The organism is Sphingomonas sp. 1185, from assembly GCF_040544655.1.
Classification (GTDB): Bacteria; Pseudomonadota; Alphaproteobacteria; order Sphingomonadales; family Sphingomonadaceae; genus Sphingomonas.
Window position 1 is genome coordinate 1 of record NZ_JBEPKL010000024.1, and the last position, 56,214, is coordinate 56,214.

Genomic DNA, 56,214 nt, shown 5'->3' on the forward strand with positions numbered 1-56,214 from the left:
ACCCCGAAGGATCTCGTTCGACTTGCATGTGTTAGGCATGCCGCCAGCGTTCGTTCTGAGCCAGGATCAAACTCTCAAGTTTGATGCTCGATCTCGATACGGTGGAATGACCATACCGAAACCGCTCACTTCAAGGAGCCAATTCCTGCACATCACATATTCAAGTGGATATGTAACGAGACATACGAACTGGCTTAAAGCTTATTAACGACCTCAGAGCACCTTGAATGCCCCGAACAACCGCCAAGCCGCCGCCCGCATGTCCCTTCATCTAACCTACAATGTCAAAGAGCCGACAACAAATACCGGCAACACTCCTTCAACCCCGTTCCCAGGGCCTCAAGTGCGCCGATCTGTCGTGACTGCATCGGTCGACCAGGTCGGCCACCGCTGCGGTGAAACCCCTCTAGGCGGAGGCCGTCCGGGGGTCAACAGGTTTTTTCACAGCAATGTCGTTTTTCTTGCGCGAGCCTGAAATATCCTGTCGCTAGGCTTTCTCGCTCGCCCGAACCCCCTCGCCTTCCCCATCGGCCTGCTCGCCATAATGACGTGCAAGCATGGCGCAGGCGATGAGCTGGATCTGGTGGAAGAGCATGACCGGCAGCAGGATGATGCCGACCTGCGCCGCCGGGAATAATACGCCCGCCATCGGCACGCCGGAAGCGAGGCTCTTCTTCGACCCGCAAAATTGCAGCACGATGGCGTCGGTCCGTGGCAGGCGCATGATCCGCGCGATCAGGAAGGTCGCGGTCAGGATCACGCCGAGCAGCAACAGGCACAGCAGGGCGAGCTTCCCCAGATCGGCGGGCGACACGCGCGACCACAGCCCCTCGACCACAGCCGCGCCAAAGGCCGTATAGACGACGAGCAGGATCGAGCCGCGATCGACGATGGTCAGCAGCGACTTGCGACGGGCCACGAACCCGCCGATCCAGGGGCGCAGCAGATGGCCGATCACGAACGGCGCCAGCAATTGGAGCAGGATTCCCTCGATCGACGCCAGCGAGACGCCGCCGCCGCCATCGACCTTCATCAACAAGGCCACCAGGGCCGGGGTCAGCACGATGCCCAGCAGATTGGAGAAGGAGGCACTACAGATCGCCGCCGCGACATTGCCGCGCGCGATCGCGGTGAAGGCGATCGAGGATTGCACCGTCGAGGGCAGCAGGGTCAGGAACAGGATGCCGGTCGCCAGCGACGGATCGACGCCGGGCAGATGCGACAGGGCAAGGCCGAGCAGCGGAAACAGGATGAAGGTCGACGCCAGCACCGCCAGATGGAGCGGCCAGTTGCGCAGCCCCTGCCATATCGCGTCACGCGACAGCTTGGCGCCGTGCAGGAAGAACAGAAGGACGATCCCCGCATCCGCCATATAACCCGCATAGACGGCGAATGCCCCGCGCGCGGGCAGGATCGTCGCCAGCAGGACGGTGCCCAACAGGCTGAGCACAAAGGGTTCGAAGATGGAAAAAAGGCGCTGCATCGTCGGCGCTCCCTGAAATGGCGGTCGAGCACCGGCTGTCTGAACGGACCGGCACGGCCTTGCGCGCCAGATAGGTCATGAAGGCTGTCGCTGCCAAGCGCATGGGGACGACGTCGCAAAGGAAAATGGGGGGAGCGATGGCCGATACGCTCAACCCCCATCCCGGTCGTCCAGCCGATGCCGGTCTTACCGGCGGCTTCCACTCCCGTTTATGCTTCTGTCTTCGTTAGCCGACGACGCCCTCATTCCGTAGGGGAAAGCGCGGCCAAAAAAAAGGCCGATCTTACGACCGGCCGGAAAGTTTTTAGGAGAGGATGCCTGAAAGGCCCGTCCCTTGTGCATCGCAGCAGCGATTGACGCAATTGCAACCTCAACAAATGCAGTTGCAGAAAATGCAATCCATATCATCGGGGCGGCTGGGGCAGCGGGATCGCGGTACTGTGCTTGATCTCCTCCATAGCGAAGGCCGCGCTGACATCGACCAGGCGGACGCGTTCGATGAGGCGCTTATAGACCCGGTCATAGGATTTGATGTCGGCCACGCGGATCTTGAGCAGATAGTCGATCTCCCCCGCCATGCGGTAGAACTCGACGACCTCGGGCATGTCGTTCACCGCCTTGGCGAAATCATCGAGCCAGGCGGCGGAATGCTCGGCGGTGCGCACGCTGACGAAGACGGTCATCCCCGCATCCAGCTTTTCCGGATCGAGCAGCGCCACCCGGCCGAGGATGATCCCTTCCTCCTCCAGCCGCCGGATGCGCCGCCAGCAGGCATTTTGCGAAAGATTCACCCGTGCGGCCACCTCGGCGACCGACAGGCTGGCATCCGCCTGGAGCTGGGCGAGGATGGCGGTGTCAATTCTGTCGATCATATGGCCCTCACATGGGATTTTCTCACACCAAATACGGATTGAACCGCCAACTTTGGTATGATTTCGCGATGAGAACCGCATATCCTTTCCGGTAACGAAGGAAAATATGCCATGTTGATGACCGCGCCCCCCCGCCCCGCCACCGATCAGGATGCGATCCAGGGCGCAGTCGATGCGCTGGGCATCGCCGTCACGGAGAAGCCGGTCGATCAGCATTTCGTCGATGCCGCGCTGGCGGTGCTCGACCGGGATCGGCGCCGTTGCCCGGAAACGCCGCTGCTGGCCGTCACCCTCCCCTCGGCACCCCATGTCGACCTGTATCTGAAGGACGAATCGGCGCATCCGACGGGCAGCCTGAAGCACCGGCTGGCGCGGTCGCTGTTCATCGGCGGGATCGTCGCGGGCGTCATTCGCGCGGGTCGCCCGCTGGTCGAGGCATCGTCGGGATCGACGGCGGTGTCCGAGGCCTATTTCGCACGGCTGCTCGGCCTGCCCTTCCACGCCATCATGCCCGCCAGCACCGCAGGCGCCAAGATCGCCGCGATCCAGGCGCAGGGCGGCCAATGCCATCTGGTCGAGCCGCACCGCCTGTATGACGAGGCGCGCGACCTGGCCGATGCGCTGGGCGGCGTCTATCTCGACCAGTTCACCAATGCCGCGCCCGCGACCGACTGGCGCTGCGACAATATCGCCTCGGCGATCCTGACCCAGATGGCGGGCGAGCCGCATGCCGTTCCCGAATGGATCGTGGTGGGCGCGGGCACCGGCGGGACCGCCGCCACGATCGGGCGGCATTGTCGCTACCGCGGGCTTCCCACCCGGCTTTGTGTCGCCGATGTGGAGCATAGCGCCTTTTTCCAGGGCTATCGCGACGATGATCCCACCGCGCGCTGCCCCGCCCCGTCGCGGATCGAGGGGGTCGGCCGCCCCCGTGTCGAGCCGTCCTTCCTGCCCGGTGCGATCGACCGGATGATGAAGCTGCCCGACGCCGTGTCGATCGCGGGGATGCGGATCGCGGGCGAGTGCCTGGGGCGGCCGGTGGGGCCGTCGACAGGTGCGAACTTCGTCGCCGCCGCGCTGCTGGCGCTCGACATGACCGCCGCCGGACGAGCCGGATCGATCGCCACGCTGATCTGCGACCATGGCGCGCGCTATGCCGATTGCCACCATGATCCGCGCTGGTTGGCGCATCAGGGGCTTGCCGAAAGCGTCGACGCTGCCGAGATGTCGCTTCGCACGATGTTGCTCAAGGACGCCGAATGACCATCAATCCGCTTCTCGCCGATACCGACCTTCCCGATTTCGCCGCCGTCCGGCCCGAGCATCTGGTGCCCGCCGCCCAGGCGCTGATCGCCGATGCCCGCGCCGCCGCCGACCGGATCGGCGGATCCAACGCCAGCGATTTCGCCGATGTCGTGCTGGCCAGCGAGCGCGCGGGGTTCGCGATAGCGCGCGGCTGGTCGCCCGCCGGGCATCTTCATTCGGTCGCCGACACCCCCGAACTGCGCGCCGCCTATGCCGAGGCGCAGGCGATGCTCGCCGAATATGGGCTGGAGGCCGGGCAGGACCCGCGCCTGTTCGCCGCGTTCAACCGGGTCGACCTCGCGCCGCTGACCGAGACAGAGGCGCGCGCGGTCGTGCTGGCGCGCCGCGACTTCACTTTGTCGGGCGTCGGGCTGGACGATGCGGCCAAGGCGCGGTTCCGCGAGATCGGGGTCGAGCTGAACAAGCTGACCACCGAGTTCGGCAATGCCGTGCTCGATTCGAGCGAGGCCTGGGGCGAGCACGTCACCGACGAGGCGCTGCTGTCGGGCCTGACCGACAATGCCAAGGCGATCCTGGCCGCCTATGCCGCCGAGAAGGAGCTGGATGGCTGGCTCGTCACGCTGCGCGAACCCAGCGTCCAGGCGATCCTGACCCAGGCCGACAATCGCGACCTGCGCGCGCGTGTCGCCAAGGCCTATGCCACCCGCGCCTCGGACCAGGCCGCCGATCCCGCCCATGACAACAGCGCCCGGATCGACCGCATCCTGGAGTTGCGCCATGAGGCCGCCCGGCTGCTGGGCTTTTCCGACGCCGCCGCGCGGTCGGTCGAGACCAAGATGGCGCAGTCGGCCGACGAGGCGCTGGCCTTCCTGTCCGACCTGGCCGCACGAGCCCGCCCGCTGGCCGAGCGCGAACTGGCCGAGGCGAGCGCCTATGCCGCCGAGACATTCGGCATCGCCAAGCTGGAGCCCTGGGACACCGGCTATGTCGCCGAGCATATGCGCCGCGAACGCTTCGGCGTCGACCGCGAGGCGATCCGCGCCTATTTCCCCCTGCCCCGCGTCATGGAGGGCACGACCGCGCTGATCGAGCGGCTCTATGGCATCCGTCTGGTCGAGCGGCCGGGCGTGTCGGTGTGGAATGCCGATGTCTGCTATTATGACGTGCAGGATGCGAGCGGCGAGATCGTCGCGGGCGTCTATTGCGATTTCCATGCGCGCGCAGGCAAGCGCGGGGGTGCCTGGATGGACGTGTGCCGTCCGCGCTTCCGCGATGCCGATCGTTTCCATCGGCCGATCGCCTATCTGACCTGCAATTTCCCGCCCGCGACGGGCGATACGCCCGCGCTGCTGGCGCATGGCGATGTGGTCACGCTGCTCCACGAGTTCGGCCATGTGCTCCATCACCTGCTGACCGAAGTCGACCTGCCCTCGATCGGCGGGATTTCCAGCGTGGAATGGGATGCGGTCGAGTTGCCCAGCCAGTTCATGGAGAATTTCGCCTGGGACCGCGACACGCTGACCCAGCTGTCCGCGCATGTCGAAACCGGCGAGCCGCTGCCCGACGACCTGTTCGCCAAGATGCTGGCGGCGCGGCGGTTCCAGGCCGGGCTGTTCCTGCTGCGCCAGATCGAGTTCGCGACCTTCGACCTGCGGCTGCATCGCGACTTCGACCCGGCGCAGGGCGGCCGCGTGATGGCGGTGCTGAATGCGGTGCGCGATGAGGTGGCGGTGATTCGCCCGCCCGAATGGAATCGCTTCCCGCACAGCTTCGCCCATATCTTCGCGGGCGGCTATGCGGCAGGCTATTACAGCTATCTCTGGGCTGAACTGCTGTCGGCCGACGCCTTCGCCGCCTTTGCCGAGGAGGGCCAGGTGGCGGGCGACCGGTTCCGCCGCGAGGTGCTGGCGCGCGGGGCGAGTCGTCCGGCCGCCGAGAATTTCCGCGCGTTCCGGGGCCGCGCGCCGGAGCCAGATGCGCTGCTGCGCCATCACGGGCTGGCCGCCTGATTCCAGGGGCCGGGTTCGCGCAGGCGGCCCGGCCCGTTTCGGGGCCGATCGCGTAACCGACGTGGGTTGCGGGAAAAAATTGCGCCTCATCGGTAACCGCCACGGCTTCTTAACCCTCTTTGCCATAACAGGGCATGGCATGGAGGATGGGCCGTGAGCGGATCGGAACATATTGATTTTGAGCAGAGGCTGGCGGCGTTCGACTATGATGCGCAAAGCTATGCGACCTTCCCGATGGTCAAGCGCGCGATCGAACGGCACGCCCCCGCGGCGCTGACCGCGCTATACCGTCACATCGCCAACACGTCGCAGATCCGGGGGCTGTTCGCGTCGCAGGCGCGGATGGACCACGCCCGCGACAAGCAGATGGAACATTGGCGCAAGCTGTTCTCGCGCCCGCTCGACCGCGACTATGCCGCCTCCTCGACCCATATCGGGCAGGTCCATGCCCGGATCGGGCTGGCGCCGACCTGGTATATCAGCGGCTATGCGCGGATGCTGGAATATGTCCTGCCCAAGCTGATCCTCGGGCGGCTGCTCTGGCCCTTCGGCGCGCGGCGGCGTGCACGGGCGGCGACCGCGCTGGTCAAGGCGTCACTGATCGACATGGATATCGCGCTGGCCGCCTATTTCGAGGCCGAACAGGCCGGGCGCCGCGCGGTCATCGAACGCTGCGGCGCGGTGTTCGACCGGATGGCCAAGGGCGACCTGACCGCCTCGCTCGACGGACTGCCGACCGAATATCAGGCGCTGGCCGACAGTTTCGAGGCGATGCGCACCCAGATGTGCGCGACGCTGGGCGTGGTGACCCAGTCGGGCGAAGAGATTCGCATCGGGTCGGGCGACATCCGGCTGGCCTCGGACGACCTGTCCGACCGCACCAAGCAGCAGGCCGCCTCGCTGGAGGAAACGGCGGCGGCGATGCAGCAGATCACCACCACGGTCCGCCAGACCGCCGACGGCGCCTCGCGCGCCAACCGGATCGTCGGCGAGGCGCGTCAGGAAGCCGAGGAATCGGGCCAGATCGTCCGCCGCGCGGTCGAGGCGATGGGCGGGATCGAGCGCGCCTCGTCCGAAATCAGCGAGATCATCAGCGTCATCGACGGCATCTCGTTCCAGACCAACCTGCTCGCGCTGAACGCAGGGGTCGAGGCGGCGCGCGCGGGCGAGGCGGGCAAGGGCTTCGCGGTCGTCGCGTCCGAGGTCCGCGCGCTGGCGCAGCGGTCCGCCGAGGCCGCCAAGGACGTCAAGACCCGGATCCTCGCCTCCTCCGACCAGGTCGGCACGGGCGTCGAACTGGTCAATGAGGCCGGCGAGGCGCTGCAGCGAATCATCGGGCGGATCGGCGAGATCAGCGAGCTGGTGTCGCAGATCGCGGCCTCGGCCGGGCAACAGTCGATCGGGCTGCAACAGGTCAACACCGCGGTATCCGAAATGGACGGCGTGACCCAGCGCAATGCCGCGATGGTCGAACAGGCCACCTCGTCCGCGCGCAAGCTGGCGCTGGAGGCCGAGACGCTGGCCCGCGAAGTCGCCCGTTTCCGGCTGACCGACATGACCGGCGACGCCGCCAACCCCGTTCATCGAATGCAGCGGCGGCTGGCGGCGGTCTGATCCACTCCCCCGGGGCCTGACGGCGCGTTTCCCATTCACCGGGGAATGTTGCGACCGCCGCCATGTCCCCCACCCGTTCGCGCTGAGCGAAGTCGAAGCGCATGGGCAGCCTTTGCCGCCTGGCGAAGCCTATTCCCTCGCCTTCGCTCGGCTGGACGGGGGATTGGAGAATCCCCTCCTGCGCCCGAGCAGACGGGGTACTGCGGGACTTGCCCGGCGCACAACGCGAAAAACCACCCATGGACGACCAGAGGCGGTTGACGCTGTCAGCGATGTCGAAAGGATGGTGGAGCCGAGGGGGATCGAACCCCTGACCTTCGCAATGCCATTGCGACGCTCTCCCAGCTGAGCTACGGCCCCATCGATGTCGGCATGGCCCGGCGGGATGCGGGTCAGCCTGTCAGCAGCTTAGCTGCCGACGTTCCTGCGGAATGGTGGAGCCGAGGGGGATCGAACCCCTGACCTTCGCAATGCCATTGCGACGCTCTCCCAGCTGAGCTACGGCCCCGTTCCGCTGTGGAGGCAGCCCACTAGCGGGGCCGCCGGGGCTCGGCAAGTACTTTTTTCAGGTCCCTGCCGAACCCCGTCGAACAACTCAGTGTTCGTCGTCCTCGCTGGACGTCTCGACGCCCAGATCGTCGTCGCCGCCCAGATCGACTTCATCGTCGGGCGAGGGCTCTTCGTCCTCACCCGTGATGTCCAGATCCTCGTCGTCGCCGCCCGCCAGATCGCTGTCGGCTTCCTTGTTCTCGGCCTTGACCTGCTCGAACGGCAGGGGCTGCTTCGACTTCAGGATGGGCTCGGGCTCCCACTGCGTCCCGCAATTGATGCAGGTCACGGGGTCGTCCTTTTCGAGGTCGTAAAAGCGCGTCGCGCATTTCGGGCACGTACGCTTCGTGCCCCATTCCGGCTTGATCATGCCGTTCATACCTTTCGGATTGGGTTTTCCGCCGGAGCGAAAAGTGGGCGCGCCTTGCCACAGCGCAAGGCCCCTGTCAAAAGCCCGCGCCATCTATGGCGCACACTCTTCCCCAGCCTCGCACCGTGCGAGCCGCCGCCGCCCTTCGCGGCACCATCGCCGTTCCGGGCGACAAATCGATCAGCCACCGCTCGCTGATGCTCTCCGCGCTGGCGGTCGGGCAAAGCCGGGTCCGGGGCCTGCTGGAGGGCGAGGACGTGCTCGCCACCGCCAGCGCGATGCGCGCGATGGGCGCCGACATCGTCCGGCAGGATGACGGGGTGTGGGTGATCCACGGCGTCGGCGTCGGCGGGCTGCTCCAGCCCGAGACCGCGCTCGACATGGGCAATTCGGGCACCTCGACGCGGTTGCTGATGGGTCTGGTCGCCAGCCATCCGATCACCGCCACCTTCACCGGCGACGCCTCTTTGTCCAAGCGCCCGATGGGCCGCGTCATCGATCCGCTGTCGCAGATGGGTGCGCAGTTCCAGGATACGCCGGGCGGTCGCCTGCCCCTGATGGTCCGGGGGATCAGCCCGGCGGTGCCGATCCGCTACACGCTGCCCGTCGCCTCGGCCCAGGTGAAGTCGGCGATCCTGCTCGCGGGGCTCAACACGCCGGGCGAAACGACGGTGATCGAGCCGATCGCGACCCGCGACCATAGCGAGCGGATGCTGGCGGGCTTCGGCGCCGAGCTGACCGTCACCCCCTCCCCCGAGGGGCGGATCATCACGATTCGCGGGCAAGCCGAGCTGAAGCCGCAGGATATCGTCGTGCCGGGCGACCCCTCCTCGGCCGCCTTCTGGCTGGTCGCGGGGTCGATCGTGCCGGGCGCGGACGTGACGATCACCAATGTCGGCATGAACCCGACCCGCACCGGCATCATCGCGGCGCTCAAGATGATGGGCGCGGACATCACCGAGCTGGACGCGCGCATCGTCGGCGGCGAGCCGGTGGCCGACCTGCGCGTCCGCCATGCGCCCCTGACGGCGATCGAGGTCCCGCCCGAGCTGACGCCGAGCATGATCGACGAATATCCCGTGCTGTTCGTCGCCGCCGCCTTCGCGACCGGCACGACCATCGCACGCGGCGCGGAGGAACTGCGCGTCAAGGAGTCGGATCGCATCACCGCCATGGCCGACGCGCTTGGCGCGTGCGGTGTCCGTTGCGAGGAATATGAGGACGGCATGGCCGTGACCGGCACCGGCGGCGATCCGATCCCCGGCGGCGCGACCATCGCGACTCTGCTCGACCACCGGATCGCCATGAGCATGACCATCGCCGCGCTGAACGCCCGTGATCCGGTCACGCTGGACGATGCAGCGCCCGTCGCGACCAGCTATCCCGTCTTTTTCGACACGCTGGAGTCGCTGGGGGCGCTGGCATGATCATCGCGGTCGACGGACCGGCGGCCAGCGGCAAGGGCACCATCGCCCGCGCGCTGGCGAAGCATTACGGGCTACCCCATCTCGACACCGGGCTGCTCTACCGCGCCGTGGCGGCGACGGTGCGCGCGATGCACCTCGACCCGACGCGCGAGGCCGACGCGGTCGCGGCGTGCAGCTTCAACGACAGCCTGCTTGCCGATCCGGCCTTGCGCGATGACGAAACGGGCAAGCTCGCCTCGGTCGTGTCGGCGCATCCACTGGTCCGCGCCGCGTTGCTCCAGCGGCAGAAGCGCTTCGCCAACCAGCCGGGCGGCGCGATCCTCGACGGACGCGACATCGGCACGGTCATCGCCCCCGACGCCGACGCCAAGCTGTTCGTGAAAGCCAGCCCGCAGGTCCGCGCGCGGCGGCGGCATAACGAGCTGGCCGCCAAGGGCTCGACCGCAAGCTTCGAGCAGGTGCTGGCCGACATCCGCGCCCGCGACGAGCGCGACAGCGGCCGGGCGACGGCCCCCCTCACCCAGGCGGCGGATGCGGCGGCGCTGGATACGTCCAGCCTGACGATCGAAGCGGCGGTCGCCCGCGCGATCCAGTTCGTCGACGCCCAGGTCGCCGCCAAGGGGCGCTAACATAATCCTCCCCAGCATGGGGAGGTGGCAGCGCGTCAGCGCTGACGGAGGGGGCCAGCCCCAAAGGTCAAACCTATGCGGCACGCCCCCTCCACCACCGCTTCGCGGCGGTCCCCCTCCCCGTGCTGGGGAGGATAGCCCTCACCTTGCACAAAACCCCATTTTCGGCTAAGGCACCCGCGCTCGCGGACCCTGTTCCGCGGAGAGGCTGACGCAGGGCCGTGCCCTCAGCGTCCTTTCCGCATTTGTCGCGGACCGCCGCTTTTCCGTGTTTCAGTCACATCTTCGGGCCTGGTGGCGTCGACATGGGGTCGGCGCGGCCATCGTCGAACGCCGGGGCCGAATCCCCGACCGGAGGCGAAAAACTCTCAGGAACCTAACCCTTTTATGGCAACCAACCCCCAGCCCACGCGCGACGATTTCGCGGCGATGCTCGATGACATGTTCGGCGGTGCCGACAGCTTCGAGGGTCGCGTCGTGCATGGCACCGTCACCGCGATCGAAAACGACATGGCCGTCATCGACGTCGGTCTGAAGTCGGAAGGCCGTGTGCCCCTCCGCGAATTCGCTGCCCCCGGCCAGAAGGCCGACCTGAAGGTCGGTGACGAGGTCGAGGTCTATGTCGACCGCGTCGAGAACATGCACGGCGAAGCGATGCTCAGCCGCGACCGCGCGCGCCGCGAGGCCGCCTGGGACAAGCTGGAGCTCGAATTCTCGAAGTCGGCCCGCGTCGAAGGCGTGATCTTCGGCCGCGTGAAGGGTGGCTTCACCGTCGACCTGAACGGCGCCGTGGCGTTCCTGCCGGGCTCGCAGGTCGATATCCGCCCCGTCCGCGACGTCACCCCGCTGATGGACATCCCGCAGCCGTTCCAGATCCTGAAGATGGACCGCAAGCGCGGCAACATCGTCGTGTCGCGTCGCGCGGTCCTGGAAGAGACCCGCGCCGAGCAGCGTTCGGGCCTGATCCAGAGCCTGGCCGAGGGTCAGATCATCGACGGCGTCGTCAAGAACATCACCGATTACGGTGCGTTCGTTGACCTGGGCGGCATCGACGGCCTGCTGCACGTCACCGACCTGTCGTACAAGCGCGTCAATCATCCGTCGGAGATGATCGCGATCGGCGACACCGTGCGCGTCCAGATCATCCGCATCAACAAGGACACGCAGCGCATCTCGCTCGGCATGAAGCAGCTCGAGAGCGATCCGTGGGATGGCGCCGGCGCCAAGTACCCGGTCGGCGCGAAGCTGTCGGGCCGCGTCACGAACATCACCGAGTACGGTGCGTTCGTCGAGCTGGAGCCGGGCATCGAAGGCCTGGTCCACGTCTCGGAAATGTCCTGGACCAAGAAGAACGTCCATCCGGGCAAGATCGTGTCGACCTCGCAGGAAGTCGATGTGGTCGTCCTCGAGGTCGATCAGGAAAAGCGCCGCATCAGCCTCGGCCTCAAGCAGGCTCAGGCCAATCCGTGGGAGGCGTTCGCCGCCGCTCATCCGATCGGCTCGACCGTCGAGGGCGAAGTCAAGAACGCGACCGAGTTCGGCCTGTTCATCGGCCTGGACAACGATGTCGACGGCATGGTCCACATGTCGGACATCGCCTGGGGCGTGTCGGGTGAGGATGCCCTCAACCTGCACCGCAAGGGCGAAGTCGTTCAGGCCGTGGTTCTGGACATCGACCCCGAGAAGGAGCGCATCTCGCTCGGCATGAAGCAGCTCGAGCGCGGCGGCCCCGTCGCCGGCGGCGTGGCTGCGGCTGGCGATCGCCTGAACAAGAACCAGGTCGTCACCGTGACCGTCCTCGAAGTCCGCGACGCAGGGCTGGAAGTCCAGGCGGGCGACGATGGTGCGACCGGCTTCATCAAGCGCACCGATCTGGGTCGCGACCGTGACGAGCAGCGCCCCGAGCGCTTCCAGGTCGGCCAGAAGTTCGACGCGATGGTCACCGGCTTCGATCGTTCGAAGAAGCCGACCTTCTCGGTCAAGGCGATGCAGATCGCCGAAGAGAAGCAGGCGGTGGCGCAGTACGGTTCGTCCGACTCGGGCGCGTCGCTGGGCGACATCCTGGGCGAAGCGCTGAAGGCGCGCGGCCAGAAGTAAGCCGTTGGGCCGGGACACATCCGCTTTGCCGGATGTGTCCCGGTTTCGCACGCAATGGAACCAGTCCGTCGCTTAATCGTATAATAAAATCGCTTTCAGCAGCGAGAAACACAGGTTAGGAACGGCGCGTCTGTAGCTTGGGACAAGACGATGATCCGTTCGGAACTGGTACAAAAAATCGGTCAACACAATCCGGGGCTGAACCCGCGCGAAGTCGAGTTGATCGTAACCATCTTCTTCGATGAGATTACCAAGCGGCTGGCCGATAACGGTCGTGTCGAACTTCGTGGTTTCGGTGCCTTTTCTACCCGCGCACGCAGCGCCCGCACCGGCCGCAATCCCCGGACCGGCGAAACCGTCGATGTCGACGCCAAGCGCGTCCCCTATTTCAAGCCCGGCAAGGAAATGCGCGCCCGCCTGAACGTCGAGGGGGCCTGATCCTTCTTGCCGCCACGCGGCGGGCCGACCGGATCGGGTGAGGTTCCTGCTCCCCGATGATCGGTCCATGCTTGACGTGGGCGACAACCTCGTCTCTTCCTGTGCCCGTGCGCGGACGTGGCGAAACCGGTAGACGCTGCCGACTTAAAATCGGCTTCCTATGGAGTGCGGGTTCGAGTCCCGCCGTCCGCACCATCCTGTTGACCGGCGCGCTGCTTGCCACTTCGGCTTGCGAGCGGCGGGCCGATACGGGTGCGGTTATCGTCAGTGCGGTTCGGTCGTCTCCCGACAAGACTTCGCAGAGGCGCGACCCAGCCAACGCCAGCGGCGGCGACATGCCGCATCGGCTGCTGCGTGACTCCCTAGCGCAGGGGCTCGTGCGTTTCGACGCCAATGGGCAGATCGAGCCGGGGCTTGCCGAACGCTGGATCGTCATCGACGAGGGCGGCAGCTATATCTTCCGGTTGCGCGAGGCGACGTGGAATGACGGGTCGCCCGTCACCGCCGAACAGGTCGTGCCGATCCTGCGCCGCCTGATCACGCCCGGCTCGGGCAATCCGCTTGCGCCGTTTCTGACCGCCATAGACGAGATCGTCGTGATGACCCCGCAGGTCATCGAGGTCCGGCTGTCGCGTCCGCGCCCCGATCTGCTGAAGCTCTTCGCCCAGCCCGAAATGGCGATCATCGATCGCGCGCGTCATGGCACGGGGCCGTTCCGCATCGTTCGCGCCGGGCCGCCGCCCCTGCTCCGCCTGATCCCCGACCCTCGCCGGGCCGAGCCCGAAGACGATGCGACGCCCGCGCCGAAGGACGATGTCCGCCTGATCGGCGAAAGCGCCGCACGGGGCATTCTTCGCTTTTCGCGCGGCGCGTCCGATTTGATGCTGGGCGGGCGGTTCGAGAATTGGCCGCTGCTCGATCTGGCGAGGATCGCCCCGGCGGCGGTGCGGGTCGACCCCGCCGCCGGACTGTTCGGCTTTGCCATCGCCAGCCGGGACGGGTTTCTGGGGGATGCGGCGAACCGTCAGGCGCTGTCGGCCGTGTTCGACCGGGCCGCCTTGCTCGGGGCGATCACGCCCAATTGGGAGGCCAGCGACCGCCTGCTGCCCGATACGCTGGACTCGGACGCGCCGCCGCAAATCCCCGGCTGGGCGCTGCTGACGCTGGACGAACGCCGCGCCGCCGCCCGTGCACGCGTCGCGGCCTGGGGGCAGCCGGTGCACCTGCGCATCGCCCTGCCGCAAGGGCCGGGGGCGAACATGCTGTACGGACAGGTCGGCGCGACGCTGCTCTCGGTCGGCATCGTGCCCGAGCGCGTGGAGCTGGACGCACCCGCCGACCTCCGGCTGATCGATGCGGTCGCCCCCTTCGACAGCGCGCGCTGGTATCTCGCCACCGCCTGCGCGCCATGCGGCGATGCCGCCCGTGCGGCCATCGAGCAGGCCCGGCTGGCGCCCACCCTGGCCGCCCGCAGCGCGGCGATCGCCGCCGCCGATGCCGCGCTCAACGCCGATACGCCCTATATCCCGCTGGCGCGTCCGCTGCGCTGGTCGCTGGTCAGCGGCCGACTGCGCCAGTTCCAGGCCAATAGCCGCGCCTGGCATCCATTGAACCGCCTGCGCGCCGACCCCAATTGAGGGGTATGACCAAAGCGTCTCCCATCGATTCCTCGATCTTCGACAACCTTCCCCTCGACAAGGGGATCACCGCCAGTCGCCAACGGATCGAGGCGATGGAAAGGCTGTTGGAGCGCGTCGTCGTGCTGCCGGGGATCAATCGGCCGATCGGGCTGGACGTGATGCTGGGGCTGGTGCCCGTGATAGGCGACATCGCCGCCGCCGCGCTGGGCAGCTACATCATCTGGGAAGCGCGCAATCTGGGCCTGTCACGGTTCCAGATGGCGCGGATGATGGCCAATGTCGGGTTCGATGCGATGCTGGGCTTCGTGCCGCTGATCGGGGATGCGGCGGACGTGCTGTTCCGGTCCAACACGCGCAATCTGCGGATCATCCGCAAGCATCTCGACAAGCATCATCCCTCCACCGTGACGGTGGAGGGATAAGCCAGCCTTCAGCGCTGACCGCGCCAGATCTTGATCGGCGCGCCGGGTTGCAGGCCGCCCTGGTGCGCGGGGCAGCGGGTATAGCGGAACGCCCTGTTCAGGCAGATCCAGATTTCGTCCAGCCAGCCCTCGCGGGTCGCGGTGACGCGCATCATGTCCGCGGTCATGCCCCGGTTCGCGGCCGCCACCGCCGTCGCGACGTCACCGGCGGTCAGATTGCCCTGACGCGACAGCGCCATCATGTCGGGGAAGCGCAGGCCGTGATAGAGCGCATTGGACTGTTGGAAATAACGCGCCGGGCTGTAGCCCGCCATGCAGGTGCCATGCTTGGCCCATTCATGCTGCATCAGCTGCGCCGAGGGGGTGGCGCAGATGTGACGGCGGACCACCGCTTGGGGCAGGATCGCGGTCGGGCGACAATATTGCGGCCACTCCTTCTCCTCGCCATCCGGCCACAGCCCGTGCAGTGTGAAGCCGAAACGGTTGCCCGTGCCGCACTGGAAGCGGCTGTCGCCCTTCGGATCGCGGCAATATTGCGGGCTCCAGGTGATCGCCAGCGTATAGCTGCCGATGGGCAGCACGCGGGTCGGCTGGCTGGCGCTGGGCAGGTCGGGGCGGATGCGCTGCGGCCCCGAGGGGGCGGTGCATTGCAGCGTCTGCGCCGACAGCATCTGCGGCGCGGCCAGTATCGCCAGCCCGATCAGGATCGTCTTCATGCTTCGTTCTCCTCCGCCTTGGCGCGATACCAGGCCAGCGCATTGGGCCGCAGCAGCATCACCACCGCGACCAGCGACGCCGCCGCCTGCACCACCGTCAGCACGCCGAACACCCCTTCCGCCAGCGCGCCGACCGACACCTGGTACAGAAAGCCCAGCAGGTTGAGCACGGTCATCACGATCAGCAGGCCCAGCCCGATCCGGCTCGCGAGCCGGGTGGTCCACAGCGTCGCCAGCAGGAACAGCCCGATCAGCAGGACATTGGCGAAGATCGCGATGCCGACCCCCGCCTGCGCCACCGTATCGTTCCAGCCCAGCGCCGCCAGCACCACCAGCAACAGGATGGCGAGCAACGACAGCCGCTCGCCCAGGATCACCGATTTGGGTCGCAAGACCTTTCCCCTCTTCAGGCCACGGCTCAGGCCGCGGCGAAATCCAGCCCGATATCCGCCGCCGGGGCGGACTGGGTCAAGCGACCGACGCTGACATAGGTCACGCCCGTCTCCGCCAGCGCGCGGATCGTGTCCAGACGGACGCCGCCCGATGCCTCGGTGGGCACGCGGCCCGCGACCTTGGCGACGCCCTCGGCCAGCATCGCCGGGCCCATATTGTCGAGCAGCAGGTGCGTCGCGCCTGCCGCCAGGGCCGGTTCGATCTGGTCGAGCGTATCGACCTCGACGATAATCCGTGCGATCCCCGCCGCCCTAGCCGCCGCGACCGCCGGGCCGATGCCGCCCGCGACCGCGACGTGATTGTCCTTGATCATCGCCGCATCCCACAGGCCCATGCGGTGGTTCTGCGCGCCGCCCATGCGGGTGGCGTATTTCTCCAGCAGGCGCAGGCCGGGGATGGTCTTGCGCGTGTCGAGCAGCGTCGCCCCCGTCCCCGCCATGGCCGCGACATAGGCCGCCGTCATCGTCGCGATGCCCGACAGATGCTGGACGGTGTTGAGCGCGGACCGCTCGGCGGTCAGCATCGCGCGAGCCTGGCCCGACAGGCGGAGCAGCGCGGTGCCCGGCGCGACGGCCGCGCCATCCTCGACCAGCCGCTCGATCGCGACTTCGGGGTCGAGGCGGCGGAAGAACGCCTCGGCAATGGGCAGCCCGGCAACGGTGATCGCATCGCGGCTGGCCATGGTGCCCACGAAGCGCGCGCTCGCCGGGATGACGGCGGCGGAGGTGATGTCACCACCCGGCCCCATATCCTCGGCCAGCGTCGTGGTGACGAAGCCGTCGAGGTCGAAGCCCTCGATCACGAACGCGGACCCAGATCGCCCTTGCCGACCGTCCCGCTCGCCAGCGTCAGCATCGCGTCGAGGCTCTTCTTGGCCTGGAGCCGCAGCCCTTCCTCGATCTCGACGCGCGGGGTCAGGTCGCGCAGCGCCAGATACAGCTTCTCCATGGTGTTCAGCGCCATATATGGGCAGATGTTGCAGTTGCAGTTGCCGTCCGCGCCGGGGGCGCCGATGAAGGTCTTGCCCGGCATCGCCTTCTGCATCTGGTGGATGATGTGCGGCTCGGTCGCGACGATCAGCGTGTCGCCAGTGATACCTTGCGCGAACTCCAGGATGCCGCGCGTCGAGCCGACATAATCGGCATGATCCAGGATGACGGCGGGGCATTCGGGATGTGCGGCGATCGGCGCATCGGGATGCTCGGCGCGCAGCTTCAGCAGTTCGGTCTCGCTGAACGCCTCGTGCACGATGCACACGCCGGGCCATAGCAGCATGTCGCGCCCCGTCTTGCGCGCCAGATAGCCGCCCAGATTGCGGTCGGGGCCGAAGATGATCTTCTGCGCCGGGTCGATCTGCGCCAGGATCTGCTCGGCGGAGGACGACGTCACGATGATGTCGGACAGCGCCTTCACCTCGGTCGAGCAGTTGATATAGGTCAGCGCGATGTGATCCGGGTGCTGCGCGCGGAACTCGGCGAACTGTTCGGGGGGACAGCTGTCTTCCAGGCTGCACCCCGCCGCCATGTCGGGCAGCACGACGATCTTGTCGGGCGACAGGATCTTGGCCGTCTCCGCCATGAAGCGCACGCCGCAAAAGGCGATGACGTCCGCGTCGGTCGCCTGCGCCTTGCGGCTGAGGTCCAGGCTGTCGCCGACGAAATCGGCCAGGTCCTGAATCTCGGGCTTCTGGTAATAATGGGCGAGGATGACGGCGTTGCGTTCCTTGCGGAGCCGGTCGATCTCGGCGCGCAGGTCGAGGCCCGTCAGATTCGTCTGGATGGTCATGTTTCCTCCCCTAAGCGCAAGGCGGTGCGCCGACAATCGGGCACGTCATGCGCCGTTGCCCAGAACCTCCTGAACCGTCCGGGTCGTGTCCCAGCGTTCGTCGTCCCTGGCCTCGTCGGCGTAGCGGACCTTGACGGTCGCATCGACCCCGGCGGCGCGCAGCGGCATCGCGAAGCTGCGTTCGACCGCGCGGCGGGTGGCGTCGCGCGCCAGCTTCATCGGCGCGGGACCTCGCGCCTGTCGCATCAGTTCGACCTGTCCGGCGGTGCGGTTGGCGGCATCCAGCCGCTGCTCGGCATCGGTGAAGGTGGTCAGCACGCCGCCCGAGCCATATTCGCGGATCGCCGCCATATCGACCTGCGGCCCGTCGATCTCGAGCGGCGGCAGCGTGACGGTCAGCACATGGTCGCCCGCATCCCAGCGGACATCCTGCTGGCGCAGCTTGCCCAGATCGACCTCATAGCGGACCATGCCCGGCATGATGAGCGTCCGTTCGGTCGAAAAGCCCAGCTGCGACTGGCGCGAGGTGACGACGGCGACATAGCGCGCGGCAAAGGCCGACAGCCGGTTCTGTTCGCGCAGACCCTCCAGGCTGGCGCGCGCGATGGTGGTGGGATCGGGGGTCAGCCGGTCGGCGACATAGCGCTGTACCCCCCAGGCCGCGATCAGCCCGGCCAGGACCAGCAGGACGAGGACGCCCGCCGCCTTGGCCATGAACAGGCCGAAGCCGCCGCGCCGCGTCTCGACCGGCGGGGTCACGCCGCGATCGTCCATGATGCTCCCTCCTCGCGGACCAGTCCCCGCATTCGCAGATCGTAAAGATGCGCCAGCACCGAGCGTTCCGCCGCGGGCAGCAATTTGGGGTTCAGCCCGACATACATGCGCGCGGTCATCGCGGCTATGTCGAGCGGATCGCCGCCGCCCAGCAGGCGCAATATCTGCCCCTCGCGCTGCTTGCGATGGCCCAGCATCCCGCGCACCAGACGCTGGGGATTGTCCACCGCCTCGCCATGCCCCGGATAATAGACGCGGTCGTCGCGCTCCATCAACTTTTCGAGGCTGGCCATATAGGCGCCCATGTCGCCATCGGGGGGCGAGACGATGCTGGTCGACCATCCCATGACGTGATCGCCGGAGAACAGCGCCTTGGTCTCGGGCAGCGCGAAGGCGAGATGGTTGGAGGTATGGCCCGGCGTCGCAAGGGCGGTCAGCGTCCAGCCATCGCCCGACACCCCCTCCCCCTCGGCCAGCACCCGGTCGGGTGCATAGTCGCGGTCGAACGCGGCGTCGGACCGGCCGCCTTCGTAATCGGGCGCGAAGGGCGCGGCGCCGACGACGGGCGCCCCCGTCGCGCGGGCGAGCGGGCGGCTGGCCGGACTGTGATCGCGGTGATGATGGGTGATCAGGATCGCGGCGACCGGACGCCCGGCGATCGCTTGCAACAGGGCATCCAGATGGGCGGGATCGTCGGGGCCGGGATCGATCACCGCCACGTCGCGGTCGCCGACGATATGCGTCTGCGTCCCCGTATAGGTGAAGGGTGAAGGATTGGGAGCGAGCACGCGGGAGACCAGCGGCTCAAGCAGGATCGGAATGCCGGTCGGGTGCTCAGCCATCCCGCATCATGTGGGCAAGCCGCCGATAAAGAGCAACCCCTGTACCCATTGGCCGGGCACAGGGGTCGAGGGGGGTAAAGTCGGGACGGATCAATCCGCGTCGCGGTCCGCCATTTCGGCCTTCAGCTCCGCCGTCGCCTCGTTCAGCCCCTTCAGGGCATCGCGCCGGGCGTCTTCGGACAGGTTGCGGTCACGATTGATCGAGGCGCGGGCGCTCTCGATGCTGGCGAGCGCGATCCGCATGTTGGTCTGGGCCGAACGCTGGGCGTTCAGGGCGGACAGCGACGCCAGGCGCGCGGATTGCTCGATCCGGTCGGTGCAGATGATCGTGACCTGCCGCCGGGTCTCGCCGTCGACGGTGGTATAGCTGGTCCGGCTGTCGCTGCCGCTCGTGCCGCAGCTGCGCGACTGGACGATCGGCATCGGGGGCATCGGCACCATCGGGACGACAGCGTTGCGGTCGAAAATCCGGACCTTGTGCCCGTTGCGCAAGGTGACGACGCGGATGCGCGGCACCGCCGGGGCCTGGGGCGCGGCGGGCGGTTCGACGGCTGGCGAGGTGGTCGGCACGGCAGGAATGGCGGGCGGCGCGGGCGGGGTCGCCGCGATGGCGACTGCGGGCCTGGCGGTCACGACCGGGGCGATCGGCACGGACGGCGCGGTGGGCGGGTCGGACAGCTCGGGCGCCGTCTGGGCAACCGCGGGCAGGACCGCCGCCGTGCTGGTCAGGTCGACGCCGATGGTCCGCTCGACCCGCTCGGTCAGTGCCGCCGCCGCCGGGGTGCCGGACGCCGTCAGGCCCAGCCCGGCCAGCACGAGCAGCGATACACTCGCCCCGCCCGCCACCAGCTGGCGACGCGAAGTCGGAGAAGTCGTCAACATCTTCAGCCTCCCTTTCAGATCCTCGATGGTGTGCAGATGACAGGCGCCCGACAGCGCGCGGCCATGCGCGGCCTTCACGATGGCGCAGGCATAGACATGCCGGTCGGCGCGGCTGCGCCCCTTCAGGACACGCGCGTCATTGGCCAGTTCCTGATCGGCACGAAAGGCGTGGAAGGCCCGCCACGCCAGCGGGTTGAACCAGTGGAGCGCCAGCACGCCCAGCGCGATCCAGTTGGCGATCAGATCGCCGCGCGCATGGTGGCCCAGCTCATGCGCCAGCGCCAGGTCGCGCTCGTCGGCGTCGTAACGCTCGGCGAAATCGCGCGGAAAGGCGACATAGCGGTGCCAGATCCCGAAGGCGAGCGGCCCCGGCGCGCCGTCGCTGGCGACCACGCGCACGCCCTTGACCGCGTCCAACGTCTCCGCCGTCGCGAGCAACCGCGTGCGGAATCGCCAATGGCGCAGCAGCTGGAACCCCAGAAAGCCCCCCGCCCCGACGATCCAGACCAGCGCCACCGCCTGCGCCACCATCGGCCAGAGGCTGGGCGCGGCGAGCGGCGCGGGCAGCTGCTCGGCCATCGGCACCATGACATAGGTGGTGAAGCGTTCGCTGGCCGCCGCCAGCGGCGGGGTGGCCTGCTCGGACAGGCCGCGCGGCAACGGGGGCAGGACCAGCCGGAGCAGCGGCAGCGCCCAGAGCGCATAGGCGACCTGCGGGCCGAAGGCCCGGCGGACATATCCCCGCGCCAGCAGCACCAGCGCCATCAGCAGGGCAGAGGCGATCATCGCCTCCACCGCCCAGCCCAGTTGCGCGCCGCTCACGCCTTCAGCTCCTTGAGCAGCGCCTCGATCTCGGAAATGTCCTGCGCGGTCAGCTCGTCGCGCTCGGCCAGATGCGCGACCAGCGGGGTCAGGCGGCCGCCGAACAGCCGGTCGATCAGGCGGCGGGACTCGCCCACGACATAATCGTCACGCGCCACCAGCGGGCGATAGAGATAGCGCCGCCCCTGCTCCTCATGCGCGATCGCTTCCTTGGCCAGAAGACGGCCGAGCAGCGTCTTGACGGTGTTGGTGGTCCAGCCGCGTTCGGGATCGACCCGCTCGGCAACATCCTGCGCGGTCAGCGGCGAGTCCTCCCACAGAACCTCCATCACCGCATGTTCGGCATCGCTGATACGCTCGGCCATCGACTCGCCCCTTCATTGACTACGCTCGTAATCGTACACCGATTACAGGTGTAGTCAATGGGGTGCGGATTCGGGTTTGCTTCTTTTTCCCTCTCCCCTGGACAGGGGAGAGGGTTAGCGAAGCTTGCCAGCCTGCTGGCTAGCGCAGCTTGGGTGAGGGGTTGAGCGAGCCCAAAGGCTCGCGGCGCTCGCAAGGCGAGCGCCCACCCCTCACCCAGCTCCGACTAGGCCTTTGCTTTCGCAAAGACCAAGTCTGCGCAACCCTCTCCCCTCTGCGAGGGGCGAGGGAAGGCACGGCATCGCTGAATGGCGATCCGCCCCAGGTCCGGGCGACCGCCACTCCCCCTCGCAGGACGAACACAAAAAAGGAGGCCAGATCGAAACCTGGCCTCCTCTTCTTGCGCCCGTAAAGGTCGGCGATCAGGCCGACTTCACGTCCTGGACCAGCTCGGCCAGCTCGCCGCTTTCGTACATCTCCATCATGATGTCCGAACCGCCGACGAACTCGCCCTTGACGTAGAGCTGGGGAATGGTCGGCCAGTCCGAATAGGCCTTGATCCCCTGGCGGATGCCCTGGTCCTGGAGCACGTCGACGCTTTCGAACGGCACGTCGAGATGGTTGAGGATCGCCACCGCGCGGCTGGAAAAGCCGCATTGCGGGAAAAGGGGCGTGCCCTTCATGAACAGCAGGACGGCATTGTCCTTTACCAGCGCATCGATCCGCGCATTCGTGTCATCGGTCATATCGGTCGTTCCTGAATGAAATCGAAAAGGGTCAGGCGGTCGGTTCGGCACCCGCCGGAACCGCCGTGGTCAGTTGCAGTGCGTGGAGTTCGCCCCCCATGCGCCCGCCCAGCGCGGCATAGACGGCGCGGGTCCGCGCGACCCGGCTCATCCCCGCAAAGCTGGCGGCCACGACATGTGCGGCATAATGGTCGCCGTCCCCGGCCAGATCGGTGATCTGGACCTCGGCATCGGGAATGGCGGTGCGGATCATCGCGGCGATATCGTCGGCGGCCATCGGCATGTCAGCGGCTTTCCATCAATTGGCGGCGCGCCTCGACCTGCTGTTCGTCCAGCGCGCGGCGGACCTCGGCTTCCTCGACATCGATCCCGGAGGCGGTCAGGTCGCCCAGCAGCTTGCGGATCACGTCCTCGTCACCGGCCTCCTCGAAATCGGCCTGAACCACCGCCTTGGCATAGGCGTCGGTCTCGGCGGGCGTCAGCTTCATCCGCTCCGCCGCCCATTGCGCGACCAGGCGGTTGCGGCGCGCGGTGATTCGGAACATCATCTCCTGATCCGCCACGAACCCGGCCTCCAACCCGCGCCTGCGTTCGTCAAAACTGTCCATCCGTCCGCCATCCCCCTGCCCCGCGGGGCACTGATCCAAGTCCCCGAGATAGGCACCGCCGCGCCGACGCGCAACCGATCCGAAACGGCGCCCGATTGTCGCGCCGAACCGAGGAACAGCCGCGCCCGTTCGTGCGTAATATTCATGACACATAAACATAAGGATGGCGACGCCCGAGCAGTCGCCTCCGAAGGAGATCGGCGATCGCCTCCGAACCCGGATCGCGACGCCTAGGATGAGGAGAGTCCGATGCGCGCGCCCCTGTCCCGGCCGCCTGTTGCCGCATACCCCAACGCCCCGGCGATCGAGGGGATCATCAACGGCATGATCGGCGCCCTGGCGCTATGGGCGGCCATCGCCGCCGTCATACTCGCCCTGGCCTGACCGACCCGTCACCGAGCGATGCCACGACCCGCAAGGGTCGCGGCATGCGCGTCAGGCGATCGGCGTCGCCTCGGGCGGCAAACGGCGACGCCCCTCGATCCAAGGGCGTCCCTGCGCCATTTCGCCCTCGAATGCGTCGATCGCGCCGTCCCGCGCCAGGGTGAGGCCGATCTCGTCGAGGCCGTTCATCAGGCATTCGCGTCGGAACGGATCCAGTTCAAAGGGGAAGCGATCCTGAAAGGGCGTGGTGACGCTCATGGTTTCCAGATCGACCGTGATGGGCTGATCCTGCGCCACCTCGACCAGCCGGTCGACCGCTTCCTGCGGCAGGACGACGGGGACGATGCCGTTCTTGAACGCATTGCCCGAGAAGATGTCGGAGAAGCTGGGTGCGATGACCGCGCGGATGCCCATGTCGGCCAGCGCCCAGGCGGCATGTTCGCGGCTGGAGCCGCACCCGAAATTGTCGCCCGCGATCAGGATCGGCGCCCCGGCATAGCGCGGATCGTCGAAGATATTGCCGGGCTGCGCGCGCACAGTCTCGAACGCGCCGCGCCCCAGCCCCGCCCGGCTGATCGTCTTCAACCAGTGCGCGGGGATGATGACGTCGGTGTCGATATTCTTGGCACCCCAGGGATAGGCGGTGCCGGATACGGTCGTAACCGGATTCATGCGATAGTCCTGTTCATCGCCGGTCCCGCCCCGCAACACATGCAGGGCCAGGCGTCAGCGGCGTTGTTCGGCGGTGGCGGGCTTGGAGGCCACCCCGGCGGCATAGGCGGCCGCGCCGCACAGCACCGCGCCCGTCACCAGCATCACCAGTACATGTTTCATGCTGCCGTCACTCCCCTATTCTCTTCACCGTCCTCGTGCGGCATCAACGCTCTAACATCGGAAAGGCGCCCGGTCACGGCCGCTGCGGCCGCCATCGCCGGGGAAAGCAGATGCGTCCGCGCCCCCGGCCCCTGCCGCCCGACGAAATTGCGGTTGGAGGTCGAGGCACAACGCTCGCCCGGCGGCACCTTGTCGGGGTTCATCGCCAGGCACATCGAACAGCCCGGCTCACGCCATTCGAAGCCCGCCTGGACGAAGACGCGGTCCAGCCCCTCGGCCTCGGCCTGGCGCTTGACCAGCCCCGAACCCGGCACGACCAGCGCGCGCACGCCGTCCGCCACGCGGCGATCGCGTGCCACGGCGGCGGCGGCGCGCAGATCCTCGATCCGGCTGTTGGTGCAGCTGCCGATGAAGACATGCTGGATCGCCACGTCCTGCATCGCGGTGCCCGGCTCCAGCCCCATATAGTCCAGCGACTTGCGCGCCGCCGCCCGCTTGGACGGGTCGGCGAAGCTGTCGGGATCGGGGACGACGCCGGTGATCGGCACCACATCCTCGGGGCTGGTGCCCCAGGTCAGATTGGGGGCGATGTCGGCGGCGTCGAGCGTCACGACCTTGTCGTACACCGCGCCCGGATCGCTGGGCAGCGTCCGCCACCAGGCGACCGCCTTGTCCCAGTCCGCGCCCTGCGGCGCCATGGGGCGCCCCTTCAGATAGGCGAAGGTCGTCTCGTCCGGCGCGATCAGGCCGGCGCGCGCGCCGCCCTCGATCGACATGTTGGCGATGGTCAGGCGACCCTCGACCGACAGGTTGCGGATCACGCTGCCGGTGAATTCGATGACATGGCCGGTGCCGCCTGCCGCGCCGATCTTGCCGATGATCGCGAGCACCACGTCCTTGGCCGACACGCCATGGCCCAGCACGCCGTCGACGCGGACCTCCATCGTCTTGGACGGCGACAGGAGCAGCGTCTGGGTTGCCAGCACATGCTCGACCTCCGACGTGCCGATGCCGAAGGCCAGCGCGCCCAGCGCGCCATGCGCCGAGGTGTGGCTGTCGCCGCAGACCAGCGTCGTGCCCGGCAGGGTGAAACCCTGTTCGGGCCCGACGACATGGACGATGCCCTGCGCGGCCGCCGTCGCATCGATATAGTCAACGCCGAATTCGGCGGTGTTCCGGCGCAAGGCGTCGAGCTGCTGCGCGCTTTCGGGATCGGCGATGGGCAGCAGCCGTCCCGCCGCGTCCAGCCGCGGGGTGGTCGGCAGATTATGGTCGGGCACTGCCAGCGTCAGTTCGGGACGGCGAACCTTGCGACCGGCCGCGCGTAGCCCCTCAAAGGCCTGCGGGCTCGTCACCTCATGGACGAGGTGGCGGTCGATATAGATGAGGCAGGTGCCATCGGGCCGCCGTTCGACAACGTGCGCGGCCCAGATCTTCTCGTACAGAGTCTGGGGTCGTTGGGCCATGATGCGGGCGCTGTTATCCGAAAAGATGCGCGACGCAAAGGTGTGGCGCAATGTTATTTCGCTTTTGGGTGCGGATTCCCGTGGCCTTCGACTTCGCTCAGGCTGAACGGAGCGAGGGAAGAGGCCCTCCACCACCGCCGTTCAGCCTGAGCGAAGTCGAAGGCCACGCCCACCCCCTATCCTTGCGCGCGGTAGTCCGCCGTCACCGCGCCGCACCCGGCCAGCTCGATCTCATGATCCGGGTCCCGCCACGTCTCGGCCAGCGCCTGCGCTTCCCAGTCGAGCATCGCCGGATGCGCCAGGATCGTCTCGACCCAAGCGGCTCCCGCCGCGCCGACATCGATCCCATAAGTTCGCACCCGGAACGCCACGGGCGCATAGAAGGCGTCGACCGCCGAAAACCGCTCGCCAGCCAGCCAGGGGCCACCAAAACACGAAAGCCCCTCGCCCCATAATTCGATCAACCGCGCGACGTCGCGATCGAGTTGGGCCGATGGCGGCCTGGCATCCACGCGCACCCCGACATTCATCGTCCGCTCGGCCCGCAGCGCGCCGAAGCCGCCATGCATCTCGGCCACCGCGCACATCGCCCAAGCGCGCGCCGCCTCGTCCTCGGGCCAGACGCCGGGATGCCGCTCGGCGAGATAGAGCGCGATGCCCAGCGAGTCCCACACCATCCGATCGCCATCGCGCAGCACCGGCACCTGCCCCGTTCGGCGAAAAGGCGCGGAACGCCTCGTAATTCTCCGCCGCCGCGAACGGCTCGACGCGGTCGGCAAAGCCGATCCCCAGTGCCTTCATCAGCAGCCAGGGTCGCAGCGACCAGCTCGAATAATTCCGGTTCGCGGTGATCAGCGTATAGGCCATCGCCGTCAGCGTTCGAACCGGGCCGTCGTCTTAGCGGCGATCTCGTCCGCCGTGACGCCCGGCGCGCACTCGATCAGGCGGAAGGCGCTGTCATGGTCAGGCCGCTGGAAGACGGCCAGATCGGTGACGATCATGTCCACCACATTGCGCCCGGTCAGCGGCAGGGTGCAGGCGGGGATGAATTTCGGGCTGCCGTCCTTGGCATTATGCTCCATGACGACGATGATCTTCTTGACGCCCGCGACGAGGTCCATCGCGCCGCCCATGCCCTTGATCATCTTGCCGGGGATCATCCAGTTGGCGATGTCGCCGCCCTCCGACACCTCCATGGCGCCCAGCACGGTCAGGTCGATATGCCCGCCGCGGATCATCGCGAAGCTGTCGGCGGATGAGAAATAGACCGTGTGCGGCAGCTCGCTGATCGTCTGCTTGCCCGCATTGATCAGGTCCGGGTCGACCTCATCGTCATAGGGAAAGGGGCCGATGCCCAGCATCCCGTTTTCGGATTGCAGCGTGACTTCAACGCCTTGCGGGATGTGATTGGCCACTAGTGTCGGGATGCCGATGCCCAGATTGACGTAGAAGCCGTCCTTCAGTTCCTTGGCCGCACGGGCAGCCATTTCGTCGCGGGTCCAGGCCATCACTATTCTCCTATCGGGTGCCACCGCCGGTCGGCGGGGAAGATGTCGTCCGCGCTACCCTTCAGCGCCTTGCCATAGACGGGGTTCGGGAAGACGAACCAGCCGCGCCCCCACAAGGCGGCGATGCGCGGGGCGTCCGCACGGGCACGACGCTGGGCCACGCTGCCAGCTTCGTTGAACAAGTCGCTGAAATCGCCCAATTGATCGCCACCCATCGCGATCACGCAATAGCGGTCGGCGATCCGTCGACGCCGGGCGTCCTTGCCGTCGCCGGTATCGGTATCGGTCCGCACGAACAGCGTATCGCCATGCACCGCCGGGCCCAGCCCCGCCGCATCGATCGCGCGCGCCGCGCCCGCCGCATCGTCGCGGTTGGTGTTGAAGATCACGGTCACGCCCATCGCACGCAGATCGGCCATCGCCGCCGTCGCGCCGGGGGTCGGCAGGACGGCGCGGCCATCGCTTTTCTCCCATGCGCTCCAGCGGCCGGGAAAGGCGCGGTCGGCGCGGCCGGTCAGATCGTCCTGCTCGAAACCCAGGTTCAGGAGGACGGTTTCGTCGACGTCGAACACCGCCGCCGGGCGCTTGCCCGCACAGGACAGGAACCGGGGATCGTCGAGGGTCGCGCCCTCCTGGAGCACCACGCTGTCGCGCGGGGGGCGGCGGACCTGGTCGGCGGCATAGGTGACGAGCGCGCTCCACGCCTGGCGCGAGATCGCGTCCGCCTCGGCCGAGCCGTAGAGATATTGCATCCCGGCGAGCTTGGGGTTCGCCGCCGGGGCTGGAGGGGCGGGACTGGTGTTGCCGACCGCGACGACGCAGCCGGACAGGGAAAGGGCGGCGGCGAGGGTCAGGGCCAGCCTCAAGCCGGGGAGCCCACCCCCACCCCCTCCCGCTTGCGGGAGGGGAGAGGTTGCGGGACGACCGGCACGGTTCAACATCAGACGTTTCATGAACTCCCCCTCCGCCAGATACGCTCCCTCTCCCGCAGGCGGGAGGGGCCTGCCCCAACCATCAAGCCCGCTCGCGGACCGTCCGAAACTCGATCTTCTTCTCATAGGGCGCGCCGACGATCATCCGCTTCACATAGATGCCCGGCAGATGGATCTGGTCGGGGTCGAGGCTGCCCAGCGGCACCACCTCCTCGACCTCGGCGACGCAGACCTTGCCCGCCGTCGCCATCGGCTGGTTGAAGTTGCGCGCGGTCTTGCGGAAGATCAGGTTCCCGGCCTCGTCAGCCTTCCACCCCTTGATGATCGACAGGTCGGCGCGGATGCCGCGTTCGAGGATATAGTCCTCACCGTCGAAGCTCTTCACTTCCTTGCCCTCGGCCACCTTCGTGCCGACGCCGGTCTTGGTATAGAAGCCGGGGATGCCCGCGCCCCCCGCCCGGCACCGTTCGGCGAGCGTGCCCTGCGGACAGAACTCGACCTCCAGCTCGCCGCTGAGATATTGCCGCTCGAACTCCTTGTTCTCGCCGACATAGGAGGAGATCATCTTCCTGACCTGATGCGAGCGGAGCAACTTGCCCAGCCCCACGCCATCGATCCCGGCATTGTTGCTGGCGATGGTCAGGTCCTTGGTCCCCGCCGCCTCGATCGCGTCGATCAGCCGCTCCGGGATGCCGCACAGGCCAAAGCCGCCCGCGCAGATCGTCATGCCGTCGAACAACAAGCCGTCGAGCGCGTGGGCCGCGTCGCGATAAAGCTTCTGCATGGGCGTCCTCCCTATGATGGACGGAGCGTTAGGCGGAGCGGTGGAGCCCGGTCAACCCGGCGTTTGCGCTTTGCGAAGCAGCGGGTCTAGGCTGGGCGCCATGACCCAGATCACCGGCGGACGCCTGCTTGTCGATGCGCTTCTCGAACAGGGGTGCGACCGTATTTTCACCGTGCCGGGCGAGAGTTTCCTGGCCGTGCTCGACGCGCTGCACGACACGCCCGCGATCGACCTGGTGACCTGTCGGCAGGAGGGCGGCGTGACCTTCATGGCGTGCGCCGACGGCACGCTGACCGGGCGGCCGGGTATCGCCTTCGTGACGCGCGGACCGGGGGCGACCAATGCGGCGATCGGCGTCCATGTCGCACGGCAGGATTCGCAGCCGATGATCCTGTTCATCGGCGATGTCGACCGGGGCACCCGCGACCGCGAGGCGTTTCAAGAGGTCGATTTCCAGGCGATGTTCGCGCCGCTCGCCAAATGGGCGGCTCGTATCGACGATGCCGCGCGCATCCCCGAATATGTCGCCCGCGCCTATGCCACCGCGATGAGCGGACGGCCCGGCCCAGTGGTGCTGGCGCTGCCCGAGGACATGCTGTGCGACCTGGTCGAAGGCCATGTCCGCCCCCGTATCGAACGCCCGTCGCAGGATGTGCGGATCGAGGACGTCATGGCCGTGCAGGCGCTGATCGAAAAGGCCGAGCGCCCGGTGGCGATCATCGGCGGCGCGCACTGGAATGACGACGCGGTGGCGCTGGCCGGATCATGGGGCGAGGCGGCCGGCATTCCGCTGGTCGCCGCCTTCCGGCGTCAGGATGCGGTGTCGGCGACCTGCCCGGTCTATGCGGGCAATCTGGGCTATGGCCCCAATCCTGCGCTGGTCGCGCGGGTCAAGGCGGCCGATCTGCTGATCGTGCTGGGCGCACGACTGGGGGAAGCGACGACCGATGGCTATAGCCTGATCACCCCGGACCATCCGGGGCAGGTTTTGGTCCATATCCATCCCGACCCGGAGGAATTGCACAGCATCTATCGCACCGATCTGGCCCTGTGCTGCGACGTGGACCGCGCGCTGGGCATGCTGGAATTGCTGGCGACGCAGGCCGCCACGCCGCATCCCTCCGGGGCCGAAGCCCATGCCGCCTATCGCGCCTGGCCCGACCCGGCTCCGCGCGAGGGCGTGACGCTCGACCTCGGCCAGTGCGTCGCGGCGATGCGCGAGGCGCTTCCCGCCGACTCGATCCTCTGCAACGGCGCGGGCAATTATTCGGGCTGGTGGCACCGCTATTGGCGGTACGAGCCGGGGTGCCAGCTTGCTCCGACCTGCGGCGCGATGGGCTATGGCGTGCCCGCCGCCACCGCCGCCGGGCTGCGCCACCCGGACCGGACGGTGGTCGCCCTGGCGGGTGATGGCTGTTTCCTGATGAACGGACAGGAGCTGGCGACCGCCGTCCAGCATGGCGTGTCGATGCTGGTGATCGTGGTCGATAATGGCGGCTATGGCACGATCCGGATGCATCAGGAGCGCGAATATCCCGGCCGCGTGGCGGGAACCCGGCTCGGCAATCCCGACTTCGCCGCGCTTGCCCGTGCCTATGGCTGCTGGAGCGAGACGGTGACGCGGACCGAGGATTTCGCCCCCGCCCTGTCGCGCGCGATGGCGGAGCCGGGCGTGCGGCTGCTTCACCTGAAGACCGATATCGAGATCATCACCCCCGCCACCACCCTGTCGCGAATCGCCGAGCGTTAGGTCAGGCGTCGTCTGCCTTCCGCTCCGGTTCTCGCCGGGGCGGCAAGCAAAGGACGCAAAAGTCCCATTCCGACACCTGCAATACGATCCAAGCAACGCCACCACCGCCAGCCGGACTTCACCCGATCGCCCCCAGGCAAAACAAAACCGCCCCGGCGTGAGCCGAGGCGGTGAGTTTCGTTGCTGATTGCTTTAGTCAGAAGCGAATAGCAGGATCAGATGTTGTCGCCAAGCGCGCCCTTCACCGATCCCTTGACCTGCTGGCCCTTGCCTTCGACCTGCTGGGCCTGACCCTCCGCCTTCAGATCGGCGTCATGGTTGTGCTCGCCCAGAGCTTCCTTGGCCTTGCCAACCAGTTCGTTGACGTTGCCCTTGATCTTGTCGGTCAGCTCACCCATCGGGGCCTCCATTTGCTGGGGATTGTCACATCCCGTTGAACACTCGGAGATAGAACCCTTTGTTACGCGGCAAGTTCCCTGAAATTAATGTCAGATAAGCCCGGCGAGCGGGCTCGACGGATCGGCATAGCGGCGCTGCCCCATCCGTCCGGCGCGGTAGGCCATGCGCCCCGCCTCGACGGCCGCCTTCATCGCGCGGGCCATCAGCACCGGGTCCTTGGCCTCCGCGATCGCCGTGTTCATCAGGACGCCGTCACAGCCCAGTTCCATCGCCACCGACGCCTCGGATGCGGTGCCGACCCCGGCATCGACCAGCACCGGAACCTTGGCCCCTTCGACGATCAGGCGGATCGTCACCTTGTTCTGGATGCCCAGCCCCGATCCGATCGGCGCGCCCAGCGGCATGATCGCCACCGCGCCGACATCCTCCAGCCGCCGGGCCGCGATGGGATCGTCGACGCAGTACACCATCGGCTTGAAGCCTTCCTTGGCCAGGATTTCGGTCGCGCGCAGCGTCTCGACCATATCCGGGTAGAGCGTCCGCGCCTCGCCCAGCACCTCCAGCTTGACCAGGTCCCAGCCGCCCGCCTCGCGCGCCAGCCGCAGCGTGCGGATCGCGTCCTCGGCGGTGAAGCAGCCCGCCGTGTTGGGCAGATAGGTGATCTTCTTGGGGTCGATGAAGTCGGTCAGCATCGGCGCATTGCGATCCGACACGTTGACGCGGCGCACCGCCACGGTGACGATCTCCGCGCCAGAGGCTTCGACCGCCGCCGCATTCTGCGCGAAATCCTTGTACTTGCCGGTGCCGACGATCAGGCGCGAGCGGAAACGCTGCCCCGCGACTTCCCACGAATCATCGTCGACGACGGGCGCGACATGATCGCCGCCGCCGACGAAGTGCACGATCTCGATCTCGTCGCCATCCTCGACCTCGACCTGCGCCAGTGTCGAGCGCGGCACGACCTCCAGATTGCGCTCCACCGCCACCTTTTCGGGCACCAGCCCCAGCTGGCTCGCCAGATCGGCCAGCGACAGGCCCGCCTTTACCCGCTTATGCTCGCCATTCACGGTGATCGTCACGGTTCCATCGGTATGGGGCATATCTGTGTCACTTACCATGCAAGTCGCTGCCCGCTCGACGTGGGATAGGGCATGCGGTTAAGGAAGGCCCTCGATCTAGGCCCGGCCATTCCGAGCCGCAACCATGGGAGTGCGGATGTCCGCGACCGTTTATGTCCTCAACGGGCCGAACCTGAACCTGCTCGGCCTGCGCGAGCCGCATATCTATGGCCATGACACGCTGGACGATATCGCGGGGATGCTGGAGGATCGGGCGCGCGAGCTCGATCTGGCGATCGACATGCGCCAGTCCAACCATGAAGGCCATCTGATCGACTGGCTGCACGAGGCCCAGGCCTATGAGGCCAAGGCCGTGCTGCTCAATGCCGGGGGCTTCACCCATACGTCGATCGCGATCCATGACGCGATCAAGTCGGTGACGACCCCGGTGATCGAGGTTCACCTATCCAACCCTCATGCGCGGGAGCCATTCCGTCATGAGAGCTTCATCGGGCGTGCCGCAAAAGGCACAATCGCGGGTTTTGGCGCGCATTCCTATCTGCTCGCGCTTGAAGCCGCGGCCCGGTTCTGACAGGAGCGCGTCCCATGACCGAAAAGACTGAACAAGCGATGAAGGTCGATGTCGACCTCGTCCGTCAGCTCGCCGAGCTGCTCGACGCCACCGCCCTGACCGAGATCGAGGTCGAGCATGGCGACCGCAAGATCCGCGTCGCGCGCAAGGCCGCGGCCGTCGCCCAGATGGGCTATGCGCCAGCGCCTGCGCCCGTCGCTGCCCCGGCCGCCGCGCCCGTCGCCGCCGCCGCACCCGCAGAGGTCGGCGCCTCGGCCCCGGCCGTCTCGGCCAATGCGGTGAAGTCGCCGATGGTCGGCACCGTCTATCTGTCGGCCGAGCCGGGCGCCAAGCCCTTCGCCTCGGTCGGGCAGAAGGTCGCCGCGGGCGACACGCTGCTGATCGTGGAAGCCATGAAGGTGATGAACCCGATCACCGCGACGTCGGCGGGCACCGTCACCGCCGTCCTGGTCGAGAACGGCCAGCCGGTCGAGTTCGACCAGCCCCTGGTCGTCGTCGAGTAAGCCGCCTTGGCGCAGATCAAGAAACTCCTGATCGCCAATCGCGGTGAGATTGCGCTTCGCATCCACCGCGCCTGTCACGAGATGGGGATCGAGACCGTCGCCGTGCACTCCACGGCCGATGCCGATGCCATGCATGTGCGCCTCGCCGACCAGGCGGTGTGCATCGGCCCGCCCTCTGCGACGGACAGCTATCTCAACATCCCGAACATCATCTCGGCCGCCGAGATTTCGGGCGCGGATGCGATCCACCCCGGCTATGGCTTCCTGTCGGAAAACGCCAAGTTCGCCGAGATCGTCGAGGCGCACGGCCTGATCTTCGTCGGCCCCAAGCCCGAGCATATCCGGGTGATGGGCGACAAGGTGGAGGCCAAGCGGACGGCGGGCGCGCTCGGCCTGCCGCTCGTCCCCGGTTCGGACGGCGCGATCTCGGATCTGGATACGGCCAAGGCCCTCGCGGCCGAGATCGGCTATCCGGTCATCATCAAGGCGGCCAGCGGCGGCGGCGGTCGCGGCATGAAGGTCGTGCCCTCCGAGGATCAGCTCGAAACGCTGATGCAGCAGGCGGGCACCGAGGCGAAGGCCGCGTTCGGCGACGCCACCGTCTATATGGAAAAATATCTGGGCAACCCCCGGCATATCGAATTCCAGGTGTTCGGCGACGGCAACGGCAACGCGATCCATCTGGGCGAGCGCGACTGCTCGCTCCAGCGCCGCCACCAGAAGGTGCTGGAGGAAGCCCCCTCGCCGATCATCTCGGCCGAGGAGCGCGCGCGCATGGGCGGCGTGGTCGCCAAGGCGATGGCCGATATGGGCTATCGCGGGGCAGGCACGATCGAGTTCCTGTGGGAAAATGGCGAGTTCTATTTCATCGAAATGAACACCCGCCTGCAGGTCGAGCATCCCGTGACCGAGATGATCACTGGGCTGGACCTGGTGCGCGAGCAGATCCGCGTCGCCGAGGGGCATCCGCTGACGCTGCGCCAGGAAGACGTGCAGTTCCGCGGCCACGCCATCGAATGCCGCATCAACGCGGAAGATCCGCGCACCTTCGCCCCCTCGCCGGGCACGGTGAAGATGTATCACGCGCCGGGCGGCATGCATGTCCGCGTCGATAGCGGGCTGTATCAGGGCTATAAGGTCCCGCCCTATTACGACAGCATGATCGCCAAGCTGATCGTGTACGGCACGACCCGCGAAGGCGCGCTGCGCCGCCTGCGCCGGGCGCTGGAGGAATTCGTGATCGAGGGGATGAAGACCACCATCCCGCTCCACCAGTCGCTGCTGGACGATCCCGAGTTCCAGAAGGGCGACTATACGATCAAGTGGCTGGAGGAGTGGCTGGCCAAGCAGGCCTGACCCCTTCCCATTCCATGTTCGATCAGGGGCGCTCGGTCACAGGACCGGGCGCCCTTTTTGTTTTCCCGATCAATGAAGGACTGATGAACAGTTTTTCACTGGTGGAACATGGCCTGTGCAATCGGCATTTCTGCGGTGCCTTTGATGAAAGGAGTATCGCAGATGAAACTTCTCCGTCCCCTCCCCGCCTCGGCTGCCCTCGCCATCGTCGCACTTCCATCGGCCGGCATGGCGCAGCGGGTCTATGAACAGGCCCATGTGCCCGGCAAGAACGGCAGCGTGCGCGTGATCGAAGTGCTCAAGTCCGGCAAGAAGCTGGAAACCGTGTCGTGCCACGACTTCGGCCTGCTGGATGAAAGCTTCCGCCCGCAGGCGATCGTCTATGCGGCGAACTATGGCCCCAAGGGCAAGCCCCATCCGACCTATACCGTCGACGGGGTCGAGAACATCGTGCCCGTCGTCGTCGACCAGTGCAAGGCCCGGCCCGGCGACCATTTCACCACCGCCGTCGCCCGCGCGCTCAAACGGATGCCGGTCGCCGCGAAGCACTAAGCGGATTTCCGAGCGGGTCGGGCCCCTGCCCGTCCCGCTCTTTCCGGTCACGAGAGCCTTGGCTTTCACCGCTGCGGAGCGCATAAGCCGCTCATGGCCATTCGGGCGACCATCTATCACAACCCGCGATGCTCCAAATCGCGCGAGGCGCTGGCCCTGCTGAACGACGCGGGTGCCGATGTGACGGTGGTCGAATATCTCAAGACGCCGCCTTCCGTCGAAGAACTCGCGCGCCTCTATGCCAAGGCTGGCCTGGCGCCCCGCGATGGGCTTCGCAAGGCGGAGGCCGAAGCGAAGGCGCTCGCACAGGCGGACGACGCCACCGTGCTGGCCGCGATGGCCGCCAATCCCATCCTGATCGAGCGGCCGCTGGTCGAGACGCCCAAGGGCGTGGTCATCGGCCGCCCGCCCGAAGCCGTGCGGGGCATCCTGTGATCGCTGCCCATTATTTGAGCAGCATCCATCCTTCTGCCCGCTTTTCGGGCGCAAATCTGACCATTTTCTTACCCTCTCACGAGGGGAAGCCAGTTGGCACGATCTCTGCAACGCGTGAGATCGGGCGAGGGTTCGAACATCATCGGGGACAGTCAGGCTCGTGAAAAAGATTGAGGCGATCATCAAGCCGTTCAAGCTCGATGAGGTGAAGGAGGCGCTGCACGAAATCGGCGTGTCCGGCATCACCGTCACCGAGGCGAAGGGTTTCGGCCGCCAGAAGGGACATACCGAGCTCTATCGCGGTGCCGAATATGTCGTCGACTTCCTGCCGAAGGTAAAGCTGGAGGTGGTCGTCGAGGACGGTCTGGCCGAGCGCGTGGTGGAGGCGATCGCCGCCGCCGCGCAGACCGGCCGGATCGGCGACGGCAAGATCTTCGTGATCCCGGTCGAAACGGCGCTGCGCATCCGCACGGGCGAGCGCGACGACGCGGCGATCTGACGCACCCGACACTCATCCGTCACCGGGCTGACATTCGGCCCGGCTAAACACGTATCACCGGCCCCGGCCTTTCGCCGGAGGGCGGCCAAGCAGAGAGAGAACGGCACATGGCGAATACGGCCAGCGACATCCTGAAGAAGATCAAGGACGAAGAGATCGAGTGGATCGACCTGCGCTTCACCGATCCCAAGGGCAAGTGGCAGCACCTGACCATGGTCGCCTCGATCCTGGGTGAGGATGAGCTGACCGACGGCCTGATGTTCGACGGCTCCTCGATCGAGGGCTGGAAGGCGATCAACGAGTCGGACATGGTCCTCAAGCCCGACCTCGACGCCGTGTACACCGATCCGTTCTCGGCCACCCCGATGCTGATCGTGTTCTGCGACATCGTCGAGCCGTCGACCGGCGAGCTGTACGCCCGCGATCCGCGCTCGACCGCCAAGCGCGCCGAGGCGTTCGTGAAGACCACCGGCATCGGCGACACCGTCTATGTCGGCCCGGAAGCCGAATTCTTCATGTTCGACGATGTGCAGTTCGACACGAACTATTCGTCCTCCTACTTCAAGATCGACGATATCGAGCTGCCGACCAACACCGGCCGCGAATATGAGGGCGGCAATCTCGGCCACCGTCCGCGCGCCAAGGGCGGCTATTTCCCCGTCGCGCCGGTCGACTCGGCCGTCGACATCCGCGGCGAGATGGTCACCACCATGCTCGAAATGGGCCTGCCCTGCGACAAGCACCACCACGAGGTCGCCGCCGCGCAGCACGAGCTGGGCCTGACCTTCGGCACGCTGACCCAGACCGCCGACCGCATGCAGATCTACAAGTATGTCGTGCATCAGGTCGCCCATGCTTACGGCAAGACCGCGACCTTCATGCCCAAGCCGATCAAGGAAGATAACGGCTCGGGCATGCACACCCACTTCTCGATCTGGGAAGGCAAGAACCCGCTGTTCGCCGGCAATGGCTATGCGGGCCTGTCGGAAATGTGCCTGTACTTCATCGGCGGCATCATCAAGCACGCCAAGGCGGTGAACGCCTTCACCAACCCGACCACCAACAGCTACAAGCGCCTGGTGCCGGGTTACGAAGCGCCGGTGCTGCTCGCTTACTCGGCGCGCAACCGTTCGGCCTCGTGCCGCATCCCCTACGGCACCGGTCCGAAGTCGAAGCGCGTCGAAGTGCGCTTCCCCGACGCGCTGGCGAACCCGTATCTCGCCTATGCGGCGCTGCTGATGGCGGGTCTGGACGGTATCCAGAACAAGATCCATCCGGGCGAGGCGATGGACAAGAACCTGTACGACCTGCCGCCCGCCGAGCTGGCCCAGGTTCCCACGGTCGCCGGTTCGCTCCGCGAAGCGCTCGACTCGCTGGCCGCCGACCACGACTTCCTGCTGAAGGGCGACGTGTTCACCAAGGACCAGATCGAAAGCTATATCGAGCTGAAGATGAGCGAAGTGATGCGCTGGGAAATGACCCCCAGCCCGGTCGAATACGACATGTACTACAGCGGCTGATCCAGCCCCTGAACGATGTCACTACGGGGAAAGGGGCCGCAAGGCCCCTTTCTTTTTGGGAAGCCTTCTCGTTCGATCCATATTGCAGGACTGACCTGCAATGGTTAGCCTAGACTCCAAACGTATAAATCGGAGAGTCTACCCTTATGGCCGCAGATGACAAGAACCGCCCATCCCATGGGAATGGCAATCGCGATCGCGATCGCCCATCACCTAGTAACCCAGGCAACTTTTCCGATGGACAAAAGGATCGAGCTGGAAGGGTAACTTCTGATCAAACTCCTCCTGTCCGCCCTAGAAAGCCTTGACAGAAGAGGAGCGCTTAGATCGGCGATATGAACTGCAGTATGTAGCAGAGTATTCTACTCGCTATCATCGCAGACGCGCCACGTTTTTAACAAATACTGACACCATCATAACACTGTTAACCATTGCAGCTGGCGCTAGCGCCTTCACGGATCTTGTCTCTGGTTCGCCGGGTTGGTTGGCAAAGTTAGGATCTGCCACCGTTACCCTTCTTTCACTTGCACAGGTCATTTTGAAATTAGGCCCACAGGGAACCGCCCATGGCCAATGGCTTAGACAATGGAACAGCCTTCTTACTGATATCGTAATATCAACTAATCCAGATGACGAAAAGATTCTCAACTGGCTTACTGTAAAAGCAAAAATAGAGGAAGAGTGCATTGGCGAGTTAAGGGCCCTCGCCCTAGACTGCGAGGATGCAGCGTCACGAGTAATGCGCATTCCAAACCGACAGCATTATTTTAGCGGCTTGCAACGCCTCCTCATACACTTTGGGACATTTCAACAAGATTTCCCCCTAAAACCCTTAGAGCACATCAGGAAAGAGGACTGAGTGTTGTTTATTGCGGGTTCAGTTTTGTCACCCGCTTGGCCGACAGTATCTTCACCGGCGCGGCCAGCATCTCGCCCTTGAACGGCCCCTTGGCCGCGTCGGTCTGCGCGTCGAGGATCTTGTGGATCACGTCCATCCCCTCGACCACATGACCAAAGGCGGCATAGCCCAGATTGTCGCCGGGCTTGGAGGGATCGGCATCGAGCGAGGGCTGTGCGCCCACCATGATGGTGAAGTCGCCCCGCGCGCTGCCCGGCGCCAGCCGCGCGATCGAGATGGTGCCGTCCAGATGCTTCAGGCCGGTCTTCGTCGTCGGCTCATGCGCGATCGGGGGCAGGATGCGCTTGGGCTCGTTCTGGATACCGAACTGGACGAAGCCGAAATCGGGCGCGACGCGGACCGAGCGATAGAAGGTCACGCCGTCCAGCCGGTGCTGGTCGACATAGCGCAGGAAATTGGCGGTGGTAATCGGCGCATGGGTGCGATCGAGATCGAGGACGACCGGCCCCAGGCTGGTCTGCATCGCGACCCGGACCATGACGGGCTTGGGGGCTTCGACCGTGGCCGGTGCCGTCGGCGTGGTGGGCGCGACCTGAATGGCCAGCAGGGCGAACGGGAGGAGCGCGATCATATGGGTCTCCGATGGGCGATTTCAGCCAGCTTAACGGGAATGTCGGACGAGGAATATTCCTGGCGCTTCGACTTTGGTCAGGGGATCAGGACCGTGCTCCCCACCGTCTCGCCCGCCTCGATCGCGCGGTGCGCCTCGACTGCGTCGGTCAGGGCGAAGCTCTGGCCGATCTCGGGGGTGATCGCGCCTTTCTCCAGCATCGCGAAGACCCGCGCGATCAGCCGCCGCTTGTCCCCGGCGGTCACGGCATAGTCGAACAGCGTCGGCCGCGTGACGAACAGCGAGCCCTTGGCCGCCAATAGGCCCAGATGGACCCCGTCGACCGGCCCCGAGGCATTGCCGAAGCTGACCACCAGCCCGCGCCGCGCCATGCTGTCGAGCGAGGCGCCCCAGGTCGCCTTGCCCACGCCGTCCAGCGCCACCGGCACGCCCTGGCCCTGCGTGATCTCGCGAACCCGGGCGGCGACATCCTCGGTCCGGTTCAGGATGACGTGATCGGCCCCGGCCGCGCGCGCCTTTTCGGCCTTCGCCTCGCTGCCCACCGTGGCGATGACGGTCGCGCCGATCGCCTTCAGCCAGCCGACCGCCAGATGCCCGACCCCGCCCGCCGCCGCATGGACCAGCACGGGCCAGCCCGGCTGGACGGCGGCGCAATCCTCGATCAGGAACGCGGTCGTCGCGCCCTTGAGCAGGATCGCCGCGGCCGTGCGATCATCCACTTTGTCGGGCAGAGGCACCAGCAGATCGGCCGCGACGTTGCGGGCCGTCGCATAGGCGCCGCGCGCCGGGCCGAACACGCCGACGCGGTCGCCCACCGCGAAATCGGTCACGCCCTCGCCCAGCGCCTCGACCACGCCCGCCGCCTCCGAGCCCAGCCCGCCCGGCAGGTCGATGGGATAGAGCCCGCTGCGGTGATAGGTGTCGATATAGTTCAGGCCGACCGCATGGTGACGCATGCGCACCTCGCCGGGGCCGGGCGGGGGCAGTTCGTGCTCGCGCCACCGGATCACCTCGGGGCCGCCGGTCTTGTCGATAAACGCGGTCTTTTCCATGGGGTTCAGGCTCCTGTTCGACATGGTGACAAGCGCAACGCCTCAATAATCCTTCGAGATGCGCACGTTCAGGCTCTGCCGCCCCAGTGTCGAGATGCTGGAAAGCAGCGACAGCCAGCGGGTGACCTGAAACTCGACCTGGGTCGCGGAATAACCCTGACCGTCGGTCACGATCTCGGCATAGAGGCGCCGGGTGATATATTTGCCCGCCGCCACCGACGTGCCGCGCCCCAGCTGCACATCGGCGGGCAGCACGCGCAGCCGGTCGAGCCCCGCCGCCCGGCGCACCGCGTTGATCGGGTTCAGCCCGCCCCCTCCATCCTGAAGCGCGGCGACGGCGGCGGCCAGCTGCAACGCTTCGGGCGCGGACAGTTTGGCGATCGAGGTGCCGAACAACAAGCGCGACAACAATTCGTCATTGGGAAGCGCCGGGGTGCTGGAAAAGCCGATCTCGGGCTTCAGCGCGGTACCGGTGACGCGGATCGAGGCGCTCAGCCCCTGGACATTGGCATTGGCGGCGATGTCGAGCGCGGGGTTGGCGGGCACCTCGCCGCCGAAGCGGATGATGCCGCGCGCCAGATCGAACTCGCGGCCCGCAAAGTCGTAATCGCCGCGGATCAGCGTCGCCTGTCCGGTGATCGCGGGATTGTCGGGCGTGCCGCCGATCTTCAGGTCCGCCGACCATTCGCTGTTGAGGCCCAACCCGGAGACGATCAACCCGCCCGAGGCGCGCGCGCGGACGTCCAGCGTCCAGGGCTTGCGCGGAACATCGTCCTCCTCGCCGCCGCCGGGAACGTTGATCTCGCGGATGTTGAGCTGCGGCACCGCCGTCGCGGCGGAGGCGCGGCCCAGGCGATAACGGCTGCTGTCGAGCACCACATCGCCCGCGATCGTGCCGCCCGTCCCGTCCGAATGGAAGGTCAGCGGCCCGGTCACCGTCGCGGAGATATCGTCGCGCGCGATCATCGCCGCGCGGCTGGCCTGGAGCGAGAGGTCGAGGCCGATGCCATGGGCGGCGGCGAAGTCGAACTGGCCGCTGCCGCTGACCCGTCCCTCGCGCCCCGCCTGCGCGGCGAAACGGTCAATCACCAGCCGCGATCCGCCGAACCGGCCGCTGGCCTGGACGTCGGTCAGGACGGTGCCGGTCGTCGCGCTTTCGATCCGCGCACCGGTCGCGCGCACCGCCCCCCGGATGACCGGCTGGCGGAGCGAGCCGCCGACATCCGCGCCGATCGCCACCGGCCCCGACAGATCGAACAGCTCGACCCCGGTCAGCCGCCACAGCGTATCGGCGGGCCCGGCATAGCGTAGCTGCGCGATCAGCCGCCCGGTCTGCATCCGGCTGGCCCAATCGCCCTGTCCGGCGGGCACCAGCAGCGCCTGGCCGCGCCCGACGATCCGCCCGCCCGACGCCATGACCGCGCGCACGCCCAGCCGGTCAGCGGACAACACCCCCGCCACCCCCATGTCGATCGGCCGCGAATTCAGCACCAGTCCCGCGCGCGTCAGCCCGCGAATGGTCAGGTCGACCTTGCCGGTCGGCGCCCCGCCCGCCCGGCGCAGGGTCAGCGTCCCGCTGGCGCTGCCCCCCAGCCCCAGGCCCGGATAACCGATGTCGAGCACGGCCAGCGGCATCCGGGACAGCCCCGCCTGCACCTCCACGCCATCGGCGTCGAGCCGCCCGGCCAGCTTCGCCTCGCCCCCCGCAAAGGCGAGGCGCGTCGGCGCGAGGGCCCAGCTGTCGCCGTCGCGCGTGACCACGGCCGGCGACAGGAATTGCAGCGGACGCCGGTCGAGCGTGCCCTGCGCGGTCATCGACAGCCGTCCCGGCGTCACCTGCGTCACGGTCTGGATCGCGAAGGCGCGACCGCGCGACCCCGAAATGCCGACCCGCACCTCGCCGGTCCCGCCACGCAGTCGCGCGGTGCCGGTCATCTGCGCGATGTGGAAGGCGCCGTGCCGCACGCCCTGCGCACGCGCCGACGCCTCGACCGAGGCCCCGGCGGGATCGAGCAGCGCGATCAGGTCGAGCCGCCCCTGGCGGACCGCCACGCCCGCGATCTGCGCCTGTCGCGCCGCCAGATGGGTCTCGATCCGCTGCACGCCATTGGCGGGCCGGAACAGCAATTCGCCCGACAGCCCGCCACCTGTCACGCCCAGCTGTCCGACAAAGCCGCCCTGCGCCACGGTCAGCGCGCCCGTCGCCCTGGCACCGGCAACCTCCAGCGGCTGGAACTGGATCACCGCATCCTGCCCGCGCGGCAGCAGGATCGCGCCGGTCAGGCGGAACGGGCCCAGGCGCGATCCGCCATCGGCGCGGACCGCAAAGCCCTGGTCGCTGGGGTCGAGATGCGCGCGCACATTGGCAAGGCCCAGCGCGGCATTGGGCTGGGCGAGGATCAGGTCCAGCGTCGGCCGGTCGATCCGCCCGTCCAGCGTCATCTGCACCGGGCCATAGCTGCGCTGCCGCCCGCCGCCGACGAAGCGGAAGCTGCCGTCGGTCCGGCGGATCGCCTCGCCGGTCAGCCGGATATCCGGGCCGGTCAGCACCAGCCGATGGAAATGGAAGACGCCGTCCGGCCCGCGCTCCAGATCGGTGGTCAGGCGCGGCAATCCACCCGCCAGCGAACGCAGGAAGCTGTTGTCGAGGCGTCGGACCTGCGCCTCGCCGCGCCCGACGATGCGCGTGCCATGGCCGCCCGCTCCCGGCACGGCGGTCAGTTTGGAGCGGACGTCGACGATGCCCAGGCCGGGGATCAGATAACGCTGGAGCGCGCCGTCCAGCGCGACATCGTAGCGGCCGTTGGTCAGGTCGATCCGCAGGCCCAGCTGCCCCGCCAGCCTGTCCGACCGCAGCGCGAGCCCCTGTCCGACGATCGCCCGCGGGGTGATGCGCAGATCGCCCGCCACCGACAGGCGGCGCAATATGCCGCCCGCCGCCTCGCCGACCCCCGTCACCCGTGCGGCGGTGAAGCGGACCGGCAGGGTCAGCGGCCAGCCGCCGCTCAACCGCCCCCGCCCCTCGGCCTGCGCGCCGTCGAACCCCGTGCGATCGAAGGAGAAGCGGTCCGCCGCCAGCCGATAGTCGAAGGCCGCCCGGTCGAACGCCCCGTCCAGCCGCAGGCGCAGCGCGATCGCCTGTCCGCGCATATTGGCGAACAGCGCTTCGGGCCGGAGCAGGCGCGCCTCCACCCGCAGGCCATCGAAACGGTTGCCGCCCAGATCGACCGTCCCCGTCGCCCGCGCCCGCAAGGCGGCCGAGCGCAGCGCCAGCGCGCCGGTCAGGCGGCGGTCGGCGAAATCGGCTTGCCCGGCCAGCGTCACGCGCGGCGCGGTCAGGCGCTGCAACCGCCCGCGCAGGATCAGCGAGGGGGTGAGATAGCCCGATAGGGCATAGCGCCCCGCCCGCGCCGACAGCGTCAGGTCGGCCGCGCGCCGCTGCGCGATCAGGCCATGCGCGCGCCCGTCCCAGCGGGTCCAGCTGCCCTTGCCCGCAACGTCGAGCGACACCGGCGCGCGCGTGCCCGACAGACGCGACAACACGCCCCCGGCACGCCCCCGCGCCTGAACCGCCAGGTCGAACCGGTCGCGGTCGGGCTGCGCGTCCAGCCGCAGGCGAAGCCGGTCGCTGCCCGCCACCGCGCCGTCGAGCGCGACGAGCGCCCGGCCGTCGCGAATGTCCGCACGCCCATCGATCCGCGCCACTCGCCGCCGCCCCAGCACGGCGGGCGCGAGGACCAGCCGGTCGAGGTGAAGCCGGTCGATGCGGATATCGAAATCGGGCAGGATCGGCGTGTCGCGCCCGGTGCGGCGGGTGTGCGGCACATGATAGAGCGTGGCGAGCGGCGCTTCGACCGCGCGGATGTCGAGCGCCCCCCGCGCCCAGTGCAACGGCCGCCAGTCCAGCCGGGCCCGCGGCACCCGGACCAGCAGGCCGTCCAGGTCATAGACGCGCAGATCGACCAGCCGCATGTCCGAATAGAGCGACCCTTCGATCCGTCCGACCGAGAAGCGCAGGCCGGTCGGGGTGCGGATCGCCCCGATCCGGTCGGCGACCCAGCGATGACCGATCGCGGTATCGACGATCATCAGCGCGGCGCCGATCGTGGCCAGCACCAAGGCCATCAGGATCGCCAGCGCCCGACCCCAGCGGAACCGGCGCGCGGTCACCGGCGGATCGGCGGGCAGATCCTCCCCCTCGTTCAAAATGCCTGTCCCAGAGAGACATAGACGGCGACCCGGCTATCCCCCTTTTGCGGGTTGAGCGGCGTGCCGAGATCGAGGCGGATCGGTCCGAAATTGGAGTAATAGCGCACCCCCAGCCCGGTGCCGAAGCGCAGCCCGGTCAGGCGCGGCAGCGGCGAGGTCGCGATATTGCCCGCGTCGAGAAAGGGCACGATGCCGAAATTGCCGAACGCCTTGACCCGCGCCTCGATCGAGAATTCCGCCAGGCTGCGCCCGCCAATGGGGTCGTTATTGGCGTCACGCGGCCCGATCGCCTGAAAGCCATAGCCGCGCACCGACGCGCCGCCACCCGCATAGAAACGCCGCGACGGCGCGATCTGGTCGCGCGGCGCGCCCAGGATCGTCCCCAGCCGGGTGCGCGCCGCCAGCACCACCCGGTCGCCGAGCGGGCGATAGATGCTGGCATCGACCTGCGTCCGCGCATAGCCGAACGCCGCCCCCTGCAACGACAATTCGGGGCTCAGCCGCCCGCCCAGCCGGAAGCCGCGCGTCGGGTTCAGCAGATCGTCCGATCCGTCATAGTTGAGGCTGGTCGGCAACGCGCCGATGAAGAAGGTCCGTCGGCGCGGCTGGCCGGTCGACTCGATCACGTCGCGCTCGTCCGAGGTCAGCAGCTCGGCGCCCAGCGACCAGGTCCAGGTCTTCTGGAAGAAGATGTTGGTCTGCCGCTCCAGGCTGGCCGACAGCGACAGCGTCTTGGCCTCATAGGCATCGCGCAGCAGATGCGCGGCGGCGAACTGCGCGGTCAGCACCCGGTCGCGGCCGTTGAAGTTGTTGCGCCGGAACACCACCGAGCCGAGCTGCTCGCGCGTGCCCAGCACGCTGCGCAGGGTCAGCGCGCCCTCGGGCGGGAAGAGGTTGCGATCGGTCCAGTTGATCGCCGCGCGCGCGCCTTCGCCGGTGCCATAGCCCAGCTCGCCCGCGATGGTATGCGACGGCGCGGGTTCCAGCGTGACCGCGACATTGACCGTCTCGGGCGTGTCGCCGGGCACCGGCTTGACCTGGACCGAGGAGACGAGCCCCGTCTGCACCAGCGCGCGGCGCAGATCGTCCAGCCCGGCCGAGTCATAGGGATCACCGGGGCGGAAGCGCGCAATGTCCTGGACATGCTCGGCGTCGAACAGCCGGTCGCTGGTCGTGACGATCCGCCCGTAACGGCGCGGCGTGCCCGGCGCGATCGACAGGTCCAGCGTCGCGGTGCGCGCGGCGCGATCGACCACGATCTGCGGATCGCCGACCTTGGCGAAGGGAAAGCCCGCCTCGCCCACCGCCGCCTTCAGGGCCGCCTCGCCCGCGACGATGGTATCGGCGTCGACCGGATCGCCCGGCTTGATGCCGAACGCCTGCGTCAGCGGCGCGGCCTTGTCCCCCGCCTTCTGCACCCCGTCGAGCGTCACCCCGGCGAAACGGTACAGATTGCCCGGTGTCGCCTGCAGCAGCACGGTCGGCACCTCGCCGGGTTCGATCCGCGTCGCGACCTGCGTATCATAATAGCCCGCGCCGCGCAGCAAATTGGTCAGCAGCGCGGCATCCTCGCGCGCGCGACGGTCGAGCTGCGCGGCGTTGGCGGGATCGCCGTCATTGGTGTGGAGGCTGGACAGCTCGTCGAACCGCTTGCGGAGCAGGTCCCCCGCGCCGTCGATCCCCTCCACCCGCCAGCGATAACGCCGCTCCGCCGCCGCATCGACCGTCGCCGCGATCGTCGCGGACGGATCGCCCGGCGCGGTCGAAAGGTCGGGCCAGGCCACCCCGATCTCGGGCAGCGGCGCAAGCGGCGCGGACGGGTCGAGCATCGTCGGATCGATGGCATCGGGCGTCGTCTGCGCGGCGGGCGCGGTCGGGGACGATGCGGGGCTGGCCCCGACCGGGACCGTCTGGGCACGCGCCTGGCCCGTCCAGGCGATTCCGCCCATTTCCATGGCAATATAAAGGATGGCGACCGAGCGGCGCGGCCGCCCGACGCGGACCATCATGGCCCTGTCCCTAGCCGCGACGGAGCGGCAGCGACACCCCCCGGCACGCTCGGTTGAACAGATTTGCCGCGCCGGACGTCGCGCGCCATGGTCCGCGTGCCACCCGGCCCGCATCAATGCACGGTGCCGAACGCCTCTTCGCTGGACAACAGGCCGATCAGGCGCTCGATCTGGCGCCAGCGGCAGAAATGGATGTGGTTGCCCAGGTCGCGGCTACGCCCCGCACGCGCGGCCGCTTCTCCGCCCGCCGATTCGCCGAACGTCTCCATCATCTCCGCCGCAGTCGCCACATCGGTGTCGGTGACGAAGGGAGGAACCTGAAAGCCGCCGCCGCGATCGGGCATATACACTCCTGAACCGTGCCGTTTCGCTGGCGTCCCTAATCCGGAATTCCGTTTTTCGCCAGTCCCCTTGGCCTGTGCCGCGCGCACCGTCGCGGGACGGCTGGCCTCACCCGGCGCATCGTGCGAGGACGGTCGCCATGACCGATCCCCAGCGCCCTTCCGCCCCGCCGTCCCCGCCCCGCGCGTTGCGCCCGTCCGCGCCCGCGGGCGGGTTCTTCATCGCGATCGGCGTGGTGGGCGGCATCCTGGCCGGGCTGGCGACGGGACAGGTGACGCTGGGCGTGCTGGCCGGACTGGGGTTCGGCGTCCTCGTCGCGCTGCTGCTCTGGTGGCGGAGTCGCTGAGGCCGTCAGCTGGGCAGGCGCATCTGCCACACCACCCGCCCGATCACCGTGATCGGCCCCTGCGGCACTGGCGGCGCGGCGGGATTGTCGCTTGAGGCGACCAGCCCCTCGGGCCCGGCACGGACGCGCTTGACCATCAGCACCTCGCCCATGCGGATGATATAGAGGCCGCCCCGCGCGGGCGGGCGGACATCCTGCTGATCGACGACCAGGTGATCGCCGTCCATCAGCCCCGGCGCCATCGAGTCGCCCCGCACCCGGATGACCGAGGCGGCACCCTCGTGCAGCCCCAGCCGCCGTGCCAACTGGCGATCGAGCGCCTCGACCCCGATCATCACCTCGTCATCCACGGTCGCCCCCGGCCCCGCCGAGGCGGCCACCGCAAGCCGCCGGACCAGCATCGGCCCGGCCTCCACCGACGCGCCCAGCCGCGTTTCGGGGATGCCGAAGAACTCGGCCAGCTGACGGCGATCGCCCTCGGCCAGCATGCGCGGCGACCCGCGATGGACGAACTGCTGAAGATAGGCCTCGTTGCGCCCCAGCATGCGCGACAGCGCGGCGAGGCTGACGCCCGCCTGCTCCGCCAGCGCCTGAAGCGTGGCCCTGATCTCCGATCCCGACATGGCCTCCGATATAGGCATAGGATTTTTCCTAGACAAGTTGGAAATTAGAACAGAACAAGAACGTCGGAGATTCGGACAATGGGAGAACGTCCATGGAATTGCTGGGGTTGATCGAACGCTATCTGAAGGCCAGCCACATGCCGGAAACCAAGTTCGGCCGCATGGCGGTCAACGACCCGCGACTGGTCGGCGACCTGCGGCGCGGGCGAGAGCCGGGGCCGGAGATGGTCCAGCGCGTCCGCAGCTTCATCGCGGAGCATCGCGCATGACCGCGCTCGCCTGGTCGGACCCCACCCGCCGCTCCGCCGGTCTGTGCCGCAGCCGCCCGCGTCCCGCCGATCGCGGCGAAAGGCTGGCCCGCGTCCTTGCCGCCCATGCCGCCCAGACGGGCTGTGTCGTCACGATCGCGGTCCAGGCGGTCGAGCCGTGGTCGTCGGCGACATTCAGCGGATCGGTGGCGACCCTGTCGCTGTCCGCGCCCTCCTCCCCGGCCCTGGCCGCCTGGCTGGCCGATCTGGCGGAGGCGGATATTCCGCTGGGTCGCGATATCGTCGCCGATCTGTCGGTCGAACCGGCGGCGGAGGGGTGGCTGCTGTGCGTCCTGACCTGTGCGGATGCGGCAAACGGATGAACGGTCGGTCATTTTTCTGTTGATATGTTGTAACACTACGCTACCGACGGGGCTTCGCCAATCATCGGAGCCCTGTCCTTGCCCAAGTCCGTCCTGTTGTCCGGCCTGTCGGCCACCGCCGTCGCCGCCCTGTTCGCCCTTCCCGCCGCCGCGCAGACCGCAGGCCAGCCGACCAATCGCGGCCGCGAGATCGTGGTGACCGCGCCGGTCCAGCAGTCGGAAGCGGACGTGCTGTCGGGCACCTCGATCGTGACGGGCGAGGAACTGCAACGCTCGATCCGACCGACCATCGGCGAGACGCTGGCCCGTCAGCCGGGCGTGTCGGCCACCTCGTTCGGCCCCAACGCCTCGCGCCCGGTGCTGCGCGGCTTTCAGGGCGAGCGTATTCGCGTGCTGACCGACGGTATCGGATCGATCGACGTGTCGAACACCAGCGTCGACCATGCCGTCGTCATCAACCCGCTGCTCGCCGAGCGGATCGAGGTGCTGCGCGGCCCCTCCGCGCTGCTGTTCGGATCGTCGGCGGTGGGCGGCGTGGTCAACGTCATCGACACCCGCATCCCGCGCACCGTGCCCGAAAATGGCTATCGCCTGTCGGGCATGGCGACCTATGGCTCGGCCGCGACCGAACGGTCGGTGGCGGGCGCGACCGATGTCGCGGTCGGCAAGCAGTTCGTGGTGCACGCGGACGGTTCGTATCTGAAGACCGACAACCTGAAGATCGGCGGCTATGTCCTGTCGCCGCGCGCCCGCGCCGAGGCGCAGGCGGCGGCGGCGCAGGCGCCCCGCGACCCGCTCAACTTCGGCCGACTCGCCAATCTTGGCGGTCGCCTGCCCAACACCGCCAGCGAGACCTGGACGGCGGGGGTCGGCGGCGCGCTGATCACCGATACGGGCTCGCTGGGCATCGCCTATAGCCATTATGACAGCCTGTACGGCGTGCCGATCCGCTATACCCTCACCCCCGGCGGCGAAAAGCCCGAGGCGCCGCGTCTCAGCCTCGTCCAGAACCGCCTCGACCTGCGCGGCGAGATCGAGACGGGCGGCGGCTTCCTCGACCGCATCCGCCTGCGCGCGGGCGCGGCGCAATATCGCCATTACGAGCTGGAGGAAGATGGCGGCATCGGCACCGCCTTCTACAACAAGGGCATCGAGAGCCGCCTCGAGCTGGTCCAGTCGAAGCGCGACGGCTGGCAGGGCGCGTCGGGCGTCCAGTTCTTCAACCGCGACTTCGACGTGCGCGGCGACGAGGCGTTCCTGCCGCGCAACAACACCGCGCAGGTCGGCCTGTTCACCCTGCAGCAGCTGGATCGCGGCGCCTTCAAGATGGAGGCGGGCGCCCGTTACGAGCATACCTCGCTGACCGCGCGCACCGCCGTCGCCGACAACCGCTTCTTCCGGGGCCAGCGCAGCTTCGACGCCTTTTCGGGCTCGGTCGGTGCCAGCTACGGCTTCGCGCCTGACTGGCGTGCGGGCCTGAACCTGTCGCGCACCGAACGCGCGCCGTCGGCCGAGGAACTGTTCGCCAACGGCCCGCACGCCGGGACCGAGGCCTATGAGCTGGGCAACCCCAATTTCAAGAAGGAAGCGAGCTGGGGCATCGAGGCCACCGTCCACGGCCATGGCGAGGGCTATAGCTTCGACGCCTCGGCCTATTACAACCGCTTCTCCAACTATATCTATGATGCGCTGGTCCAGCAGGGTCCGTGCGAAGCGGCGGCCGCGCCGTCGGGACGCAAGGTCGACCTGCCCTGCTTCCAATATGCGCAGGCCGATGCCCGCTATTACGGGATCGAGGCGGAGGGTTCGGTTCGCCTCGCGACGATCGGCACCTATGCGATCAACGCCGACCTGCTGGGCGACTATGTCCATGCGCAGATCCTGAACACCGGCCCGGCCCCGCGCATCCCGCCGCTGCGGCTGCTCGGCGGGCTGGAAGCGCAGTCGGACCGGGTGAACGCCCGCGTCGAGGTGGAGCGCAGCTTCCGCCAGAGCCGCGTGCTGGGGCTGGAGACGCCGACCAACGGCTTCACGCTGGTCAACGCCTCGGTCCAGCTGAAGCCCTGGGGCGCGGTGAACCCGACGACGCTGACCCTGTCGGCCAACAACATCTTCGACGTCGACGCGCGCCGCCATGCCAGCGTGCTGAAGGACTTCGCGCCGCTGGCCGGTCGCGATCTGCGCGCGACGCTCAGCTTCAAGCTCTGACGCCCCCTCGAGCGTTCAGACCTGGGCCCTTCCCGTTCCGGCGGGAGGGGCCCTTTTTCATATCGCCGCCAGTCCCCGCCGGGGGTGGACAAACCAGGCCGCCTTCGGGAGAAGCGGGGGGACAAGGAGAGAAGACATGTCCCGAATGGGCAAGTTCGACTGGGCGGATCCGTTGCTGCTCGACGACCAGCTGACCGATGACGAACGGATGATCCGCGACACCGCGCGCGCCTATGCCGACGACCGGCTGGCGCCGCGCATCATCGACGCCTTCGCCAACGAGCATACCGATCCCACGATCTTCCGCGAGATGGGCGAACTCGGGCTGCTCGGCCCCACCATCCCGGAGGAATTCGGCGGCGTCGGCGCATCCTATGTCGCCTATGGCCTGATCGCGCGCGAGGTGGAGCGGATCGACAGCGGCTATCGCTCGATGATGAGCGTGCAGTCGAGCCTCGTCATGTATCCGATCCATGCCTATGGCTCGGACGAACAGAAAAGCCGCTATCTGCCCAGGCTGGCGAGCGGCGAGTGGATCGGCTGTTTCGGGCTGACCGAACCCGATGCGGGCTCCGATCCCGGCGGCATGCGCACCACCGCGAAGAAGGTCGATGGCGGCTATGTCCTGTCTGGCGCCAAGACGTGGATCTCCAATTCGCCGATCGCCGATGTCTTCGTGATCTGGGCCAAGTCGGATGCGCATGGCGGCGCGATCCGGGGCTTCGTGCTGGAAAAGGGCATGAAGGGGCTGTCGGCGCCCAAGATCGACAACAAGCTGTCCCTGCGCGCCTCGATCACCGGCATGGTGATGATGGACGAGGTGGCGGTGGGCGAGGACGCGCTGCTGCCGCATGTCGAGGGGCTGAAGGGCCCGTTCGGCTGCCTCAACCGCGCGCGCTACGGGATCAGCTGGGGCGCGATGGGGGCGGCCGAATTCTGTTTCCACGCCGCACGCCAATATGGCCTGGACCGCAAGCAGTTCGGGCGGCCGCTGGCGGCGACGCAGCTCTATCAGAAGAAGCTGGCCGATATGGAGACCGAGATCGCGCTGGGCCTGCAAGCCTCGCTGCGCGTCGGCCGCCTGATGGACGAGGGCCGGTTCGCGCCGGAGATGATCTCGATCGTCAAGCGCAACAATGTCGGCAAGGCGCTCGACATCGCGCGGGCGTCGCGCGACATGCATGGCGGCAACGGCATTTCGGGCGAGTATCAGGTGATGCGCCACATGCTGAACCTGGAGACGGTCAACACCTATGAAGGCGCGCACGACGTCCACGCGCTGATCCTGGGCCGCGCCATCACCGGGATCACGGCATTTTGACGACCGCCGCATGACGAGGCCCGCACCGCTCGCCGGACTGAAGGTCGTCGAGTTGGCCCGCATCCTCGCCGGTCCCTGGGCGGGGCAGGTGCTGGCCGACCTCGGCGCGCAGGTCGTCAAGGTCGAGAGCCCCGAGGGCGACGACACCCGCCGCTGGGGCCCGCCCTTCATCGCCAACCCGGACGGCAGCCGCGACGCGGCCTATTTCCACGCCGCCAATCGCGGCAAATCCTCGGTCGTCGCCGACTTCGCGACACCGGAGGGGCAGCGGATCGTCCGCGACCTGGTCGCCGATGCCGATGTGGTGATCGAGAATTTCAAGCTGGGCGGCCTTGCCCGCTACGGCCTCGACCATGACAGCCTGTCGGCGATCAACCCGCGCCTGATCTATTGCTCGATCACCGGCTTCGGGCAGGACGGCCCCTATGCCCCGCGCGCGGGCTATGACTTCATCGTCCAGGGCATGAGCGGGATCATGGACCTGACCGGCGAGCCGGACGGTCCGCCGCAGAAGATCGGCGTGGCGCTCGCCGACATCATGACCGGGCTCTATGCCGTGATCGCGATCCAGGCGGCGCTGCACATGCGGGAGCGCACGGGCCGTGGGCAGCGGATCGACATGGCGCTGCTCGACACGATGACCGGGGTGCTCGCCAACCAGGCGATGAACTATCTCGCCTCGGGCACGACGCCGACCCGGCTGGGCAATGCGCATCCCAATATCGTGCCCTATGCCGCCTTTCCCGCCAGCGACGGCTGGTTCATCCTGGCGGTGGGCAATGACACGCAGTTCCGGCGCTTCGCCGCGCTGGTCGGCATCGATGGCGACGATCCCCGCTTCGCGACCAACGCCTTGCGCTGCGAGCATCGCGACACGCTGACCCCGATGATCGAGGCGGCGACGCGAGTCTGGCCGCGCGACACGCTGCTCGCCCGGCTGGCGGCGGAGGGCGTGCCCGCCGGGCCGATCAATACGGTGGAACAGGCCTTTGCCGATCCGCAGGTCGTCGCGCGCGGACTGGCCATCCATCCGCAGCGGCCCGACGGCTCCACCGTTCCCGGCGTCCGCACCCCGATCCGCTTTTCCGACGCCGACCTGATGCTCGACCGCGCCGCGCCGCTGCTGGGACGCGACCGGCCGACGACGTGACCCGCCTCGATTGAGCGGGGCTGGTCGATCGCCTATGCCTCGCCCCCGATGACCAGCCTGACCGTCAACAACCAGCCCGTTCGCTATCGCCTGCCCCCGGATACGCCGCTGCTCTGGGCGCTGCGCGACGCGTCCAACCTGACCGGCACCAAATATGGCTGCGGCACGGGCGATTGCGGCGCGTGCACGGTCGATCTGGACGGGCGGGCGGTGCGCAGTTGCCAAATCCCCATCGGCCGGATCGAGGGCAGCGTCGTCACCACGATCGAAGGGCTGTCGCGCGACCGATCGCACCCCGTGCAGCAGGCGTTCCTGGCCGCCAATGTCAGCCAGTGCGGCTTTTGCATCCCCGGCCTGGTAATGGCCTCCGCCGCGCTGCTCCGCCGCGATCCCGCCCCCTCCGAAGCGACGATCCGCGCGCAGATCACCAATTTGTGCCGCTGCGGCGTCTATCCCCGGCTGGTCGAGGCGATCCAGCGCGCCGCCCGTGCCGCGCGTGGCGAGGAGACGATCCCCGCCGCCCCCCTGCCCGGCACCGATCCCGCCGACGCCGCGCGTGCCGTTCCCGCGCTCCTTGCGCCTGCGGGCGTTCATGACACGCCATGACCCGATTCTTTCACAATGCTGACGGACGGGTTCAGCATCCGCTCAACGGCCATGGGGCAAGGTGCATCGCATGATCGGGGTCGGCTCGTGCGCCGACGGATGGGGATGCGAGCGATGAGCAGGAACTGGATGGCGGGCTTGCTGGCGACGGCGGCGATGGCGGCGGGCATGGCCCCCGCGATGGTCGGCGCGCAGGCGATGATCATGGATGGCCCGCGCGGCCGTCCCGAGGGCGGACCGCGCCCCGGCGGCCCCGGCCCCGCCCCCGGTCCGGGCAATCCGGGCGGCCCGGCTGGTCGGCTGGAGCGCAGCGAGGGGCGGCCGATCTTCCACGACCGCGAATCCTTTCCCGAGAACCGCCCGGCCTTCCGCCCGGACCATGCCGAGGCGCCGCGCCCGCAGCGTGCCGAGCCCAGCCCCCCGCCTGGCCGCCCCGGCGGCCCCGATGGCGGACCACGCGACTATGACCGCCCCGGCCCCGACGGACCCGGCCCGGACCGGCCGCGCCCCGATCGCGGCGACTGGCGCGGCGACCGCCCGCGCGACCCGGCGGGCTGGCGGACGCCGGACGACGACCGCCGCCAGCAGGAATGGCGTCAAAGGGAATGGCGGGACCAGGCACAGAACCAGCGCTGGCGCGACGAGGAACGGCGTCGGCGCGAGGATCGCGATCGCTGGGGCCGTAGCTTCGGCGACTGGCGGGATCAGAACGACCAGAATTACGGCTTTGCCGAACGGCGCGCCTGGGCCGATCAGTGGAACCGCAGCTGGCGTCGCGACCGCCGCTATGACTGGCTGGGCTGGCGCTCGCTCAATCGCGGCACCTATCACCTGCCCCGCTATTATTCGCCCTATGGCGGCTATGGCTATCAGCGTTTCTCCAGCGGCGTGATCTTGGAGCCGATGTATTTCGGCCAGAGCTATTGGCTGGACGATCCCTATGCCTATCGCCTGCCACCCGCTTATGGCTCGTATCGCTGGGTCCGCTATTATAATGATGCGGTGCTGGTCGACCTGCGCAGCGGGCTGGTGGTCGACATCGTGTACGACATCTTCTGGTAATGGCGGGACGGAGGGGGTTCACGCGCCCCCTCCGTCTCCAGCCTCTTGTCTTTGGCGGCCCATCGTCGCACATCCGGGGCATGTCGTTGTTTTCGAGGAAGCCGAAGGGCAATCCCGCCGCCTCCCCCGTCCGCGCCCGCTTCGGGGTCAGCGTGCCCGAACGGCTGGACGCCAACCCCGCGGTCCAGCGCGTGGTGACCGACACCGCGCAAATCTATTATCAGCATGACTTCCTTACGCCAGCCCAGTGCGACGCGCTGATCGCGATGATCGATTCCAATCGTCGCCCCTCGACCCTGTTGTCCGACCGGCCCGACTACGGATTCCGCACCTCGGAAAGCTGCGACATGAATCGCTGGTCCCCCGATGTGCAGCCGATCGACGAATCGATCGCCGATCTGCTCGGCATCGCCCCCGAACAGGGCGAGACGATGCAGGGCCAGCGTTATGCCCCCGGCCAGCAGTTCCGCGCGCATCACGACTATTTCCACGAAAGCGAAAGCTATTGGGAAAAGGTCCGGGTCCATGGCGGCCAGCGCACCTGGACCGCGATGATCTATCTGAACGACGTGCCGGAGGGCGGCGCGACCTGGTTTCCGCAGGCGGGCATCCGCGTCGCGCCGCGCCGGGGCCTGCTGCTCGCCTGGAACAACATGAAGCTGGACGGCAGCCCCAACGAGATGACCCTGCACGAAGGAATGCCGGTGGTCGAGGGCGTCAAATACGTCATCACCAAATGGTTTCGCGAGGGCAACTGGGTCAGCTGACCCGGCGGCCCCTGCCCTCCCCCATCCCCCCGCCCCATCCCCCCTTGTCGCGACTCCGCGCGGCATGGCATGGCGTTCGCGTGACGTTCTCCGCTTTCGCCGCTCGCCCATGACCGAAGTCCTCGGCATCGGCCAATCGATTCTCGGCCAGCCCTGGCGCTGGCGTGCCCTGGCCGCCGATGCGCGCGACGGGCTGGGCCATGACGATCTGGTCGCGCAGCTGTTGCTCGCGCGCGGCTGCCCACCCGATGCGGTCGAGGAGCATCGCACGCCTTCGATCCGGGGGTTCATGCCCGATCCCTCGATCTTCCGCGATATGGACCGCGCCGCCGCGCGCCTGGCCGATGCGGTGATGGCGCGAGAGGCGGTCGCCATCTTCGGCGATTATGACGTCGATGGCGCGACCTCGGCGGCGGTGATGGTCCGCCTGCTGCGCGACCTCGGCCTGGCGCCCCGCGCCTATATCCCCGACCGTCTCAGCGAAGGCTATGGCCCGACCGCGGCGGCGCTGCTGCGCCTCCAGGCGGAGGGCGCGAACCTGATCGTCACCGTCGATTGCGGCGCGCAGGCGTTCGAGCCGCTCGCCGCCGCCCAGGCCGCCGGGATCGAGATACTGGTGGTCGACCACCATAAATGCGCCACCGAGCTGCCGCGCGCCCATGCGGTGGTGAACCCCAACCGGCTGGACGAGACCGAGGGCGCGGCGCACGGCCATCTGGCGGCGGTCGGCGTCTGCTTCCTGCTGGGCGCGGCGCTGATCCGGACGCTTCGCACCCGCGGCTTCTTCGCCGACCGGGCCGAGCCGCGGCTGCTCGACCTGATCGACCTCGTCGCGCTGGGCACGGTGGCCGATGTGGCCCCCTTGCGCGGCCTCAACCGCGCCTTCGTCGCCCAGGGGCTGAAGGTGATGGCGCAGCGGCGCAATATCGGCCTGGCCGCGCTGACCGAGGCGGCACGGCTGACCCGCGCACCGACCTGTTCCGACCTCGGCTTCGCGCTGGGTCCGCGCATCAATGCGG

55 protein-coding genes, 3 tRNA genes, 1 rRNA gene and 2 pseudogenes (1 of these 61 only partly in view) are annotated in these 56,214 nt (G+C 67.8%); 30 read left to right on the plus strand and 31 right to left on the minus strand.

Translation table 11 applies throughout. From position 1 onward, the window contains the following. The 3 genes from ABIC44_RS14575 to ABIC44_RS14585 form a co-directional block, all read right to left on the minus strand. Window positions 1–82: ribosomal RNA gene (locus ABIC44_RS14575) — 16S ribosomal RNA — on the minus strand; the annotation flags it as partial. A gap of 405 nt (window positions 83–487) precedes the next feature. Next, window positions 488–1,483, minus strand: a complete 996-nt coding sequence (locus ABIC44_RS14580) for a bile acid:sodium symporter family protein (RefSeq protein WP_354296263.1) — start codon at window positions 1,481–1,483, stop codon at window positions 488–490. A gap of 404 nt (window positions 1,484–1,887) precedes the next feature. Continuing rightward, complete coding sequence (locus tag ABIC44_RS14585; protein WP_354296265.1) at window positions 1,888–2,355, minus strand: Lrp/AsnC family transcriptional regulator; 468 nt, start codon at window positions 2,353–2,355, stop codon at window positions 1,888–1,890. A gap of 111 nt (window positions 2,356–2,466) precedes the next feature. Here ABIC44_RS14585 and ABIC44_RS14590 point away from each other — a divergent pair, with 111 nt between their 5' ends. From ABIC44_RS14590 to ABIC44_RS14600, 3 genes are all read left to right on the plus strand, one after another. Continuing rightward, the gene (locus ABIC44_RS14590) at window positions 2,467–3,618 is read left to right on the plus strand and encodes a PLP-dependent cysteine synthase family protein (protein ID WP_354296266.1); all 1,152 of its coding nucleotides are present in this window, start codon (window positions 2,467–2,469) and stop codon (window positions 3,616–3,618) included. Further along, window positions 3,615–5,630, plus strand: coding sequence for a M3 family metallopeptidase (locus tag ABIC44_RS14595; protein ID WP_354296268.1), 2,016 nt, complete (start codon window positions 3,615–3,617; stop codon window positions 5,628–5,630). Before ABIC44_RS14590 ends, ABIC44_RS14595 begins: the two co-directional genes overlap by 4 nt. A 153-nt stretch (window positions 5,631–5,783) precedes the next feature. After that, window positions 5,784–7,244: a globin-coupled sensor protein gene (locus ABIC44_RS14600; protein ID WP_307104480.1), complete on the plus strand. Its 1,461-nt coding sequence runs from the start codon at window positions 5,784–5,786 to the stop codon at window positions 7,242–7,244. 284 nt (window positions 7,245–7,528) lie between these two features. Here ABIC44_RS14600 and ABIC44_RS14605 read toward each other — a convergent pair. From ABIC44_RS14605 to ABIC44_RS14615, 3 genes are all read right to left on the minus strand, one after another. Next, window positions 7,529–7,604: transfer RNA gene (locus tag ABIC44_RS14605), tRNA-Ala, on the minus strand. 72 nt (window positions 7,605–7,676) lie between these two features. After that, window positions 7,677–7,752: transfer RNA gene (locus ABIC44_RS14610), tRNA-Ala, on the minus strand. A gap of 87 nt (window positions 7,753–7,839) precedes the next feature. After that, window positions 7,840–8,163 (minus strand): TIGR02300 family protein, encoded by a 324-nt coding sequence (locus tag ABIC44_RS14615; RefSeq protein ID WP_307104832.1) that lies wholly within the window; start codon window positions 8,161–8,163, stop codon window positions 7,840–7,842. Window positions 8,164–8,258: 95 nt separating this feature from the next. Between ABIC44_RS14615 and aroA the strand changes: the two genes are divergently transcribed. The 7 genes and pseudogenes from aroA to ABIC44_RS14650 all read left to right on the plus strand — a co-directional run bounded on the left by aroA (window position 8,259) and on the right by ABIC44_RS14650 (window position 14,816). Continuing rightward, entirely contained in the window at window positions 8,259–9,590 is a 1,332-nt protein-coding gene (gene aroA / locus ABIC44_RS14620) for a 3-phosphoshikimate 1-carboxyvinyltransferase (RefSeq protein ID WP_354296272.1), read from the plus strand. Then, complete coding sequence (gene cmk / locus ABIC44_RS14625) at window positions 9,587–10,219, plus strand: (d)CMP kinase (protein WP_354296273.1); 633 nt, start codon at window positions 9,587–9,589, stop codon at window positions 10,217–10,219. The genes aroA and cmk overlap by 4 nt, the downstream gene beginning before the upstream one ends. A 387-nt stretch (window positions 10,220–10,606) precedes the next feature. Next, the gene (gene rpsA, locus ABIC44_RS14630; protein ID WP_307104474.1) at window positions 10,607–12,316 is read left to right on the plus strand and encodes a 30S ribosomal protein S1; all 1,710 of its coding nucleotides are present in this window, start codon (window positions 10,607–10,609) and stop codon (window positions 12,314–12,316) included. A gap of 117 nt (window positions 12,317–12,433) precedes the next feature. Continuing rightward, window positions 12,434–12,754: pseudogene (locus tag ABIC44_RS14635) on the plus strand (integration host factor subunit beta); the annotation flags it as partial. A gap of 111 nt (window positions 12,755–12,865) precedes the next feature. Beyond that, a tRNA-Leu gene (locus ABIC44_RS14640) sits at window positions 12,866–12,949 on the plus strand. A gap of 182 nt (window positions 12,950–13,131) precedes the next feature. Further along, the gene (locus ABIC44_RS14645) at window positions 13,132–14,391 is read left to right on the plus strand and encodes an ABC transporter substrate-binding protein (RefSeq protein ID WP_354296274.1); all 1,260 of its coding nucleotides are present in this window, start codon (window positions 13,132–13,134) and stop codon (window positions 14,389–14,391) included. Between the two features lie 5 nt (window positions 14,392–14,396). Beyond that, complete coding sequence (locus tag ABIC44_RS14650; protein WP_354296275.1) at window positions 14,397–14,816, plus strand: DUF4112 domain-containing protein; 420 nt, start codon at window positions 14,397–14,399, stop codon at window positions 14,814–14,816. A gap of 8 nt (window positions 14,817–14,824) precedes the next feature. Here ABIC44_RS14650 and ABIC44_RS14655 read toward each other — a convergent pair whose 3' ends face one another. From ABIC44_RS14655 to ABIC44_RS14705, 11 genes are all read right to left on the minus strand, one after another. After that, window positions 14,825–15,532: a ribonuclease T2 family protein gene (locus ABIC44_RS14655; RefSeq protein WP_354296276.1), complete on the minus strand. Its 708-nt coding sequence runs from the start codon at window positions 15,530–15,532 to the stop codon at window positions 14,825–14,827. Continuing rightward, a complete protein-coding gene (locus ABIC44_RS14660; protein ID WP_354296278.1) occupies window positions 15,529–15,924 on the minus strand; it encodes a hypothetical protein in 396 nt (131 codons plus the stop codon). The genes ABIC44_RS14655 and ABIC44_RS14660 overlap by 4 nt, the downstream gene beginning before the upstream one ends. Before the next feature lie 26 nt (window positions 15,925–15,950). Next, a complete protein-coding gene (gene nadC / locus ABIC44_RS14665; RefSeq protein ID WP_354296280.1) occupies window positions 15,951–16,787 on the minus strand; it encodes a carboxylating nicotinate-nucleotide diphosphorylase in 837 nt (278 codons plus the stop codon). After that, on the minus strand, window positions 16,784–17,770 hold the full coding sequence (gene nadA, locus ABIC44_RS14670; protein WP_309703576.1) for a quinolinate synthase NadA: 987 nt from the start codon (window positions 17,768–17,770) through the stop codon (window positions 16,784–16,786). The genes nadC and nadA overlap by 4 nt, the downstream gene beginning before the upstream one ends. A gap of 45 nt (window positions 17,771–17,815) precedes the next feature. Further along, window positions 17,816–18,544, minus strand: coding sequence for a DUF4230 domain-containing protein (locus ABIC44_RS14675; RefSeq protein ID WP_354296281.1), 729 nt, complete (start codon window positions 18,542–18,544; stop codon window positions 17,816–17,818). Then, window positions 18,526–19,386 carry an MBL fold metallo-hydrolase gene (locus tag ABIC44_RS14680; RefSeq protein WP_354296283.1) on the minus strand — a complete coding sequence of 287 codons (861 nt, stop codon included), beginning with the start codon at window positions 19,384–19,386 and terminating at the stop codon, window positions 18,526–18,528. The genes ABIC44_RS14675 and ABIC44_RS14680 overlap by 19 nt, the downstream gene beginning before the upstream one ends. 90 nt (window positions 19,387–19,476) lie before the next feature. Continuing rightward, a complete protein-coding gene (locus ABIC44_RS14685; RefSeq protein ID WP_354296285.1) occupies window positions 19,477–21,090 on the minus strand; it encodes a M56 family metallopeptidase in 1,614 nt (537 codons plus the stop codon). Then, window positions 21,087–21,455, minus strand: coding sequence for a BlaI/MecI/CopY family transcriptional regulator (locus tag ABIC44_RS14690; RefSeq protein ID WP_307104458.1), 369 nt, complete (start codon window positions 21,453–21,455; stop codon window positions 21,087–21,089). The genes ABIC44_RS14685 and ABIC44_RS14690 overlap by 4 nt, the downstream gene beginning before the upstream one ends. A 420-nt stretch (window positions 21,456–21,875) precedes the next feature. Further along, window positions 21,876–22,199 (minus strand): Grx4 family monothiol glutaredoxin, encoded by a 324-nt coding sequence (grxD, locus tag ABIC44_RS14695; protein WP_307104456.1) that lies wholly within the window; start codon window positions 22,197–22,199, stop codon window positions 21,876–21,878. 31 nt (window positions 22,200–22,230) lie between these two features. Beyond that, window positions 22,231–22,482 (minus strand): BolA/IbaG family iron-sulfur metabolism protein, encoded by a 252-nt coding sequence (locus tag ABIC44_RS14700; RefSeq protein WP_307104454.1) that lies wholly within the window; start codon window positions 22,480–22,482, stop codon window positions 22,231–22,233. Between the two features lies 1 nt (window position 22,483). Continuing rightward, window positions 22,484–22,807, minus strand: coding sequence for a DUF1476 domain-containing protein (locus tag ABIC44_RS14705; RefSeq protein WP_354296287.1), 324 nt, complete (start codon window positions 22,805–22,807; stop codon window positions 22,484–22,486). 249 nt (window positions 22,808–23,056) lie between these two features. On the opposite strand from ABIC44_RS14705, the gene ABIC44_RS14710 reads away from it, so the two are divergent. Then, window positions 23,057–23,191 (plus strand): hypothetical protein, encoded by a 135-nt coding sequence (locus ABIC44_RS14710; protein ID WP_307104450.1) that lies wholly within the window; start codon window positions 23,057–23,059, stop codon window positions 23,189–23,191. A gap of 51 nt (window positions 23,192–23,242) precedes the next feature. On the opposite strand, the gene leuD is transcribed toward ABIC44_RS14710, so the two are convergent. The 6 genes and pseudogenes from leuD to ABIC44_RS14740 all read right to left on the minus strand — a co-directional run bounded on the left by leuD (window position 23,243) and on the right by ABIC44_RS14740 (window position 28,715). Continuing rightward, a complete protein-coding gene (leuD, locus tag ABIC44_RS14715) occupies window positions 23,243–23,863 on the minus strand; it encodes a 3-isopropylmalate dehydratase small subunit (RefSeq protein WP_354296289.1) in 621 nt (206 codons plus the stop codon). Window positions 23,864–24,021: 158 nt separating this feature from the next. After that, entirely contained in the window at window positions 24,022–25,491 is a 1,470-nt protein-coding gene (gene leuC, locus ABIC44_RS14720; protein ID WP_309694341.1) for a 3-isopropylmalate dehydratase large subunit, read from the minus strand. A 176-nt stretch (window positions 25,492–25,667) separates the two neighbouring features. Further along, window positions 25,668–26,358: pseudogene (locus ABIC44_RS14725) on the minus strand (glutathione S-transferase family protein). A gap of 5 nt (window positions 26,359–26,363) precedes the next feature. Further along, entirely contained in the window at window positions 26,364–26,999 is a 636-nt protein-coding gene (locus ABIC44_RS14730; RefSeq protein WP_354296290.1) for a CoA transferase subunit B, read from the minus strand. 2 nt (window positions 27,000–27,001) lie between these two features. Beyond that, window positions 27,002–27,865, minus strand: a complete 864-nt coding sequence (locus tag ABIC44_RS14735) for an HAD family acid phosphatase (RefSeq protein ID WP_354296292.1) — start codon at window positions 27,863–27,865, stop codon at window positions 27,002–27,004. Window positions 27,866–28,013: 148 nt separating this feature from the next. Continuing rightward, entirely contained in the window at window positions 28,014–28,715 is a 702-nt protein-coding gene (locus ABIC44_RS14740; protein ID WP_354296294.1) for a CoA transferase subunit A, read from the minus strand. 100 nt (window positions 28,716–28,815) lie between these two features. Here ABIC44_RS14740 and ABIC44_RS14745 point away from each other — a divergent pair, with 100 nt between their 5' ends. After that, on the plus strand, window positions 28,816–30,465 hold the full coding sequence (locus tag ABIC44_RS14745; RefSeq protein ID WP_354296295.1) for a thiamine pyrophosphate-binding protein: 1,650 nt from the start codon (window positions 28,816–28,818) through the stop codon (window positions 30,463–30,465). A 215-nt stretch (window positions 30,466–30,680) separates the two neighbouring features. On the opposite strand, the gene ABIC44_RS14750 is transcribed toward ABIC44_RS14745, so the two are convergent. Further along, window positions 30,681–30,863 carry a CsbD family protein gene (locus ABIC44_RS14750; protein WP_307104433.1) on the minus strand — a complete coding sequence of 61 codons (183 nt, stop codon included), beginning with the start codon at window positions 30,861–30,863 and terminating at the stop codon, window positions 30,681–30,683. A gap of 90 nt (window positions 30,864–30,953) precedes the next feature. Next, the gene (gene thiS, locus ABIC44_RS14755) at window positions 30,954–31,964 is read right to left on the minus strand and encodes a sulfur carrier protein ThiS (RefSeq protein WP_354296296.1); all 1,011 of its coding nucleotides are present in this window, start codon (window positions 31,962–31,964) and stop codon (window positions 30,954–30,956) included. 115 nt (window positions 31,965–32,079) lie between these two features. On the opposite strand from thiS, the gene aroQ reads away from it, so the two are divergent. The 8 genes from aroQ (at window position 32,080) to ABIC44_RS14795 (ending at window position 38,238) form a co-directional block, all read left to right on the plus strand. Further along, window positions 32,080–32,514 (plus strand): type II 3-dehydroquinate dehydratase, encoded by a 435-nt coding sequence (gene aroQ, locus ABIC44_RS14760; RefSeq protein ID WP_058746681.1) that lies wholly within the window; start codon window positions 32,080–32,082, stop codon window positions 32,512–32,514. 14 nt (window positions 32,515–32,528) lie between these two features. Then, the gene (gene accB / locus ABIC44_RS14765; RefSeq protein WP_307104428.1) at window positions 32,529–33,017 is read left to right on the plus strand and encodes an acetyl-CoA carboxylase biotin carboxyl carrier protein; all 489 of its coding nucleotides are present in this window, start codon (window positions 32,529–32,531) and stop codon (window positions 33,015–33,017) included. Between the two features lie 6 nt (window positions 33,018–33,023). Continuing rightward, window positions 33,024–34,373, plus strand: coding sequence for an acetyl-CoA carboxylase biotin carboxylase subunit (accC, locus tag ABIC44_RS14770; RefSeq protein WP_309703603.1), 1,350 nt, complete (start codon window positions 33,024–33,026; stop codon window positions 34,371–34,373). Window positions 34,374–34,535: 162 nt separating this feature from the next. Then, on the plus strand, window positions 34,536–34,925 hold the full coding sequence (locus ABIC44_RS14775) for an HdeA/HdeB family chaperone (protein WP_354296297.1): 390 nt from the start codon (window positions 34,536–34,538) through the stop codon (window positions 34,923–34,925). 99 nt (window positions 34,926–35,024) lie between these two features. Next, a complete protein-coding gene (arsC, locus tag ABIC44_RS14780; RefSeq protein WP_354296332.1) occupies window positions 35,025–35,360 on the plus strand; it encodes an arsenate reductase (glutaredoxin) in 336 nt (111 codons plus the stop codon). Between the two features lie 160 nt (window positions 35,361–35,520). Next, window positions 35,521–35,859, plus strand: a complete 339-nt coding sequence (locus ABIC44_RS14785) for a P-II family nitrogen regulator (RefSeq protein ID WP_007405799.1) — start codon at window positions 35,521–35,523, stop codon at window positions 35,857–35,859. 107 nt (window positions 35,860–35,966) lie between these two features. Continuing rightward, a complete protein-coding gene (gene glnA / locus ABIC44_RS14790; protein WP_307104423.1) occupies window positions 35,967–37,379 on the plus strand; it encodes a type I glutamate--ammonia ligase in 1,413 nt (470 codons plus the stop codon). A gap of 304 nt (window positions 37,380–37,683) precedes the next feature. Further along, window positions 37,684–38,238, plus strand: coding sequence for a hypothetical protein (locus ABIC44_RS14795; protein ID WP_354296298.1), 555 nt, complete (start codon window positions 37,684–37,686; stop codon window positions 38,236–38,238). A 7-nt stretch (window positions 38,239–38,245) separates the two neighbouring features. Here the strand turns inward: ABIC44_RS14795 and ABIC44_RS14800 are convergent, their stop codons facing one another. The 5 genes from ABIC44_RS14800 to ABIC44_RS14820 form a co-directional block, all read right to left on the minus strand. Further along, entirely contained in the window at window positions 38,246–38,869 is a 624-nt protein-coding gene (locus ABIC44_RS14800; protein ID WP_354296299.1) for a peptidylprolyl isomerase, read from the minus strand. Window positions 38,870–38,946: 77 nt separating this feature from the next. Next, complete coding sequence (locus tag ABIC44_RS14805; RefSeq protein WP_354296300.1) at window positions 38,947–39,921, minus strand: quinone oxidoreductase family protein; 975 nt, start codon at window positions 39,919–39,921, stop codon at window positions 38,947–38,949. A gap of 42 nt (window positions 39,922–39,963) precedes the next feature. Then, complete coding sequence (locus tag ABIC44_RS14810; protein ID WP_502959854.1) at window positions 39,964–44,046, minus strand: translocation/assembly module TamB domain-containing protein; 4,083 nt, start codon at window positions 44,044–44,046, stop codon at window positions 39,964–39,966. A 77-nt stretch (window positions 44,047–44,123) separates the two neighbouring features. After that, complete coding sequence (locus ABIC44_RS14815) at window positions 44,124–46,139, minus strand: autotransporter assembly complex protein TamA (RefSeq protein WP_354296304.1); 2,016 nt, start codon at window positions 46,137–46,139, stop codon at window positions 44,124–44,126. A gap of 113 nt (window positions 46,140–46,252) precedes the next feature. Then, window positions 46,253–46,483, minus strand: a complete 231-nt coding sequence (locus ABIC44_RS14820) for a hypothetical protein (RefSeq protein ID WP_307104411.1) — start codon at window positions 46,481–46,483, stop codon at window positions 46,253–46,255. A gap of 137 nt (window positions 46,484–46,620) precedes the next feature. Between ABIC44_RS14820 and ABIC44_RS14825 the strand changes: the two genes are divergently transcribed. Next, complete coding sequence (locus ABIC44_RS14825; RefSeq protein ID WP_354296306.1) at window positions 46,621–46,827, plus strand: hypothetical protein; 207 nt, start codon at window positions 46,621–46,623, stop codon at window positions 46,825–46,827. A 5-nt stretch (window positions 46,828–46,832) separates the two neighbouring features. Here ABIC44_RS14825 and ABIC44_RS14830 read toward each other — a convergent pair whose 3' ends face one another. Continuing rightward, complete coding sequence (locus tag ABIC44_RS14830; RefSeq protein WP_354296307.1) at window positions 46,833–47,468, minus strand: S24 family peptidase; 636 nt, start codon at window positions 47,466–47,468, stop codon at window positions 46,833–46,835. Between the two features lie 74 nt (window positions 47,469–47,542). On the opposite strand from ABIC44_RS14830, the gene ABIC44_RS14835 reads away from it, so the two are divergent. The 9 genes from ABIC44_RS14835 to recJ form a co-directional block, all read left to right on the plus strand. Then, window positions 47,543–47,719, plus strand: a complete 177-nt coding sequence (locus tag ABIC44_RS14835; RefSeq protein WP_307104405.1) for a hypothetical protein — start codon at window positions 47,543–47,545, stop codon at window positions 47,717–47,719. Beyond that, a complete protein-coding gene (locus ABIC44_RS14840) occupies window positions 47,716–48,081 on the plus strand; it encodes a hypothetical protein (RefSeq protein ID WP_354296308.1) in 366 nt (121 codons plus the stop codon). The genes ABIC44_RS14835 and ABIC44_RS14840 overlap by 4 nt, the downstream gene beginning before the upstream one ends. Before the next feature lie 78 nt (window positions 48,082–48,159). Further along, window positions 48,160–50,289, plus strand: a complete 2,130-nt coding sequence (locus ABIC44_RS14845) for a TonB-dependent receptor (RefSeq protein ID WP_354296309.1) — start codon at window positions 48,160–48,162, stop codon at window positions 50,287–50,289. A 136-nt stretch (window positions 50,290–50,425) separates the two neighbouring features. Continuing rightward, window positions 50,426–51,610, plus strand: a complete 1,185-nt coding sequence (locus ABIC44_RS14850) for an acyl-CoA dehydrogenase (protein ID WP_354296310.1) — start codon at window positions 50,426–50,428, stop codon at window positions 51,608–51,610. 10 nt (window positions 51,611–51,620) lie between these two features. Further along, window positions 51,621–52,760: a CaiB/BaiF CoA transferase family protein gene (locus tag ABIC44_RS14855; protein WP_354296312.1), complete on the plus strand. Its 1,140-nt coding sequence runs from the start codon at window positions 51,621–51,623 to the stop codon at window positions 52,758–52,760. A 48-nt stretch (window positions 52,761–52,808) separates the two neighbouring features. After that, window positions 52,809–53,366: a (2Fe-2S)-binding protein gene (locus tag ABIC44_RS14860; protein ID WP_354296313.1), complete on the plus strand. Its 558-nt coding sequence runs from the start codon at window positions 52,809–52,811 to the stop codon at window positions 53,364–53,366. Window positions 53,367–53,480: 114 nt separating this feature from the next. Further along, entirely contained in the window at window positions 53,481–54,428 is a 948-nt protein-coding gene (locus ABIC44_RS14865; protein WP_354296314.1) for an RcnB family protein, read from the plus strand. Window positions 54,429–54,508: 80 nt separating this feature from the next. After that, complete coding sequence (locus ABIC44_RS14870; RefSeq protein WP_307104391.1) at window positions 54,509–55,195, plus strand: prolyl hydroxylase family protein; 687 nt, start codon at window positions 54,509–54,511, stop codon at window positions 55,193–55,195. A gap of 109 nt (window positions 55,196–55,304) precedes the next feature. After that, window positions 55,305–56,214, plus strand: partial view of a single-stranded-DNA-specific exonuclease RecJ gene (gene recJ / locus ABIC44_RS14875; protein ID WP_354296315.1) — the 5' portion only. 845 nt of this gene lie beyond the right edge of the window; only the first 910 of its 1,755 coding nucleotides appear in the window; it begins with the start codon at window positions 55,305–55,307; the stop codon falls past the right edge of the window.

Bases quoted from the DNA above. Each gene is read 5' to 3' on its own strand.
- ABIC44_RS14580 (WP_354296263.1), bottom strand. From the start codon at position 1,483: ATGCAGCGCCTTTTTTCCATCTTCGAACCCTTTGTGCTCAGCCTGTTG.
- ABIC44_RS14585 (WP_354296265.1), bottom strand. From the start codon at position 2,355: ATGATCGACAGAATTGACACCGCCATCCTCGCCCAGCTCCAGGCGGAT.
- ABIC44_RS14590 (WP_354296266.1), top strand. From the start codon at position 2,467: ATGTTGATGACCGCGCCCCCCCGCCCCGCCACCGATCAGGATGCGATC.
- ABIC44_RS14595 (WP_354296268.1), top strand. From the start codon at position 3,615: ATGACCATCAATCCGCTTCTCGCCGATACCGACCTTCCCGATTTCGCC.
- ABIC44_RS14615 (WP_307104832.1), bottom strand. From the start codon at position 8,163: ATGATCAAGCCGGAATGGGGCACGAAGCGTACGTGCCCGAAATGCGCG.
- aroA (WP_354296272.1), top strand. From the start codon at position 8,259: ATGGCGCACACTCTTCCCCAGCCTCGCACCGTGCGAGCCGCCGCCGCC.
- cmk (WP_354296273.1), top strand. From the start codon at position 9,587: ATGATCATCGCGGTCGACGGACCGGCGGCCAGCGGCAAGGGCACCATC.
- rpsA (WP_307104474.1), top strand. From the start codon at position 10,607: ATGGCAACCAACCCCCAGCCCACGCGCGACGATTTCGCGGCGATGCTC.
- ABIC44_RS14650 (WP_354296275.1), top strand. From the start codon at position 14,397: ATGACCAAAGCGTCTCCCATCGATTCCTCGATCTTCGACAACCTTCCC.
- ABIC44_RS14655 (WP_354296276.1), bottom strand. From the start codon at position 15,532: ATGAAGACGATCCTGATCGGGCTGGCGATACTGGCCGCGCCGCAGATG.
- nadA (WP_309703576.1), bottom strand. From the start codon at position 17,770: ATGACCATCCAGACGAATCTGACGGGCCTCGACCTGCGCGCCGAGATC.
- ABIC44_RS14675 (WP_354296281.1), bottom strand. From the start codon at position 18,544: ATGGACGATCGCGGCGTGACCCCGCCGGTCGAGACGCGGCGCGGCGGC.
- ABIC44_RS14680 (WP_354296283.1), bottom strand. From the start codon at position 19,386: ATGGCTGAGCACCCGACCGGCATTCCGATCCTGCTTGAGCCGCTGGTC.
- ABIC44_RS14690 (WP_307104458.1), bottom strand. From the start codon at position 21,455: ATGGCCGAGCGTATCAGCGATGCCGAACATGCGGTGATGGAGGTTCTG.
- grxD (WP_307104456.1), bottom strand. From the start codon at position 22,199: ATGACCGATGACACGAATGCGCGGATCGATGCGCTGGTAAAGGACAAT.
- ABIC44_RS14700 (WP_307104454.1), bottom strand. From the start codon at position 22,482: ATGCCGATGGCCGCCGACGATATCGCCGCGATGATCCGCACCGCCATT.
- ABIC44_RS14705 (WP_354296287.1), bottom strand. From the start codon at position 22,807: ATGGACAGTTTTGACGAACGCAGGCGCGGGTTGGAGGCCGGGTTCGTG.
- ABIC44_RS14710 (WP_307104450.1), top strand. From the start codon at position 23,057: ATGCGCGCGCCCCTGTCCCGGCCGCCTGTTGCCGCATACCCCAACGCC.
- leuD (WP_354296289.1), bottom strand. From the start codon at position 23,863: ATGAATCCGGTTACGACCGTATCCGGCACCGCCTATCCCTGGGGTGCC.
- leuC (WP_309694341.1), bottom strand. From the start codon at position 25,491: ATGGCCCAACGACCCCAGACTCTGTACGAGAAGATCTGGGCCGCGCAC.
- ABIC44_RS14730 (WP_354296290.1), bottom strand. From the start codon at position 26,999: ATGGCCTGGACCCGCGACGAAATGGCTGCCCGTGCGGCCAAGGAACTG.
- ABIC44_RS14740 (WP_354296294.1), bottom strand. From the start codon at position 28,715: ATGCAGAAGCTTTATCGCGACGCGGCCCACGCGCTCGACGGCTTGTTG.
- ABIC44_RS14745 (WP_354296295.1), top strand. From the start codon at position 28,816: ATGACCCAGATCACCGGCGGACGCCTGCTTGTCGATGCGCTTCTCGAA.
- ABIC44_RS14750 (WP_307104433.1), bottom strand. From the start codon at position 30,863: ATGGGTGAGCTGACCGACAAGATCAAGGGCAACGTCAACGAACTGGTT.
- thiS (WP_354296296.1), bottom strand. From the start codon at position 31,964: ATGCCCCATACCGATGGAACCGTGACGATCACCGTGAATGGCGAGCAT.
- aroQ (WP_058746681.1), top strand. From the start codon at position 32,080: ATGTCCGCGACCGTTTATGTCCTCAACGGGCCGAACCTGAACCTGCTC.
- accB (WP_307104428.1), top strand. From the start codon at position 32,529: ATGACCGAAAAGACTGAACAAGCGATGAAGGTCGATGTCGACCTCGTC.
- ABIC44_RS14775 (WP_354296297.1), top strand. From the start codon at position 34,536: ATGAAACTTCTCCGTCCCCTCCCCGCCTCGGCTGCCCTCGCCATCGTC.
- glnA (WP_307104423.1), top strand. From the start codon at position 35,967: ATGGCGAATACGGCCAGCGACATCCTGAAGAAGATCAAGGACGAAGAG.
- ABIC44_RS14800 (WP_354296299.1), bottom strand. From the start codon at position 38,869: ATGATCGCGCTCCTCCCGTTCGCCCTGCTGGCCATTCAGGTCGCGCCC.
- ABIC44_RS14805 (WP_354296300.1), bottom strand. From the start codon at position 39,921: ATGGAAAAGACCGCGTTTATCGACAAGACCGGCGGCCCCGAGGTGATC.
- ABIC44_RS14810 (WP_502959854.1), bottom strand. From the start codon at position 44,046: ATGGCCTTGGTGCTGGCCACGATCGGCGCCGCGCTGATGATCGTCGAT.
- ABIC44_RS14815 (WP_354296304.1), bottom strand. From the start codon at position 46,139: ATGATGGTCCGCGTCGGGCGGCCGCGCCGCTCGGTCGCCATCCTTTAT.
- ABIC44_RS14820 (WP_307104411.1), bottom strand. From the start codon at position 46,483: ATGCCCGATCGCGGCGGCGGCTTTCAGGTTCCTCCCTTCGTCACCGAC.
- ABIC44_RS14825 (WP_354296306.1), top strand. From the start codon at position 46,621: ATGACCGATCCCCAGCGCCCTTCCGCCCCGCCGTCCCCGCCCCGCGCG.
- ABIC44_RS14830 (WP_354296307.1), bottom strand. From the start codon at position 47,468: ATGCCTATATCGGAGGCCATGTCGGGATCGGAGATCAGGGCCACGCTT.
- ABIC44_RS14835 (WP_307104405.1), top strand. From the start codon at position 47,543: ATGGAATTGCTGGGGTTGATCGAACGCTATCTGAAGGCCAGCCACATG.
- ABIC44_RS14840 (WP_354296308.1), top strand. From the start codon at position 47,716: ATGACCGCGCTCGCCTGGTCGGACCCCACCCGCCGCTCCGCCGGTCTG.
- ABIC44_RS14850 (WP_354296310.1), top strand. From the start codon at position 50,426: ATGTCCCGAATGGGCAAGTTCGACTGGGCGGATCCGTTGCTGCTCGAC.
- ABIC44_RS14855 (WP_354296312.1), top strand. From the start codon at position 51,621: ATGACGAGGCCCGCACCGCTCGCCGGACTGAAGGTCGTCGAGTTGGCC.
- ABIC44_RS14860 (WP_354296313.1), top strand. From the start codon at position 52,809: ATGACCAGCCTGACCGTCAACAACCAGCCCGTTCGCTATCGCCTGCCC.
- ABIC44_RS14865 (WP_354296314.1), top strand. From the start codon at position 53,481: ATGAGCAGGAACTGGATGGCGGGCTTGCTGGCGACGGCGGCGATGGCG.
- ABIC44_RS14870 (WP_307104391.1), top strand. From the start codon at position 54,509: ATGTCGTTGTTTTCGAGGAAGCCGAAGGGCAATCCCGCCGCCTCCCCC.